Genomic DNA, 57671 nt, shown 5'->3' on the forward strand with positions numbered 1-57671 from the left:
CCGCAAGCAACTGGAGTACTTCCCTACCTTGCGAGCGGCAATGGAGTATGTTCTGAGTTTAGTGTCCTAACCAACCTGGCGGTTGCTATAACTTAGATACATCTACGATTTATCGAAACTATAATTACCGGATGAAGCTCTGTAACTAAGTTAAGCAAGCAACAATCAACAAAGGCTAATTAGCCCAATAAATTCTTTGATGCAATGATTCCGTAAGTCAACTCATTCGGAACCTTTTGCGCTGCTTGCTGGTAGAAAAACAAGGCTTCAATTATAAAAGTCTGGCCAAATGAATGACCTACCGGAAGAAGCTAATCGAAGTCGCATTACCACTGGAAGCGATTAATCAAGAATCTGCTAGAGAAAAATCAATTAGGCATGGACATCCTTCAACGCTACATTTGTGGTGGGCGCGGCGACCTTTGGCAGCTTGTCGAGCAGTTTTGTTTGCATCTTTAGTAGATGATCCCTCAACTTATCCTGACAAATTTCCCACTGAAGAGGAACAAGAAAAAGAACGCCAACGATTACATGACTTAATTGGGCGAATTGAAAATATTGAAACCAGGGGAAAGTCAACCCAAACTGTTCGCAGTTTAGTATCTTGGGATGACATAACAAATATCAGTGTAGTTGAGGAAGCACAAAGAGAAATTGCTCGTTGCCTTGCTTGGGAAAAAGGTGACGAACCACCAACTAAACCGGAAGAAGTAACAGAGTATTTAAGCAAACACGCACCACCTATTTATGATCCCTTTTGTGGTGGGGGTAGTATACCTTTGGAAGCCCAAAGATTGGGGTTAGAAGCACATGGTAGTGATATTAATCCTGTAGCGGTTTTGATTACTAAAGCCTTGATTGAAATTCCACCGAAGTTTGCAAATTTGCCTCCTGTTAACCCTGATTCTCGGAAAAATTCTCTAAAAACTAAAACATGGTATGGGGCACAGGGTTTAGCTGAAGATGTGCGCTATTACGGGCAATGGATGCGGGAGCAAGCTTTTAAGCAAATTGGACATTTATATCCCAAGGTGAATTTATCGCAGGAGTATGGGGACACTGAAGCAACGGTGATTGCTTGGCTGTGGGCAAGGACTGTGAAATGTCCTAACCCAGCTTGTGGTTGTCAAATGCCGTTGGTACGTTCTTTTGAACTTTCAACTAAGAAAGGGAAGGAAGCTTGGGTAGAACCAATTATTAATCGTAGCCAGCAACCACCTGTAGTAAGTTTTCAAGTGAAGTCTGGCAAGGGTAAGCCACTAAATGAAACTGTTAGCCGCAAAGGTGCAATTTGTATTTCTTGCAGTACTCCTATGCCTTTGGATTATGTTCGCGCTGAAGGGAAAGCGGGAGCTATAGGGGCTAAATTAATGGCTATTGTGGCACAAGGACAAGGTGGGCGGGCGTATTTACCACCAAATGAAGAACATAAAAAAATAGTAGCTTCTATAAAACCAGAATGGAAGCCTGAAACGGAACTTGTTGGTAAAGCTGCTGTTAATGTTCCGCTTTACGGAATGACAAAATATGCAGACTTGTTTTCTTCCCGTCAGCTCGTAGCACTAACTACTTTCAGTGACTTGGTGCGCGAAGCACGGGAAAAGATACTTTCTGATGCTGTAGCTTTTGAAATACCAGATGATAGTTTACCTTTTTGTGAAGGTGGTAAGGGTGCAACTGCTTATGCGGATGCAGTGGCAACTTATTTAGCGATCGCTGTTGATAGATTATCCGATAGAAATTCAACAATTTGTTCTTGGGATACAGGTAGAGATAGCACACGTAATACTTTTGCTCGTCAAGCAATTCCAATGACGTGGGACTTTGCAGAAGCGAATCCTTTAAGTGAGTCAACTGGTAACTTTATTGGTGCAGTTGATTGGATAGCCAAAGTAATTGAAATTTCTCCTTGTAGCACTGAAGGATTTGTCGAACGCATAGATGCTACTAAATCAGATATTTACGCAAAATCAATAGTTGTTTCTACAGACCCACCCTACTACGATAATATTGGCTACGCCGACCTCTCAGAGTTTTTTTATGTTTGGCTACGACGTTCTCTAAGTTCTATCTATCCCGATCTTTTCAGTACTATACTTATTCCTGATAAAGAACGAGAATTAGTGGCTACACCTTATCGCTTTGGTGGTAGTAAACAAAAAGCAAAAGAATTTTTTGAGACAGGACTAGGTGAAACTTTTAAACGGATGCGTGAGATGGCGCATGACGGATATCCTTTGACTGTTTATTATGCTTTCAAGCAAACAGAAACCGATGATGAAGTTTCTCTCACGAAGGGGAAGGGAAACGGTGATAGTAGAGCTTCAACCGGATGGGAAACCATGCTTGAAGGACTTATAAAAGCTGGTTTTACCATTACTGGCACTTGGCCAATGCGAACAGAATTAAGTAACCGCACGGTTGCTAGTGGCACCAATGCCCTCGCCTCATCCATTGCTCTTGTATGCCGTCCTCGCCCAGAAACCGCACCATCCACAACCCGCCGTCAATTGGTCAACATTCTCAAACGCGAACTCCCAGATGCACTGCAAAAACTCCAACAAGGCAACATCGCCCCGGTAGACTTGGCACAAGCCAGCATTGGCCCGGGTATGGAAATATACTCTCGCTATAGCAAAATCCTGGAATCAGACGGCGAACGAATGCCTGTACGTACCGCCCTACAACTAATTAACCAAACCTTAGACGAATTTCTCGCCGAACAAGAAGGAGAATTTGACGCTGAAACCCGCTTCGCGTTGATTTGGTTTGAACAGCATACCTTTAATGAAGGTTTATTTGGCGATGCTGAAACCCTCTCTAAAGCTAAGAATACAGCAGTGCAAGGCTTGGTAGACGCTGGCATCCTCACAGCCAAAGCAGGTAAAGTGCGACTATTACGCCGCGACGAATTACCCAAAAATTGGAATCCCCAAACCGATAACCGCCTCACTGTCTGGGAAGCCACACAGCACATGATTCGGGAATTGCAAGACGGTGCTGGAAATCAAGGCGCTGCAAATTTGCTATCTCAACTGGGAACCATAGGAGAAGCAGCAAGGGAATTAGCTTATCGGCTGTATAACATTTGCGACAGAAAAGGCTGGGCTGCTGAAGGTGTCGCTTACAACAGCTTAGTGATTTCCTGGCCAGAAATTTCTCGCCTCGCTGCTGAAACCGAAGAAAAGATTCCTTTACAAGTAGCGTTGTTTTAAAGATGGAATTTGAAAAGCCTTCATTACCCTCACCCCCTAACCCCCTCTCCCAATATGGAAGAGGGGGAACAAGATCACAACAAACTAATCCTACTCCCCTCTCCCATGCTGGGAGAGGGGGTGGGAGTGAGGGCGCTTCTGACAACTGGCAAGTCTCCCCAGTCCTCCGCCAAAAAATGAAAGAGGTAGCCCGTCAGTTTCGCAAAGAACCTACACCTAGTGAAGCCATCCTGTGGCAAGCCTTGCGAAATAGAAAGTTAGAAGGTAGGAAATTCCGTCGTCAGCAACCAATTGGCTGTTTTATTGTTGATTTTTTTTGTGCAGCAGAACGTCTAATCGTTGAAGTAGACGGAGCCATTCATGAATCTCAAAAGATTCTAGATCAACAACGTCAAGAATTACTTGAATCGTTGGGATTGCGGTTTATACGTATTAGTAGCGATTTAGTAGAAACAAATTTATCTGCAGCTTTAGAAATTATTAGTCACGTTTTTATCCTAGATAGCCCTCATCCCCCAGCCCCTTCTCCCATCCTGGGAGAAGGGGAGTAATTTTACCCCTCTCCCAGGATGGGAGAGGGGCAGGGGTGAGGGCAAATTCAACTATAAACATTAGTATAAAAAATCTATGTCCGTAAGTAACCGCGAACGAGTTGGCAGGGTGCTAGACCTTTTGAGAGATGGCTTATATCCTTTTGTGGAAAGGGAAATGCGTTCCGTTTATGGCGATAAGTGGGTAGTTGCCGCTACACCTTTTGTTCCAGAAGACCACAGCCTCAGACGTAATGTCCAGCAAATCCTCAAGCAGGACGAATCAGCACTGCTGAAACTCATGTCTAATCAGTGGCGTGAAGTGTTCAAAAAGACTCTGGGCAATGCTGAAAGAAGCTTGGTTGTCGAATTAATTGACACGCGCAACTCTTGGGCGCACAACAAGCCACTCTCTACAGATGATGCCTATCGCGCTCTTGATAGCGTATCGCGGTTACTTTCTGCTTTTTCCGCACCAGAAGCAGATGAAGTTGATAAACAAAAACAAGAACTTTTGCGGCTACGCTTTACAGAACAAGCCCGTCGTGAAACTCGTCGTGCTACTCTCCAACCTCTAGAGGGCAATCCTGTAGGCGGTTTAAAACCCTGGCGGGAAATTGTTACACCTCACCCAGATGTTGCTTCTGGTAGCTACCAACAAGCAGAATTTGCTGCTGACCTTTGGCAAGTTTATTTAGATGAAGGTTCGGACGAATACCGTATACCTACAGAGTTTTTTAGTCGTACTTTTCTCACCGAAGGGCTAAAACAACTGCTCACAAATGCCTTGCTACGTCTTGCTAGCAATCAGGGCGACCCTGTTATCGAACTCCAAACTAACTTTGGTGGCGGCAAAACCCACGCGATGCTGGCACTATACCACCTGTTCATGGGAGTTCCAGCATCCCAGTTACCCGGATTGGAACCAGTGCTGGAAGCGGCAAATGTTTTACCTCCGCCAAAAGTTAACACAGCAGTGCTGGTAGGAAATAAAATTTCTCCCGGTCAGCCTCAACATAAAAAAGATGGCACAGTTGTCCGCACACTCTGGGGCGAATTAGCTTGGCAACTGGGCGGTAGGGAAGCCTACGATATGATTCGAGAAGCAGATGAAACTTCAACGAACCCTGGCGATACTCTACGGCTCGTCTTTAACCGCTATGCACCCTGCCTGATTTTAATTGATGAATGGGTAGCTTATGCGCGACAGCTTCACGAAATAAACGACCTTCCAGGGGGCAGCTTTGACACTCACTTTACCTTTGCCCAGACTTTGAGTGAGTCGGCAAAAAACGCTAACCAAACTCTTTTGGTCGTGAGTATTCCTGCATCTGATAATGAGATTGGAGGCGATCGCGGTAAAGCAGCCTTAAGTAGACTCAAAAATGCTATTGGCAGAGTTGAATCTCCTTGGCGACCAGCAAGTGCCGATGAAAGCTTTGAAATTGTGCGGCGGCGGCTGTTTCAACCCATCACCGAAGAAAATGGCTTTATTGCCCGTGATGCCATCATCCGTGCCTTTGCAGAAATGTACCAAAACCAATCTCAGGAATTTCCTAGTGAATGCCGAGAAGGTAGTTACAAACGACGGCTAGAAAATGCCTATCCTATCCATCCAGAACTGTTTGACCGACTTTATAATGACTGGTCAACTCTCGACAAATTCCAACGCACGCGGGGTGTGCTGCGACTGATGGCAAAGGTGATTCATTCACTTTGGGAAGGACAGGACAAGAGTTTGTTAATCATGCCTGCCAGCGTGCCAATGGATGACGGACAGGTACAAACAGAATTGACTCGCTACCTGGAAGATAACTGGGTGCCAGTGATTGAAAAAGATGTAGATGGATATAATTCTCTACCATTGGCGTGCGATCGCCAAAATCCGAACTTAGGACGTTACTCTGCCTGTCGCCACGTTGCTCGGACAATTTACCTTGGTTCTGCTCCCACTCTGAGAGCAGCCAATCGCGGTGTAGAAGATCATCGGATCAAGTTGGGGTGTGTTCAACCAGGGGAAAGTGCTGCAACTTTTGGCGATGCTTTGCGCCGACTTACCGACCAGTCCACACATCTTTATGTCGATAACACTCGTTACTGGTTCTCAACTCAGCCTAGTGTCACCAGACTTGCCCAAGACCGAGCCGAGCAAATCCAACAGGATCAGGATAAAGTTTGGGATGAAATCATTCTCCGATTAAAGGCTGACAAGGATCGTGGTGAGTTTGCCGGAGTACATATTGCTCCCGACTCCTCGGCAGATGTTCCTGATGAAATGGCTGTAAGGCTGGTTGTTATGGGGCCACAACATCCCTATAAAAATAAGGAAAGCGAAACCCAAGCCCGCACCAGAGCTGAAGAAATACTGAACCAAAAGGGAGCCAGTCCTCGGTATTGCAAAAATATGTTGCTGTTCCTGGCACCAGATAAGGCAAAACTGGAGCTATTAGAACAATCTGTTTGCCAGTACCTCGCCTGGAATTCGATTATTCGGGATAAAGAAGCTTTAAACTTAGATGTTTTTCAAAGCAATCAGGCGACGACTAAACAACAGCAAACCGACAAAGATGTAAAAAGTTTAATTCAGGAAGCTTATATCTGGTTGTTAGTGCCGACGCAACCCGACCCCCAAGGAGAAATTGAATGGCAAGAAATTCGATTGCAAAAGCAAGACTCTCCTATTGTGCAAGCAAGCCGAAAAGCAGTTCATGAAGAACATTTGATTTCTAACTATGCCGCTAGTCGTCTGCGCCTAGAAGCCCTTGATCCATATCTCTGGCGCGATGTAAACCACCTCGACCTTAAGAAGTTGTGGGAGTACTTAGCATACTACCTTTACCTGCCACGCATCAAAAATCAACAAGTGCTATTAGAAGCGATCGCAGAAGGAGTTGCAGCAGTACTGTGGAATGAAAACTTTGCTTATGCCACAGGCTGGGATGAATCCAAAGGACGTTATCTTGGTTTGAAAGCAGCTGAACACATTACTCTAACCCTTAGCAGTCAAAATCTGATAGTTAAGCCAGAAGTAGCGCAACGCCAGTTTGAGACAGATGCTGCTGTTAAACCTGTAACTCCACCAGTAGTTAAAGAAAAAACAGGAAGCTATAAAACTGAAAAGGAAAAAACTATTGACACTGTAGTAACAGCAGATGGCTCCTCTGATAGCCAAGTAACTGTCATAGTTCCACCAAAACGTTTCTATGGTTCAGTCAAATTGGACGCATTGCGGCTAAGACGTGACGTAGCACAAATAGCAGACGAGGTTATTCAACACCTCAGTAGTTTGGTAGATGCTGAAGTAGAAATTACCTTGGAACTTCAGGTCACTGTCCCTGAAGGAGTACCAGATAATGTAATTCGCACAGTCAGCGAGAATTGCCGGGTTCTCAAATTTAGTAATCAGGGATTTGAACAAGAATGAAGTTGAGGTAGATAAACTTGTTAGATAGTAATGAGGTAAAGCATTACGTCACATCCGAAGAAGTAAGGGAAAGTCTTGTGGGTTAACGGATTTGAGTGCGATCGCAGCCTCAATTATAGTTACTACTTATTTATTACATGTAGTAACCACGTATCTTCCCATAGTTAATCTCCTTAACAAAACTAAACCCGTCAGGCATCTGACGGGTTTTTTGGGTTCTTAGGGGCAGAACTGATAATTTGATCTATCCATAGCCTGAGAGAATCGTTCTCTTCTCTCAGGCTGCTAATTTTCCCAAGTATTCATTTTGGAGTGCAGCAACTTGTTGTTTTAGATTCTCCAAGTCCGCTTGCATTTTGGCTAAGTCTGGAGTTCCTTGGAGTTCTTCAGCCATGTAAGAACGAATCCATCCCATGATCAATTCTGAGGCTGTCTTGCCTTCAGCCTTAGCTTTATTCATAAAAGCTTCCTTTGTCTCATCATCCATTCTGACAATAATCTGATTGCTCAATTTTGTTGTCTGCCGCTTTGCCATACTACTTTCTGCTGAAAACTTTCAATCTGTAATAACTCTATTTACCTTAATTGTGGTGAATTTTGAAAATTTTGTAGTAACGCTCTTGTTTTAGCAATAACAAGTAATTACAATATAGTAACAAAACAAAGGCGATCGTCCTCCGGGAAGAGACTGCGATCGCCTTTTGTTAAACCCCATCAATGAGGTTACTTAGATGATTATACAAGACGACTTTGATAACCAAGCCTCGGCTCAATCAGAGTTTGAGCAACATATTGACGATTTAGCTGACGCAGTAGCACCAGAAATTGAAATCGACTCAGTACCAGATGAACTGGGAGAACTGTATCGAGTTTGGAACGGTTCCCATCTGCTTGGAACTTTTTATCAGAACCTTGAGGGTAAATGGGTAACACAACCCTGCAATAGCGATAAAAGACATTGCTGTGACACCTCTGCTTCAGCGCAACTTTTGATCATTGCTGTCAACGGGCTACTGGTCGCGGATGTAGCCGCTTAATGGTTTTTCTCTTATCACCTGAAGACGTGGCTAACCTCACGTCTCTTTCTTATTTTTGACGTGTTTGTATTTTATTGTAGTACTGGAAGGACAAAATTATGTATTTATGTACTAAATTACAAAAAACTAGCACTCAGTATCTTTTTCTGATGTATGCTCTGCCTCAATGCTGTAATTAGTAAAAAGAGCAGAAATGGAGATTTTTAATGCTTTTGCCAGCTTTTCAATATTTTTGAGAGAAGGATTACGAGTTCCTGTCTCAATACTTGAGATGTAATTACGGTGAAGCCCAGCTTTTTCAGCCAGTTCTTCTTGAGAGTAATCCAGTTCTCGCCGTCTTCGTCTTATCGCTTTTCCAAAACGATATTCAATATTAATGTTGTTTTCCGTCACACACTAATAGTGAGGTACTGTCAATCATAAATCTACACATAATAAGTGTGATTTTGCACACTATAAATGTTATTTTGAGGACATCGGTGTATTTAGTGAAGTTTAGAAAATAGAAATTGCTATGAGCGTAATCACAATTCAATGTCGATTAGTAGCCAGCGAAGATACCCGCCGCCATCTGTGGCAATTGATGGCGGAGAAAAATACACCTTTGATTAATGAACTACTTGAACAGCTAAGAATACATCCTGATATGGAGCAGTGGTTGAAGAAGGGCAAACTACCAAATGGAGTAATCAAACCACTGTGTGACTCACTCAGTACTCAAGAACGCTTTGTTAACCAACCTAAGCGTTTTTATAAATCAGCTATTGAAGTAGTCGAGTATATTTACAAGTCTTGGTTGGCATTACAGAAAGAACGACAACAAAAAATCGATAAAAAAGAGCATTGGCTCAATATGCTCAAAAGTGATGTAGAACTGGAACAAGAAAGTAACTTTAGTTTAAAGATTATTCGCGCTAAAGCTATTAAAATTTTGCCGCACTATATTGCTAAGGTTGAAGAAATTCATAAGCAAAACATTACAAATGGGAATGTAAATAAGCGTAAAAAAAGCAAAAACAATAATTATACACTGTTTGACATTTTATTTAAGGCTTACGATCAAGCAAAGATTCCTCTTAATCGGTGTGCTATCGCTTACGTATTGAAAAATAATTGTCAGGTTAGCGAAGAAGAGGAAGACCCTAATCGGTATGCTCTACGTCGTAGCAAAAAATTGAAAGAGATTGAACGTCTTAAAGAACAACTGAAATCGAGGATACCTAGTGGTCGTGATTTAACAGGACAAAAGTGGCTACAAAGCCTTTTAGTAGCAACTACCAATGTTCCTGAAAGCGAAAATCAATTTAAAATTTGGCAGAAGCATCTCTTACAAAATCCTAGTTCGATACCATTTCCAGTTCAATTTACAAGCAACGAAGACCTTATTTGGTCAAAAAATGAAAAAGGTCGTATTTGTGTTAGCTTTTCAGGGAAAGAATTCAATAATCCTATCTTTGAAATTTACTGCGATAATAAACAAATTCATTGGTTTCAAAGATTTTTAGAAGATCAGAGCATTAAGCGCAACAACAAAGACCAGTATTCATCTTCTCTGTTTACTTTACGTTCAGGACGTTTAGCATGGCAACACAATAAAGGCAATGACCTTCCCTGGAAGGTTCATCGTTTAACTCTTTCTTGCAGCGTTGATACTCGCTTGTGGACGATTGAAGGGACTCAGGAGTTTAGGCAAGAAAAAGTAGACGAAATTACTCAAGACCTGGCGGACATGGAAAAAAAAGAAAAATTAAATAAACATCAGCGAATTTATGTTAAACGCCTTAACTCAACACTCACTAAAATCGACACCGCCTACCCACGCCCTAATCAAACATTGTATCAGGGTAAAACATCAATTCTCATTGGTGTGAGTTTGGGTTTAGAAAAGCCTGCAACAATAGCTATTGTTGACTGTCCCACAAATAAAGTTCTTGCGTATCGTAGTGTTAAACAGCTACTTGGTGATAATTACAAGTTACTGAACCGTCAGCGACAGCAGCAGCAACGTAATTCTCATGAACGCCACAAAGCTCAAAAAAGGAACACACAAATTAAGTTGTCAGAATTGGAGTTAGGAAAGCACATTGATAACTTACTAGCACAAGCAATTATCACGTTAGCTAAAACTTACCAAGCTGGCAGCATTGTTCTACCCACAATGAAAAATGTACGTGAGGCCATCCAAAGTGAAATAGAAGCTAGGGCAGTGAAAAGATGTCCTAATTACAAAGAAGGCCAGCAACAGTATGCTAAACAGTACCGCCAGAGTATCCATCGTTGGAGCTATAACAGATTGATTGAGTGTATTCAGAGCCAAGCAGCTAAGGCAAACATTTCTATAGAACAAGGCCCACAACCTATTCGAGATAGTCCTCAAGAAAAAGCGCGAGATTTAGCGATCGCTGCTTACCACTTTCGTCAAAATAAATCTTAATCTTCAGATTGAGCAAATATACCGAACCTTGACAATAAAATAAATAATAGCGCCGCAGTTCATGTTCTTTGTAACCGCTGATCTGTGAAAAATATGGGGTAGTTTGACTATTGGAAGATAGTCTTGCTTTCTGACCCTAGTAGCTGCTCACCCTGATGCTGCTGTCTCCGGACAGGAATAAGGTGCGCTCCCAGCAATAAGGGCGCGGATATACTGCTGTAGTGGCTACTAAATCACCTCCGATCAAGGGGGAACCCATACCAATCCTTGTTTCCAGGCATTAGAAGAGATTAAAAATCTTTAGTCGATTCGCGCTTGCGGTGAAAGGGTTTTAGCGTTTAATGGCACACAAATTGCCCATTCAAACGGTAGTTGAAGAAGCATGGAATATAGATCCGCGCTATCAACTCTGGAATCCTTTACAAAACAAGGATTTTATGGAGGAAGGGTTACAATAACCCTTCCCGTGTTGAGCGGGTTGAAAGCGGCAGCCGCCAAATCAGCAGCCAATGCCTGCTGTAAAGTTACAATAACCCTTCCCGTGTTGAGCGGGTTGAAAGTCTACATAAACCCACTCCCTCACTTTATTTCAGGTTACAATAACCCTTCCCGTGTTGAGCGGGTTGAAAGCGAGCAAGGGCTAATTTACCATCAAGGAGGGAAGTTACAATGACCCTTCCCATATTGAGCGGGTTGAAAGACCAAAACAGATTTACTAGGAGCAATTCTAAGAGGAAGTTACAATGACCCTTCCCGTCTCGAGCGGGTTGAAAGGAACCTTTAGACGCAGGCAGATGCTAAATATTCGTTACAATGACCCTTCCCGTGTTGAGCGGGTTTAAAGGTCAGTGAACTTTTAGAACGCCACATTTGTTTAAGTTACAATGATTCTTCTCGTGTTGAGCAGGTTGAAAGGCAGTGTGAGAGATGTCGAAATAAAGATGAAGTTACAAGAGCTTAAGTTAAACTTAAGCTCAGGGTCTTCTATTTGGCAAGTCTGATGTTGACCAGTTACCGTACACAGTCAATAAGTTTCTAATATTGCGACATTAGTTTGTGAACGGTTATCTCGCATGAGGTGCGACACTAATTAGTGAAAGAGCGACATTAATGTGTGAAAAAAACATTAATTTGTGAACGACGACATCTAATTTGTGAATGTACAGAAGTGAATAGCAGTTTACCTGGGGCTGTCAATATTTTGTCAAAACCCTTAATAATTGTGGGCAAGAATATCGGTAAATTGGAAATCTTAACAATTTTCTCCTGATGTTTCACACGCACCAATACTCACCCAGGTGCTAGAACCATCTTGCCAATGTTCTTTCTTCCAAATGGGTGCTTCATGTTTGAGCGTATCAATAGCATATTGGCAAGCTTCAAACGCTTCACTCCGATGAGGAGAACCCACAGCTACTAAAACGCTGATTTCCCCAACTCGCAGACGTCCAACGCGATGATAAATCACGACTCGATTTACATCAGACATAGATAAGCGAATATCAGCAGCAATTTGATAAAATATCCGCAACGCCATCGGTTCATAAGCTTGATACTCTAAAGCAATCACAGGTTTACCATCGGTTTGATTGCGAACCATACCACTCATTACAACCACAGCACCATTGGCTGGATCGTCAGATTTAGCGTAGATTTCTTCTAGGGATAATGGCGCAAAGGTAATGGCAAAACTATCTTCGGCTCTTGGTTTAACAGCAGAGGTAAGTGTGGTTGTCATAACTGCGTTGATATTATATAGGCTTTTTCTATTGTCTCTGAAGAAAGCCTTACTAGTTTATGTTTAGTGTTGCCGATTATTGCTGTAAATGGACTGGCAACAAGTGAACAAGTACCGATCGATAAAACGGCTGAGTGTACAGCCTTTTTACCTAAACCTTATACAACGCAAGAATTATTGAAAACCCTACATGCAGTTATTAATCATTAATCTGCATTATCTAGACGATCGCAGTCATATCTACCTTTAATCTCTTGATTGAAAAAGCTGCCAATTGAGTCAGAGGAATGTAAATCTTCCCAAGTATCCTCATCTACGCCTAAGTACTGATAAACTGCTCCACTTTGAAACTCAACTTGCAAAATCTGTTCGTTGCGATCATAGCCTACAGCCATAGCCATTGATGAGACAACTGGTAGCATGACAATTGGTTCTTCTTCAAAAGGTAATGCAGTCGTTTCGGCAATCGCCTCGTTCAGTTCTTGCAATCCTTCATAAGCTTGTATCGGTGCCGGAATTTCCAAAAACTCTAGTTCGTTACCTCGGTCGAGCAACAACTGCAAATATCCATCAGAGTGAGCGATCGCTACTAAACTGCTCAAGTCTACCTTAGATAGCTTCATTTATTTTGTACTCTCCTATTGGCGTAGTCGGGAGTGGTAAAGTTTTATGCAACATTTAAGCGCTTTTGTAGTACATTTATACTATAAAAGCGCTTTGCCGTCAAGTTTTTTCTCCCAAGCGAGAATTTTAGGTGCGTAGAGACGTTTTAGCAAAGCAGCACGAAGTGTTTTTCTTTGACATCCGGCGAAATACTTACGATTCAGCTTGAGTAAATGGGAGTGTTTGAGTCATCTGTCACAGCAATCTCTGCTTTGTTAGGGGAACTCAAGAGGCGAATTGAAAAATTGCATAAATGTTCAACTCGCCTCAGTTCAGTACTTGAAAATTTCAACCAATTTTTTCTGTGTCTAGGCTTAACGAGTCTCTATTGCTCTTTGTGTCATTCAATTAGCTCACCCTTTTGGGTGAGTCATAGATCAACCGATCAGATGACCTGATTGAAGGAAGTTGAGATTAATAATAAAGAGGAATCTATTACTAAGGAACACCGATCGCATTTTACCTAAATATAACTTATGAAACTTGCTACCTTAATAAATTCTGCACTGATTTTTGCTTCTATTACTCTTGTACCTGGAATCGCTGGCGCTCAAACAGCTACTACTAACAACAGTGAAACAATAGCTATTAACTCTAACAATTTATCTACTAACTCGACTTCTGTGAATTACCTTCAGCCTTTAAATCTAGTCGCTTTTGCTTATCAAGGAGGTTTGCAACAACATGGTATTCCTAGCGGAGAAGCGCTAATACTTAAGACTCAAAATAGAAATATTCTTGCGAAAGATTTGGTTAAAGCTGCTGTGAATGCAAATAAGTTACCATCACAAGTTTTAAACGATCAAAATTATCTAAGTGCTGTGAATTCAGAACTCAACGTATTGCCAGATTATGCTACTGCTGATTAATTTGGTTTTTTTGAAACCAAAATATTTCTGAAACGCTAACATAGTTCTAATCATTCAACATTACACGGGCTTGTTTATAAACTGTTATTGCATGTAATAAAACCTGACTACGCCATGTTACCTTGGAGGGTGAAAAGACCTCAAGCAATCGCGGTTTAGAGGGAACAAAGAAGCTTCTCTGTGCATTGTGATACAGTCGATTCTCGTTGCGTAACGCAGCTAGAACACGGAGCATATTATAAGTTCCAAACTCACAGGTAATCCCATCATATCGGACACCATGAAGGCGTTGTGCCAGAGCGTGGGTAAAACCACCACGGACAAGGTAGCCACCTTTGCGGTCATAACGGCTTTTCAACCTAGAGCCAAATGCACGGTGCGCCCGTGCGACTTGCTCTGGATTAGACTCTCCTTCAAGTAGCAAAGATAGTTCGCCAAACTTGCCGAGACCACTGTGCAGGTCAACGTGTACAATTCTTTCTCGGTGACTAAGCGTCTTGTCAAGAAATAATAATAGTTGAGACAACCCAGGCTGTAACGATTTACCGCCAAAGAAAAGACCTTGGGGATATTCATATTGCCCTGTTGCCACAGCACTTTTCAGGTTCTCGTAGCCATGTTGAAGCACTGCTTGCATGAGTTGCAATAAAAAGAAATCCCTTGTCGGTGGCGAGGGTGGATTCAGTAGAGGGTCAAGGAGACTATAAGTCGGATGTACGCCTTGGTACTCCTTTTCGTCAGCGAGAAAGTTGCGATTCAGGTCTACGTTTTGGCTATCCACGCGTCGCAGATTTGCCATTCCCCAAGGATTGAGTACATGAAGCCAAAGCGTAGAGATTTCAGGATTAAGAGACAGCAAATAAAGTTGAGCAGCACTACCAGCAAATCCCTCAATGCCGTGGAGTCCGCTACTAAAGACAAGGACGTGAGGAGACTGGGGGTTTCCAGACCAAGCCCAGTCGATAGTCAGACCATCGCTGACCTCTATTGCTCCGTGTTCTAACAAATGTGTTGTTTTTCGGAAACGTTCTTGAGCTTGCGCGTAGTCTTGAGAAAACCAAGAGTAAATATCATCCATTTAATTCACATTTGATTGTGACGGTTTTGGACTTTCGCTATGCTTATACAAGCGATCGTGGATTGTTTGGCAGACCTCGATCGCTTGACTAGTACTGACGATGTGCCTCAGTACTGGGCTATCGCCATTAAATTCACTAATTAGCAGATAATTTCGGTGATGTGCGTTAATACCAGACTCTGCTAAGAACTTGACAGCATCAAAAAAACCACAAGTAACTACTAGCATTGGCACTTTTTGGTCTTCGAGTAAAATAACAGGAATATTCGCTAGTTGTAGCTTAAGTCTTGCTATTTCAAAATCTCGTTTTGACGCAAGCTCTAGGACAATTGACCGAGGATCGAGTATGGTCGCCTTTGATGTCTTTCCATTGCCGATTACCGTTCCAATACGATAATCATCCCGATTATATCGACAGACGATTTGCACTCCTTTATCTTTGGCAACTTGTACTGATATATAGTGCAAAACTTTTGCACCGCTGAGTGAAAAGTTGATTGCGGTGTCAAAAGATACAGTTTTAAGCAGTCTAGTGTTTTGAATGAGATTAGGATCGGCGCTGTAAATTCCACTGACATCAGAAAAAATCTCGCAACTTTCAAGTTCAAGTGTTGCTGCTAGGATCACAGCAGTAAAGTCAGAACTGTTTCTACCAAGGAATGTGGGACGATTGTGTGGATCAACCGCTTGACCACCAGGAACTAGTACAATATCAACCTCTGCAAGTGCTTGTTTTAGCACTGTTCCATCGATTCTTTGGATCGAAGCATGGGAGAAGTTGGAGTCTGTAATAATACCTAGTTGATAGCCAGAGAGGACTTTCGCAGAAGTACCTGTTGCCTCGACTGCTAAACGAAGCAGATTTGCCCCGATAGTATCAGCAAGTGGAAGAAGTGAGTCTAGTGCTTCTGGTGATGGATTTGTGTTGATCTCAAAAGCGAGTTTATGAAACTCATCCGTTAGACCAGTCATAGCACTAACTACCACTACAAGCTTCTGGCTATCTTGTTCGAGCCGAGATTTGAGAAATCCTGCAATGGTGTTGAAATCAGTATTACGTTGAAAGGTTGACCCACCGAACTTGAGGACGCGGATTTGCATTTTAAATCACCTGCCTTTGAATCATCTCCTCGGCGATTTGGATCGCGTTTAAAGCTGCACCAATCCGAAGATTGTCAGAAACTAGCCAAAACCATCCAGCTTTGGGATTATTGGGGTCAATTCTAATTCGACCAACATGGATATAATCGGGATTATCTATGGTTCGCGGTGTCGGATAACCTTGCGTAGCTTCATCGTCATAAACTGTCACTTCTGGAGCATGACGGAGCAATTCAACGATATGATTGCGATCTAAGTCGCGATCGCATTCAAAATAGACTGCTTCTGAGTGACAGTTAATAACTGGCACTCGCACGCAAGTTGCAGAAACCTTCAAGTCAGGACGGTTGAGTATCTTCTGCGACTCCTGAAGCATTTTTTGCTCCTCCAGTGTGAAGTGGTTATCAAGAAGCACATCAATGCTGGGAATCAGATTGAAGGCCAAAGGCAGAGGAAAGCGCTCTGCTTTTGGTGGTTCTAGTGGAGTTTTGATGATTTGTAAACAACCGTTTTTGAGTTCCTCAATACCTGTGACACCTCGACCAGAAGCAGATTGATATGTACTGACAATCACCTGCTTGACGTGGTAACTTTCTTCAATCGGCTGTAGAAGGCGTACCAACGGAATTGTTGAGCAGTTTGGATTAGCGATGATTCCACTTTTAGGCCGCTCTACTAAAAGATGACGGTTTACCTGCGGAACAACAAGTGGTGTATCGGGGTTCATCCGAAACGCATTGGTGTTGTCAATCACAATTGCACCTTGCTCTACTGCCTTGCCTACCCACTCACGACTAATGGGGGTTCCAGCAGCAAAGAAGGCAATGTCAACACCTGTAAAGTCAAAGTCCGCCAAATCGCAAACTTCATAATCGCGTCCACCCTGAGTTAAGCAACGACCGACTGAGCGCGATGAAGCGACTAAATGCAAGTTTGAATATTTAAAAGAGCGCTCCTCAAACAGGGACAAGAAAGTAGTACCGACGATACCTGTCGCTCCGACAATCGCGATACTAGGATTTTTCTGAACAATTGGCATGGCTTTCTCCGTAAAAACTTTGTAGTGGATAAGATTTTAAGTTCAACATCCACAGTTGTTGATTAGCTCACATCTTTGAAGCCAAGTTAGTTGGTAATAATGACCAGTTTAAGTTCACAGCAAGGCTGGCGAGTACGATGAGTGCAACGCCGACTCCCTGTATTGGCTCTAAGATATGCCCGTAGATGACGTAATCACTAAGCATCGCACTAGCCGGATTAGCAAAAGTAAGAACTGCGATCGCTGATGTTGTGAGCTTTTGGTAGGATGAATACATCAAAATGTATACAATACCAGTGTGAATTACACCTAACCCCAGTAGGTAGTACCAGTGGTTGCCAAAGAGAGGAACTTTTTCAAGAGAAGTGAAAGGTAGAAGCAAAAATACTCCCAGTGTCAAATGAATTAGGACGATGAGGTGGGGGCGCACGCCCTCAAGACACTTGACAAGGAGCGTAGTCAGAGCATAAAAGATAGCTGCGAGTAGAGCAAATAATATACCGACAATATAAGAACTGTGGAATGACACCATAGTGAACCGCAGTTTAGTAACCAGCACTAATCCTAAAAATGCGATCGCAATCCAGCCAATTTTGTTTTTGGAAATAGTAGTCTTAAGTATTAAACTACCTAGTATAACTACAAAAAAAGGTTGGGTATGATAGACTACAGTCCCCAGTGCTATTGAGGTTAAAGAGAAGGATTTGAAAATCAATACCCAATTGAAGATCAGCGATACACCACTGAGTAAAGCCAAGGTTAGTAGTCGCAAGGTTAAATTGTGTTGCTTAAAATATCCTTTAAAATAGCAGAATAAACCCAAGAATATTGCTCCGAATATACAGCGAAAAAATACAACATTAAAAATTGCTTGATGCGACTCCTTAAAAAATACACCAACTGTTCCTGACACAAGCATAGCAACGGTCAGTTCAATAGTCCCAGTAGAAAAGTTTTCCTTTTTCATCTTTAAATAAGACTAAAAATATTCAACTTTTACTTGTATCCCCAAACCTGGAATAATCTAGCAAAGACTATGATACTTTCTGGTTTTTCAATAAATTGACCTAGCTCTGTTAAAAGAGAATCTATCTCTTTTGGTGAGGCAAGCTTTTCGGAAATAATTGCTTCTTTAATATTCAGCAGCGTTATTTGGGGAATTATTTTTTCTGAAAGTTTTGTAAATATTGGTTGTACTAAATTCACTTGAACATTTTTAAACCCTGACTCTCTCAAAATTTTAGGAATTTTAGCTCCTAGATCAACATTTCCACCTCTTCGATCAATTACCTGACGGTGTAGTTCAAGATATCTTGCAAAAGCCTGAGATTCTGGATGACAGTAATATCCAGAAAAGTCTGTTTCTTCAACTATAGCAACTCCCCCAGGTTTTAAAGCATGATACATTTTTGTAGTCACTATTCCGGGATTTGTTAAATGTGCTAGTAAAAACCGAGAATAAGTCAAGTCGTATTGTGATTCTTCATCGATATCAAAAGCATTTAATGCTCTAAATTGAATATTAGTAAATTCCTGTTGAAATTCTTCTTGAATCAACTGGATAATACTATTATCCATATCTATGCCAATGACTTTACCTTTTTCTCCTATTAATTTAGCTATCTCTGTAGTTACATCACCACCTCCACATCCCACATCTAGACAGTGCATTCCTTCACTAATTCCAACGTTTTTTAAAAGATTTAGTGTAGTTTCTTGCACAACTTCTGCTAGTACTTTCAGACGGTCTTTACCTTTTTGACCTCCGGAAATTACATAATTAGTTTTCATTTTACTGTCCTCTCATTATGTCAACAACATTTAATCTTTCGGATGATTAATCAAAAATCATTCAGAGTATTTAGATTGAAAATGCAAAGCCGTACATTTGAGTTTGATTAACATCATTCATTTGGCGTGTATCAAGTTGGGTAAAGCCAAATTTATTATAGAGACGATGACCTTGGGTAAATTGAGTAAAAGACCATAGCTCTATATGAGTTTTTCCCTGTAATTGTGCCCAGTCAACCGCAGTTTTAAGTAATTGGTAGCCTAAACCAAGACCTCGAAAATCCCGTTTAAGATAAAGCCTGACGATTTCAGCTTCTGAAGATTTGATTATTTTTACACCTACAGTCCCAATAATTTCTTCTTGCACTAATAGAACAAAGAAAGCAGCAGATTTTTGATTGTATTTTTGCTCAAAATCTAAAATATCTGGGATTTCTTGAGAAACTTCAAATACAAGACCATGCTCAATATAAACCTCACGCATAATATTGATTATGCTAGGAACATCATTATGAGTGGCTAAACGAATTTTGGAATTAATAGTTGGTTTTGTTGACATAGGTAGCTATACTTGTCTTCAGTTTTGTTTGGTAAACAAGTTTATTAAAGTTAAGATAAAACCTTTTGACTGAGTAACTTGAGGTTAAGAAAAGCTTCGAGTCCTTCGGTTCCGCCTTCATATCCATAGCCACTGTCTTTAATACCTCCCACTGGTGCATTCGGAGGCACTCCACTCAGTTGATTGATGCCGACATTACCTACTTCTAAAGCCCTAGCGGCAGCCTCTGCTACTACAGGCGAACTAGTAAATACGTAAGCTGCAAGTCCATAAGCATTACTATTTGCTTGATGAATTGCTCGATCAAAGTCGGCAAAAGGTGCAATGGGGATGATCGGCCCGAATGGTTCCTCATTCATAATGGCTGCATCGTCTGGAACTTCAATAAGTACTGTAGGCAAAAAGAAATATCCTGGTCTTGGCAGCCTTTTTCCTCCAGTTACCACACACCCGCCTTTAGCTACTGCATCAGCAACTAAGCGTTCCATTGCTGCAATTCGACGGGGGTTTGCCATTGGCCCCATGTCAGTGTTCTCGTCCATCCCATCACCGACTCGAATATTTTGTACAAGTTCTGTGAAGCGTTTGAGGAATGGTTCATAGAGAGTTTCATGCACATAAATTCGGCTAGGTGCATTGCAACTTTGACCAGAGCCTTTAAACTTGTAAGCAGCGATCGCTTCAGCAGCAGTATCAACATCTGCATCTGCAAAGACGATCGCTGGTGCATGACCACCAAGTTCCAGGGTACAGCGTACTAGATGATCTGTAGCTAGCTTTGCCAGTTGTTTCCCGACTACTGTCGAACCCGTGAAAGAAAGCTTCCTGATAATTGGCGAAGCAAGAAGATGTTTAGAAATCGCTGGTGGATCGCCAAAAACTAAATTGACTACACCAGGTGGCAATCCGGCATCAATCAATGCCAGTGCGATCGCTACAGCTGAACTTGGTGTTTCTTCCGCAGCCTTGAGAATTATTGTACAACCAGCAGCAAGTGCTGGTGCTATTTTTCGGGCACAAACAACTGCTGGATAGTTCCACGGTGTAAAGGCAGCGACAACACCAATTGGTTCAGGTACGATAAATCTGTGATAGTCTGTCACAGGAAAATTACGGTACTCTAAAATTCGTTTTGCTTCTTTGGCGTTCCAAGCAATGGTTTCGGCTGCTCGGATCAATTCTTGGCGGGATTCGCTTACTGGCTTACCTTGTTCGCAGGTAAGCAAGAGTGCGGCAGCATCAATACGGTCATAAAGTAATGTCGCTGCCCGATCTAATATCTTCACACGAGTACTTACTGGTGTATCACGCCAAGTTAAAAAGCTTTTTTTGGCAGCAACGAGTGCTCGGTCAAGATCGGTTTGACTTGCATAAGCTACCCGTCCTATTACCTGTTCGTTAGCTGGATTGATTAATTCCCCAAAACGATTATCGCTGCCATTACACCAGTTGCCGTCAATTAACAAACCAAACTCTTGATTCATAAAAGAGTTTTATGGGTAGTAGTACCATTAGTTCAACAGAAGCGCAAACATACTTGCACATTTAAATTCCAGTGCATTACCTTGTTGCTGAAAGCGTTGCTGCCTTGCCAACAAGTGCCTCTCCATTCCGACCCAGTACTTGGGTATCTGGGCAGATCAGGATCAGAGCATACTGAGTATAAGGTGTCAAACCGATTCCTAAATGGAACACCCCGTTACTGCCGCCATAAGTTTCGTTCATACCGAAATTCCCAGGTAGAAGTTCGTGAGCGGTATTAATGCCAAACCCCATTTCCCAAATAATCCGGTAACGGGAATCTAACATAAACATATTATTGAGCATATCAACTGCTGGTTGAGCTTCTGGATGAGATGCCCGTAACTCTGTAATCAGACCGTTATTAACGGTAGCAATGACTGCGCGATCGCGCATACACTCAAGCCATTTGTAAATTCGCATCTGATCTTCAGATAAAAAGGAAACTGCTCCTGAGTGGACTGTAGGCTGACCCTGCAACGCAATCTCACCGTTCACTGCTAGCCTGAGGTTGGCGTTAAATCGCATGATATCATCGGGTAGTGCGCTGAGTTCCCCTGCTGGCGCGATTTGCTGTTCTCCCCATTCGATAAATCCTGCCTGTTGGTTCCACTCATAGCTGTCATCTAGGTGTTCAAAGATTGCTTTAGTACCTTGAGCTTCGTTGACAATTTCCAGATACTCACTATTCCTTCCCAAATCGAAGAAGCGATCGGCAAAGGCTTCTAGTTTTTCAGGATCGGTGCGCTCCATGATTCCCAAAAAATGCTGAATCGCTAATAATGACGTTGGTGTGGAATTGCAAGGCATGACGACTAGCTTGCGCTGTCCCAGCTTTTCGGGTGCAGGAGACTCAAAGAAGTATTGGGGAGAAATCACAAGAACATGAGCTGGCTCAGGAATACTTTCGTTTAACAACTGTTCAAACGATCGCTCTGCATCATAAGACACAATTTTTGTAGAAGTATAGCCGCTATCTTCTCCAATTTGGAACTGGTTTACTAAAGAGGAGTTGGTAACAAGGCAGAAATGACTATCTTCGCTAGCTCCAAATTGACGAAGGCGTTGTGGACGGATGAGTATAGTTTCCATTTTGATAATATCCTTAAATACAAAATGTTGATTCTTTACAGAACTGACTTAAAAACAACCTAAAATACTATTTTTAGTAATTGTCACCATATTTATACTTGAATAAATAAGTATATATGAACGTTGATTTATTCTGAAAAATTACTACTTCATAATATACAAACTTTTCTATTTCGTTTAATAAATAGGAGAAATAAATTCCTCCTATTTATTCGGCTGTTATGCAAATAAATTACATTTTTTAGAATTCAGACTTGTTAACAAGTCTGAATTGTTGAGGTTTATTAAAACAACCTCTTACAAATGGAATTTAAATGCTAATTAGCTAATCCAAAAAAATTAGCCTAACAATGTGCCAAGGTAACGACCGTTCTTGTTTACTTTCTTCATGGTTATTTCTCCATTCTGGTTAACGTTTGTTCTTGAGGGCTATTTAAAAACCCTGAAATGCGAATTGAACAGTAGTTAGCTAATCCAAAAAGATTAACCTAACAATGTGCCAAGATAACGACCGTTCTTGTTTACTTTCTTCATGGTTATTTCTCCATTTTGGTTAATGTTTGTCTGCTTGTACAAGCTAAATAGACAATACAACTATTTTTTGAAAAATACAAGCCTTTAAAAAATGTTTTTTAACCTTTTTAAATATATAAAAACCAGTTTTTTAGCAACCTAAATAGAACGATTTTGACACAGCAATAAGAATCATTAGTACACTGTGTTATATCGTCTGAGCAATGAGTGAAATATTTTTTGTGTTTTTCAGTAACTAGTTAGAAATTTCATTTATGTCACCAATTACTTCTTTTAAAAAGCACAAATAATTGCTATTTTTTTGCCTTTTTCTCTTATTCAAAGAGTTTTCTTGAGTTAATGCAGATATATAACAGTTACTGCTCGCTACAGCGGTCTTCATCCTATTTTGATTAATAACGTAGCTGAACAAACTGAAAGTCCGCATTACAAACTAATGCCGATCAATTATCTGTGCGCTATATACTGCACTAAGACTTGAATAAAGGTGCGTGTAAGGGCAAGTCCAAGTCTAAAAACATTAATACCTCTGATTTAGATAAGCTAATTAGGACTGAGAATTCTGTTCTTCAATCGAAACGACTGGTGTCCAAGCTCGTAAACGTCTTTCTTGTCGTGATTGCATAGTCTCTCCATCGTAGTTCACAGTTACTGAATCTTGAGAGACTAACTGAGCACAATCTAGGACATTGACATTGATGGTGGCAAAGGACTGCTGTGTTTCATTCTGCATGAGAGCGGCAACATAAACGCCGCAGCAACCGCAAATTAGGAAGTCGGCTGTGTGCATACCAAAGCGATAACGAATGACCTGCTCAGGATTGATAATCTGAATTTGCAAGTCTCCATTGGGATCTGAGGTACTACGTGTGCCGTGTTTCCGACAGAAGGAACAAGCGCACGTCCGGACAGGTAATTGGTTTGGAGTATGTGTGCTGTTAAATATAAGTTTGAGCTTGCCACAGTGACATCCACCTGGAAGCGGAAAGTGTTGACTATCCATCTAACTTTCATCCCTATACTTGCTCTCAGAAACCTGCTATACTCAACGGACGTAACTAGCCCCGTTGACATCAATGGTAGCGCCTGTCACATGACGTGCTAAATCTGATGCTAGAAAAATTACGACGTTAGCAATATCCTGTGGCATTGCCATTTCTCCCAGTGGTGTTTGGGAGATAGCCGCTGACTCACCATAGCTATCGAAGTACTCGGCGTTAAGTTCTGTACGGACAAATCCAGGAGCGATCGCATAAACTAGGATATTCTTATCGGCAAATCCACGAGCGATTGTACGAGACAGAGCAAGCATTCCTCCTTTCGATGCTGCGTAGTGCGTATAGTCAGGCAAGTCACCCCGGAATCCTGCTCTGCTGGCAATGTTAATAATCTTTCCACCACCTTGCTGTTTAAAGTGATGGATAGCCTCACGACACAGGGATGCCGGAGCAACTAGGTTAATATTGAGTGTACGTATCCAAGAGGTATGCCAGTCCTCAAAATCACCCTCGATAAATGCTTTTTCATACACTCCTGCATTGTTCACAAGTACATCAATGCGATCTCGCCACTCAGTTGCACGCTCCCATAAATATGGGACAGCCGTGACATCAGCGAGATCACAAACGACTACGTGACAGCGCTCTGAGCCTAAATCAGCTTGTAAAACATCAAGTTGATCTGCAAGTACATCGTTGGCTACGACATAACCACCCGCAGCCACAACAGCGCGTGCAGATGCCTCACCTATACCACGAGCCGCTCCTGTAATTAGTACTACTTTTCCTGTGAGGTCAATCATAGTTACCCTGCCCAAAGTCTAGACAACATAGCAAGCTTTGTCAAAATAATTCCTAATGACGCTTTCTACGCGTAGCGTCTCGTAAAAAGCATCATTACGAATTAGTAATTTGGCTCATCTAGTAACAGCGCTAGTGAGTTCTGGAGTACCAAGAAGTAGCTTTTTATCCTTTCCATATACCCGAATACCAGGACAAATCAAATCGAGATGGTACTGTGTGTAAGGTGTTAGACCAAGCCCAAAGTGCAGCGCTCCACTAGTACCACCGTAAACTTCGTTCATAGCATAATTACCCCAAAGTAAATCGAGTGAGGTATTGATCGCAAAGCCTAACTCCCAAATAGTCAAATACCGGGAATCAACAGCACCCATTGCTTTAAGCATCTCTGCTGCTGGTTCTACATCTGGGTGAGTGGGATGCAAATCCGTTACAACACCTTGCTCTACCTTGGCAATCAGCGCGTGCTGCTTCATGTGTCGCAGCTGACTGAAAATGCGTGCTTGATCCTCTCGTAAGAAAGATGGCTCACCACTATGTAGAATCGGTAGTCCTCGAAATGCAATCTCACCATTGATTGCAAGGTAAAGATTGGGATTAAACTCCCAAATATCGGCAGGTAAGACACTAATTTCTCCTGATGGCGCGATTTGTTGTTCACCCCACTCTAGAGGCCCAGCCTGCAAATTCCATTCGTATTTGTCGTTAAGATGGTCGAAAATTGCGCGAGTGCCGTACTCTTCATCTACAATTTCTAAGCGATCGCTTTTTTGTCCTAACTCAAAGAAACGGTCAGCGAACTCTGCCTGAGCATACGGATCGGTTCGTTCGATCACACCAAGAAAGTGCTTGACAGCTTCTAGTGGTGTTGGTGTGGAATTGGAAGCCATCGCAATCAGCTTGCGCTTGTCCCCCAATACCTCTGGATTGGGAGAACGGAAAAAACAGTTTGGTGAAACTACAAAAATATGCGAGTTTTCTGGGATTTGGTTTTGTAGTATTGCTTCAAATGAGCCTTCCTGGTCATAGGTAACTGTTCGATAGTCTGTATAAGCACCACTTTTCTCAATCAAGAATTGCTCGACAATATCTGTGTTAGTCACCAAGTAAAAAATACAATCTTCTGACGGGCCAAACTGTCGGTAAGAACCAGGTCTAATGGTAATAAGCTCCATAAATCACCCTTTTTTTAAACAACGGTTATAGTTTCTTGTCCAACGACTGTAATATGCGATGTTTTGCTAAGTCTGTTGATATGTGAAGAATACAAAGCAGCCGATCTACTGGAGTCAGATTGTTTTGGAAATAGTATCCTATGTCAGGTTTCTTTGTTGTTGGTAGCGAGGGGTAAAAATCTATCGGTACACTAGCATTTTTAATCACGCCTGTATGCAAACAAAACTCTAGACCAGGACAGATACTCTTTGCAATCAGACAAGCTATCTCGTTCATCTCTAACTTTGGTATTTCCCCGTCAATCCGAGGATACATTTGAACACCATCAAAGCGTGAGAATACCCGCATTGCCGAAAAAACAGCAGGATGACAGGTTTTTAGAGCAACGATTGATGGGAATCCAAAATGTTCTTGACTTACCTTGTAAAGATGGAATCCCCACATACGTTTGAGCAGATGTGTTTTCTGATAACGGTCTGCAATCATTTGTATTTTGACGTGCAGAAAGGGCAATGAGTCCATTTCTACCCAACTGGATGCCAATATAGCGATTAGGTCATTCGATATTGCCTCGACTGCAACAATTAAGTAATCACATTCTTCAAACCAGTTTTGCTTCGCCTGAAAATACTGTTCAATCTTTAAAGTCGGCATTGCTTGGATCAATCCTTGCACAATCCATTCCTTTATTGCTGGTTGAATAAGTTGTTTTGGAGTGGCGTAGTGAAGGATATAACGATCAAATAACCGCGAATCAAGCCAGTTTTTTTGCAAAAGTTGCATATTTGCAAGATGAGTGAATGAGCTTTTTCCCCGCGTCAGTCCTAATGATAAGTATTCAACCGGACTTGATATAGGACTCCGATTTGATTTTTGAAAATATACTGAGACTCAAAAGCCCGTTTTATCAGGGTTTGCTCTGAAATCTTGTTCAGAAATCAGATATGAGTCCTATATTAAAGTTAAAGAGAGGAGATACTTGCCTCACACTATACAAGAATCATCCTTAAATCTTCCGCAACAAAGTGTTGCATAGATCAAGACACCTGTGCCAGCACACTCATATCAAGGGATTTTCCAAGGATTAGATCGTCAGTTTGACCTACAATCAACTGCTGATGCAGTTCCATAAAGTATGCAACATAAAGACGACCTACATTACGTATATGTTCGAGGACTTTCTCCTCATCCTCAGGAGTCTTGATTAAAGATACAAGGACATCCCACACAAAATCGTCATGGTCATCTTTGAGATCGAGGTTCACATGTCCTCTAGCTCCGATAATTTTGTCTTTGCCTAGAATCTTCGCCAAATTGTCCAGCCATTGCGGTTGGGTCTTTACAGTTGTGTATTCAACGAAGTAAACGCTTGAGATCAGAGCCATTGGACTATCTTTGTATTCAATGTCAAAGAGCAAATATCCCATAAGCAGCTTTGTTGAGAGCATTGGCTGTTGCGAGTAAATCGCATCCTTCGATACGCCTACCGCCTCAAGATCCCTGACGAAGAACTCGGTGTCGTGAAGCATCTCCTCCTCAGTGTATTTCGCCCATGCTTTGGCTTGAACTGGGTCATGCTTAGTGAAGTATCGGATAGCTAGTGCATCCACTGTACGTTTTAGCCGCAGCCGAAGAATAGTTTCAATGTTGTGACGCTTGTAGTAATCCATATTGATTTGCGATCCATTCAACATATGTTGAGAAAACGGAACTTCCTTATAGAACTTCACAATCATGGAGTCTAGGAGTGCGTCTACACGCGATCTGAGTTCCGGTTTTTTAGGCTGACCAATAGGCTTTTTCATTTTTGGCAAAATTGATTTATTTTCAATGGTTTCAGAACTTTGGAAGTGCAGAATCAGAAACTGGGAATCGAGAAGGTTGGTATTTCAGAATAGTTTTTCTCGCTGTCTCTAAGATTACCTATTCTTCTAATCCCTGATAATCTACGGGTTTTAGCTGAAGTTAGTGCATTCGACTGGCACTGAAGTTGTGGTTAGTAAAATATCTTGTTTGTGGTTTAATACCAACTTATCTGGTATAAATCCTATACCAATCCAATTCAGGAAAATGTAACTCCAGATACACTTTTTCATTTCTCTCTAGAATCCCTATTGAGTCAATAGGTTTTTTAAATCTAGCGATCGCCACCTACCTTCAGTTGTTGCTTTTTGGCAGATGTAAATTTTTTTTGCATAGCAAAGGCTGCGCTTACTGCCAGAAAAATTCCACTTACACCTTGATTTTCTGGTACTGAGGTAGTTTTGGCGGTAGTGAAACCGTAGTTTTTTAGTATCTTTTGTCCAGTTGGTGAAAGAATATATTCAGCTAATTTTGTTCCTTCTGGACTAGCGTCTTTAAGTACAGTTAGTCCATAATCAGCTTTAACTGCTAGGTTTTCAGGTAGTTCTACAATTTGCAGATTGGACGACTGTTTGAGGGCTGAAAGAGCAATAGTATAGTAGGACAAATAAATATCTACCTGCTGCGTGTCTTCAATAAAGTACACTAAGTTAACCCTTCCGGCTGGAACCGATGGGGAATTGGAACCGCCGGACAAACGTAGGGCTTTCTCATTAAGCTGTTGAAAGCTACCTGGGTTGATTTGATCAGCTTTGCGAAACACCTCCTGTGTGTAATCCCCTAATGGCTCTGCTAAAGGGGTTGAGGTGCCCAACTTGATCTGTGGGTCTAGGAGTTTGCCCAATAGGTTATCTGATGTCAGTGACAAATCTGATCGCGCAACAGCGACCAAACGATTGCTTGCAAATGTTTCTACTGGTTCACTTAAACCTTGTTCAAATAATGTAAGTGGGTTGTTTAGATCCGCACTAGCAAAAACATCTGCGGATTTTCCTCTCTGTGATAACTCTTGTTCTATGAGTTCTCGTGTTAAACCAGATGGGCCAAATTGGGTTGTTACCGGAATCCTATATTTTTGGGTAAAAGAGTTAGCGACTTGTGTCAAACTATCGCGCAAACTACCCGCACCGTAAAGAGTAACAGCAAAAGCCGGATGAGGCAGAATGAGACTGAAAGTACTGGTAGTCAGCGAGATGATAATTAAATACTTTTTCATGCTTGTTGACTCAGTAATGTCTAAGGACTTAAGTCTACGAGAAAACGAAGTTCACTGATAATTTACTTAAACCTTGCTAATACACTTCGAGTGGTTTATTAATATCAGCACTAACGAAGATATCTTGGTCTTTTCTCTATGATGCGATCGCCGAAGGCGGAGCGAAGCCTATCGCCCTGGATATCAAATGAACAAAATATCCATTGTTACAAGAATATTGTTCTAGCTAAAATCCTGAGCTACTGATGGGTTTCAGCTTAGTAGATTGATTCTGGATACAAAATGAATAAATTATTCTCAGCCTAGTGTTCTTCTACTTTAGCTATTTACTTTTGACAAATGCTCGTTTTTTATTAAGGGCAAGAACTAAGCCAACTGCAAGGACACTTCCACCTATACTATTAGGTTCAGGAACAGAAGTAGAGGGGGCGCTAAATCCATATTTCGCCAGCACTTTTTGTCCATTTGGTGAAATAATGTAATCAGCTAGTTTTTGACCATCTGGACTGGCATTATTTAATACTGTTAAACCATAATCAGCCTTGACGGCTAAGTTTTGTGGTAATTCGACCAGTTTCAGACTTGTTGAATCAGATGGAACTTGTAGTGCTAACAAAGCGCTAGTATAATATGCCAGATTGACATCTACTGGCTCCGGACTTTCTACCAGAGAATAATAAATACTACCACCAGAATTATTTCTATTTTGTGGTATTATCTGCGGCGTCAGCCCTGAATTACTTTGATTATCTATTTTATTTGGCGAGAAAAAAGCAGTGTTTTTATTTAACTTTTGAAAACTCCCTGGTTCTATTTGATCGGCTTTTTTATATACGACCTGTGCATAGTATCCTAAAGGATCAGTATCAGGTGGTGTACCTATCCGAAGATTGGGTAACTGCTCCAAAAAATTACTGGATGTTAAAGATGAATCAGATCTAGTGACAGCAACTAAACGATTGCTAGCGAACTTTACCACTGGCCCACCCAAGCCTTTCTCATATATTTCGAGTGGTTTATCGGTATCAGCACTGGCAAAAATATCTGGTCTTTCCCCTCCCTGTGTTATGCGATCGCGCTGGATATCAGAATGATTAAAACTTGTTTCTACAGTAATACCATTTTCCTTGGTAAAATCATCAGCTATTTCAGAAAGACCTGCTCTCAAACTACCGGCACCAAATAAAACAACTGAAGAAGGTTCTGTTTGAGGCGAGGTTCCAATGCTAGCAGCAAAAGTTTTGTTGCTGACAATTATGTTAAAAATGCAGCTAGTCAGTGAAGCAGCGAGTAAGTATTTTTTCATGTTTATACAGCTTGGGTTCAATACTCTTTTGTAGCTTATTTAACAGCTTTAACAGCAGTTATGATATGTGGAAAATATTCAAACTATCCAACCTACTCCCTGATTTATGAGGTTGGATTTGGTTTTGTACTTGATTTTTCAGTTATAAGTATATTACCAACAAAGTTGGAGAAAATGATTTTAATATTTCTTGATTTGAAATCTACTAGGGTATTTTATGCAACAAGAGTTTTCTTAGAACAATTCACACGTAACAGTTTCATAGATAAAAATGCTGTTTCCACTATCGGAATTTGGTTATTCACAGTGTCAGGAAAATTTGATAATTTTCAGTAATTAACTCCACCAGCAGGAAAGAAAGTACTGTGATAATGTGCTTTCTATCTTTATTTAGCGTTACTAGAGTTGTAATATTGAAGAATAATTTCCAAATTTTGACATAAGAGGATGTTTGAAAAGTCGTATTCTCGGTATAAAAATTTTTAAGTGCCCCATAAATCCCCTTTATAAAGGGAGACTTTGATTCCGGTTCCCACCATTTTAAAGGGGTTAGGGGGGATCTAAAAGTGCCTAAAATCACAGTGAAATACTTTTCAAACAACCTCTAAGTTGCACTCATCCTGTGCTAAGGCCACAGAAAATTGTATAATCAACAGCTTATCGATCAAAAATTTCTATAGAGAATGACAGAAGTAATAAGATCCGGGGGACTAAATAATATTGAGTCCATTGAGTTTGAAGAGCAGTGCTTAGAAAAAGCCAGAGAAACAGGCGATCGCAATCGGGAAATCTTTTCTTTGGCAAGTTTGGGCAATGCTTACCAGTCACTCGGCGAGTACCACCTAGCAATTGAGTTTTATCAACAGTGGTTAGATATAGCAACAGAAATAGGCGATCGCTTAGAAGAAGCCAAATCTTTATCTGGATTGGGTAACGCTTACCAATCACTAGGCAAATACCAGCGAGCGATTGAATTTTATCACCAGTGGTTGAGTATTACCAGGAAAATAGGCGATCGCACTGGGGAAGGCATAAGCTTAGGAACTTTGGGCAATACTTATGAATACCTGGGTAAATACGAGCAAGCGATAGAGTTTTACCAACAATGGTTAAGTATAACCAAGAAAACAGGCGATTGGACTAATGTAGGTCTTTGCCTGGGAAGTTTGGGCAATACTTATGAATCATTGGGATCTTACCAACTAGCAATTGAGTTTTACCAACAATGGTTAGGGCTGGCAAAATTCATCAGCGATCGCAATGGTCAAAGTATGGCCTTAAGTGGATTGGGCCGTGCTTATAAGGCTTTAGGAAAGTACCAAAGAGCGTTTGAGTTTTATCAGCATTCATTAGAGATCAGAAGGAATCTTGATGACCGAAATGAGGAAGCAAACGCCTGGTTTAATTTGGGTTTAGTGTTAGAAAAAATCAATCGAGAATCAGAAGCGATGAATGCCTTTTGCAATGCTCGTGAAATTTATCATGCAATGGGACTCGATGCCAGCCTGCAAGATTGTAATCATGCCATTGAGTTTCTTTCTCAAAATGTTGCAAGCACCGCATCTGCCTTCTGGTTTAAGAAATGGTTAAGTCATTTGTCGCAGTCGATCAAAAATGGTTCTAAATGAAGAGTGCTGAGTTGCGAGTTAAAAGACCCTTTTAGGGACTTCCAAGAAATAAATTACTCTTAGCTGAACTTTTCAATTTAGTTGCTGTTTCTTTAAGCAAAATTTTTAATGAGTCAGTTAATTCCATTGACACTCCTACACATCCCAAAACTCGAATCAGACATTGAACTTACTACAAAAGGGAAGTCAGGACTACCGACAGCAGCCCTGACTTCACCTGTATACAATGATTATTATTCTTATACTGAGAAATTTTATTTATTGGAAGTCACCTGTGTCAATAAAATTGATAATTAGTTGCAATTGCTGACTGATCTGCTGTAATGTTTCTTCTCAAGAAAATGATTACATTCTCAGTAACTAGCAGCTATTTGCTGGTTTATTGATAGTAGTGGCAAGTGAAGATGTAGGTGTAGGGGTGGAAATGGTGTTTAGGCAAATATTAAAGATTCTTTTGGCTACAAGCTCTGTTTGGTTGTGGGTTGCAATTAGTGCAGCTGCTAGTGAAATGTCGTCTCAACAAGTACAAGAGAAATCTGCGATCGCAAAAGTATTACCCAATTCCAGGACGATTAGAGAGATTCCTCTCCTTAGTGAAATAGAACGTCCCAGCACCAGTGCTCAACATCTAGTACAGTTGCCAACACCAACCAACCCCCTTTAGAAGGAAGGTGAAGTCGTGCAGGTGACAGGAGTAAAAGCTAATCCCACTCCCCAAGGTGTGGAAATAATTTTACAAACTCTTGGTGGGCAACAGTTGCAACTGTTAAATCGCAGTGCTGGCAATAGCTTTATTGTTGATGTTCCCAACGCACAATTGCGTTTACCTAGTGGCGATGCATACACATTCCGCTCAGAAAAACCACTTGAGGGGATCATTGAGATCGCAGTAACTAACTTTGATGCTAAGACTATCCGAGTGACGGTAACGGGTGAAGGGGGTGTACCAATTGTTGAGTTGTATGACAGTCCCAACGAAGGTCTGATCTTCAGCGTAGCCAGTACTGCACCTTCAACGCAACAGAGTCAGCAACCTCAAACACAACCACCTACACAGCAGCCTCAAAACCAGACACAACCAACTCAACCATCAGCTAGTGGTGATGAACCAATTGAATTGGTGGTGACAGGCGAGCAAGATGGATACAATTCATCCGATGCATCAACTGCAACCAAAACTGATACTCCTCTACGCGACATTCCCCAATCGATTCAAGTCATCCCTGCAACCGTGATTCAAGATCAAGGCGCAGTTCGTCTAAACGAAATTGTCCGTAATGTCAGTGGTGTGTCAACTTCAAACAATGATGGTGGTCAGGGACAAAGTTACAAAATTCGCGGATTCGATGCTAACGTTTACAAAAACGGTTTTACTGACGATTATCTCTCCGATCAAGACAGCGCTAATATCGAGCGAGTTGAAGTTCTCAAAGGTCCAGCCTCGGTGTTGTTTGGACGCTTGGAACCTTCGGGTATCATCAACTTGATAACCAAGAAGCCATTAGCTTCCCCCTATTACAATTTAAATTTTACCGCAGGTAGCTATAGTTTTTATCGCCCCACACTAGATTTTTCTGGTCCATTAACGGAGGACGGAAACCTAGGTTATCGTCTCAACGTTGCCTACGAAAATTCTGGAAGTTTCCGCGACTTTGTTAACAAAGAAAGATTTTTTATTGCTCCTGTACTGAGTTGGAAAATTGGTAACAAGACAAACCTGACTTTTGAAGGTGAATATCTCCATACGGAAAGTCCTTACGATCGCGGGCTAGTGACAATTGGCGATCGGGTTGCAGATATTCCGATTAGCCGCTATCTTAGCGATCCCAAAAATCAAGTCGTTGCAGATGGATCAAAAACGTACTTGACTTTGAATCATGACTTTAATCAGAATTTATTGCTGCGTACTGCTTTTCGGGTGACGACTTCATTATATACATTTAATCGTTTTGTCCTTCAGGGATTAGGTGCCAGTAACGACGGAACTGTTAATCTTTTCAATACTCCTCTAAGTCTGTATCGTGAAACTTATTATCTACAGAATGACTTAACGACTAAATTCAATACTGGCTCCCTCAAGCATACACTTTTGTTTGGTCTGGAGCTTGGTAAAGAGTCTCAGTGGCAGCAGAACGAGTCAGGACCCGCTCAGTCAATTAATATTTTTAATCCGGTCTACAACTTTTCTTTTGGTCCATATCAACCAACTCGTGATAATGCAATCAATAGCACCTCTTTCGGAATTTACCTGCAAGATCAGATAAGTGTGTTTGATAATCTCAAATTCCTTGTTGGTGGCAGGTTTGACACTTATCATTCCACAACACAAGATTTCCTCAATGCCTCAACCACAAAGACAGATAGCGATGCTTTTTCACCCCGTGTAGGAATTGTTTACCAACCGACGAAAGAGATTTCACTGTTTGCCAATTATAGTCGCTCGTTTGTTCCTATAACTGGTAGTGATAAGAACAGCAATGCTTTTGTGCCTGAACGGGGAACTGGTTACGAAGCTGGCATTAAAGGAGACTTTTTAAATAATCGTCTGTCTTCTACCCTAGCTTTCTACACAGTTACTAAAACCAATGTCAGAACTGCTGATCCCAGCGATCCCGCTAACTTTGAAATTCAAGTCGGCGAACAACGTGCTCGTGGCATTGAGTTGGATGTGGCTGGAGAAATCTTACCTGGTTGGAAAATCATTGCCTCCTACGGTTATATAGATGCAGAAATCACTAAAGACAATAGCTATCCAATCGGAAATACTCTCTCCAATACACCCCGACATACTGGTTCATTATGGACAACTTATACCTTTCAAAGGGGTCTTTTAGAAGGGTTTGGTGTTGGTGGAGGGCTTTTTGCAGCAAGCAAAGCTTATGGGGATCTGGATAACTCTTTTACTGTACCTGGTTTTGTACGGACTGATGCGGCACTTTTCTACAAAAAGGATCGCTTGAGAGCATCTATTAACTTCAAGAACCTATTTAGTACCAGATATTTCGAGACCGCTTTTTTTGGCTCAGCCTATCCTGCTGCACCGTTTACAGTTCAAGGAACGATTTCTTGGGAGTTTTGACGTAAGCCTCCACGACTGAATTCCTCTGTGACAAGGCTTGAATATTTTAAGGTAATTGCTATGAACTCTAAAAAACTACGCAACTTCGTATTTACCCTCTTTCCCCAAAAATAAGCTTCTTAGAGGGTTTCTACTAGAGAGCCATTTCATTGGCAACCCGCTTGCGCTTCGCACCCCAGTCAGGTGATTATGGAAAATGCAAATCTTTCTCATTTGCTCCTGGCAATTGGGCATAATTGTTGCCAACTATCACCAGACTGACTCAAAGCAGCTATGACAATCATTTATTCTCAGGCGGGTTTCAATGAGATATTTGAAGCATCCCGCCAAAATGACACAAACCCTCCGAGATCGAATGATTTTGTCACACGCTGGAAGATACCTAAGTTGATTGGTCGGGGGATTGGGCAGTTCTTTGAATTGCGGCAGGGTCTAAGTTTACATATTAATGATTGGCAATTACGCCATGACCTGATGATCGCCGATTATTCAAAATCTGAATCGAGGTTAAACTATGGCTTCTGCATCGACTCAGAAGGGTTTTGGATCAACGATACGGCGGTCAACTCCAAGCAATATGTTCTGTGGGGCAAGGGTATATCAGAGGGTAAAGTCGTAAAGTTACCAGCCGTTCAGCAGGGGATTTGGATTCAAGTTTATATGATGCCTGAACTGCTATATTCATTTGTGGGTGATGCATCCGGGCAATTGCCTGCCGTCTTTGAGCATCTAGTGAAACCACCGGATGAGGAGCGATCGCTTCAAATCGGAACGACTACACCGCAGATGCAGGTTGCTTTGCAGCAGATATTGCACTGTCCCTATCAAGACATGACACAGAAGATGTACCTAGAAGGTAAAATCTGGGAACTGACGGCATTGCTCCTAGAACAGGTGAAAGCAAAGCAGGATTTGCCAGATCCAATTTGGCAATTGAAACCGGAGGATGTAGACCGCATCTATTATGCTAGAGAACTGTTGCTCAATCGGCTAAACAATCCTCCTTCCCTGACAGAACTGGCGCGGCAGGTAGAGCTAAATGACTGCACGCTCAAGCGGGGCTTTCGGCAAGTATTTGGCAAAACTGCGTTTAGCTATTTGCATGACTATCGACTAGAACAAGCGCGGCAGCTATTGACAACGGGCGAAATGAAAGTTGCAGAGGTTGCTGAAGCGATCGGGTTTGCAGATCCGGGATATCTGGCAAGAGCATTCCGCAAAAAGTTTGGTTGCTACCCTGGTTGCTACCGACGGCAGTTTAAGTAAGATGAAAAATTCCGTCTAGTCAGCAAAAAAATTCCGTCTAGGCAGCAAAACAATCACCCATTGCTCCCACTTTCTGGTAATCTTTTTGAAATAATTTCCTAATTATCGGTTTGATTAGGCTGGTGTGGAGAGTCATGGGTTATTCATTGAAATTGACATTGATTGCAAGTATCGTCTTGGTCATGATTGCTCCAACAGCTTGGGCACAGAAGAGATCCCCACTTAACAAAGCAGAATCGGGGGAGCAAATCGGGGGCAAGATTCGACAACTAAGTGAGATAGAGCTTCCGAATACCAGCGCTCAATATTTAGTGCAGTCGCCAACACCAAGCAACCAACAGAACCTTGGGGGACAAGTTATACCAATAACCTCCGTGAAAGCAAATCCGACAGCCAAAGGCGTAGAGGTGATTTTAGAGACACCTGCTGGAACTCAACTGCAAGTCACAAATCGCAGTGCGGGCAGCAATTTTATTGTCGATGTATCTGGCGGACAATTGCGTTTACCTTCGGGAGAGGCGTTCACATTCCGTTCTCAAAAACCAGTAGAGGGAATTACTGAAATAACAGCACAGAATATTGATGCAAATACTGTGCGGGTGACGGTGGTAGGGGAGAAAGTTTTGCCCACAGTTGAATTATATGATGATGATACAGGTCTGGTTTTTGCAGTAGCAAGTACAGCAACGGCAACTTCTGGACAACAGCCACCCCAAACACCTCAGGCTATTCAGCCAGGAAATCAGACACAGCCAACTCAACCATCGGCACAAGGTGATGAACCAATTGAGTTGGTGGTGACAGGTGAGCAAGATGGATACAATTCATCCGATGCATCAACTGCAACCAAAACCGATACTCCCCTACGCGACATTCCTCAGTCGATTCAAGTTATCCCCCGCGAAGTGATTCAAGATCAAGGTGCGGTTCGTTTGACTGACATCGTACGTAATGTCAGTGGTGTGGCAAATGCAGGAACTACTGAGGATCGTTCAGACAATTACATAATTCGGGGATTTGGTGCCAACATTTACAAAAATGGTTTCCTTGACGATTACTACTCCGATCGCGCCTTTCGAGACAGCGCTAATATTGAGCGAGTTGAAGTTCTCAAAGGACCAGCCTCGGTGTTGTTTGGACGCTTGGAACCTTCGGGCATCATCAACCTGGTAACCAAGAAGCCATTATCCGAACCCTACTACAACTTAAGTTTTACCGCAGGTAGCTACAGTTTTTATCGCCCCACTCTGGATTTTTCCGGTCCACTAACAGAGGACGGAAAATTGGGTTATCGTCTCAACATTGCCTACGAAAATTCTGGAAGTTTCCGCGACTTTGTACACAGAGAAAGATTTTTTATCGCTCCTGTACTAAGCTGGAAAATTGGTGACAAGACAAACCTGACTTTTGAAGGTGAATATCTCCACTCAGAAAGTCCTCGAGATGTTGGAATATATCTAATTGGCGGTAGGATTGCAGATGTTCCGATTAGCCGCAATCTCAGCGATCCGAGAAATCAACTCGCTGTAGATGAATCAAAAACTTACCTGACTCTCAGTCATAACTTTAATCAAAATTTATCGCTGCGTACTGCTTTTCGGGTGACAACTGCCTCAGAAACACTAAATCGTTTTGGCGTTCTAGGACTTTTTGCCAGTAACGACGGAACTGTTGATTTTTTCAGTTCTCCCTATAATCAGTATTATGAAACTTATTTTCTACAGAATGACTTAACTGCTAAATTCAAAACTGGCTCTGTCAATCATACAGTTTTGTTGGGTGTAGAACTTGGTAGATTGTATAGAAGGAGTAAGACAGAGCTAGCAGATGCTGGTAGCTCTAACGTTTTTAATCCTGTTTACAACTTTTCTTATGGTCCATATCAACCGCTTGACGATATAACACAGAATACCGATTCTTTCGGAATTTACCTTCAAGATCAGATAAGTGTGTTTGATAATCTCAAACTTCTTGTTGGTGGCAGATTTGACACTTATCATTCCGAATTGCAAAATTTCCTCAATTCCTCAACCACAACCACAGATAGCGATGCGTTTTCACCTCGTGTAGGAGTCGTTTACCAACCGACAAAAGAAATTTCACTATTTGCCAACTATAGTCGCTCGTTTAATCCTGTCAGTGGTACGGCTAAGAACGGTGATGCTTTTGTGCCTGAAAGGGGAACTGGCTACGAAGTCGGCATCAAAGGAGACTTTTTAAATAATCGTCTCTCCTCTACTTTAGCTTTCTACACAGTTACCAAAACCAATGTCGTAACTACCGATCTCAGCGATCTCACCGGAACCTTTTCAATTCAAGTCGGCGAACAACGCGCTCGTGGGATTGAGTTCGATATTGCTGGAGAAATCTTACCTGGTTGGAAAGTGATTGGTTCATACGCTTATACGGATGCAGAAATTACTGAAGACAATAGCTATCCAGTTGGAAATACTTTGGCTAGTACACCGCGACACAGTGGTTCATTGTGGACAACTTATACCTTTCAAACAGGTCTGTTAAAAGGATTTGGTTTTGGTGGAGGTATCTTTGCGGCTAGTAAAAATTATGGAACTCTGGATAACACTTATACTTTACCTGGTTTTGTACGGACTGATGCGGCTGTTTTCTACAAAAAGGATCGGTTGAGAGCATCTGTTAACTTCAAGAACTTATTTGATGTCAGATATTTCCAGGGCAGTTTTTTTGATACAGCCAATCCGGCCGATCCGTTTACAGTTCAAGGAACAATTTCTTGGGAGTTTTGAAGTAAGTTTTTACGGCTCTTTAACCTCTGGGTAGAGCATTCCGCAAAAAGCTTGGTTGCTACCAACGGCAGTTTAAACAAGATGAAAAATTCCCTCTAGTCAGCAAAAAAATTCCCTCTAGTCAGCAAAACAATTACCCATTGCTCCAATTTTCTGGTAATCTTTTTGAAATAATTTCCTGATTATCGGTTTGATTACGCGGTGTGGAGAGTCATGGGTTATTCATTCAAATTGACATTGATTGCAAGTATCGTCTCGGTCATGATTGCTCCAACAGTTTGGGCACAACAGAGATCCCCCCTTAACAAAGTAAGATCAACGGAGCAAACCCAGAGCAAGATTCGACAACTAAGTGAGATAGAGCTTGCAAATACCAGCGCTCAATATTTAGTGCAGTCGCCAACACCAAACAACCAAGAGAACCTTGGGGGACAAGTTATACCAATAACGTCCGTGAAAGCTAATCCGACAGCCAAAGGCGTAGAGGTGATTTTAGAGACACCTGCTGGAACTCAACTGCAAGTCACAAATCGCAGTGCGGGCAGCAATTTTATTGTCGATGTATCTGGCGGACAATTGCGTTTACCTAGTGGTGATACTTTTACATTCCGTTCTGAAAAACCACTTGCGGGAATTACTGAAATAACAGCACAGAATATTGATGCAAATACTGTGCGAGTGACGGTCGTGGGTGAAAAGGCTTTGCCCACAGTTGAGTTATATGATGATGATGCAGGGCTGGTTTTTGCGGTAGCAAGTACAGCAACGGCAACTTCTGGACAACAGCCACCTCAACAGCTCCAAGCTATTGAGCCAGGAAACCAAACACCTCAAGAGTCACCATCGGCACAAGGTGATGAGCCAATTGAGTTAGTGGTGACAGGGGAGCAAGATGGATACACTGCATCTGATGCATCAACTGCAACCAAAACTGATACTCCGCTACGCGACATTCCTCAGTCGATTCAAGTCATCCCCCGCGAAGTGATTCAAGATCAAGGTGCGGTTCGTTTGACCGAAGCAGTTCGTAATGTCAGTGGTGTGTCACTCGCAGGCACTAGTGGCGATCGTGGAGAAGATTACACAATTCGGGGATTCAGTGCCAACATTTACAAAAATGGTTTCCTTGATGATTTCTACTCTGCTCGCGCCTTTCGAGACAACGCCAATATCGAGCGAATAGAAGTTCTCAAAGGACCAGCCTCGGTATTGTTTGGACGCTTAGAACCTTCGGGTATCATCAATCTTGTCACCAAGAAACCATTAGCCGAACCCTACTACAATGTAGGTTTTACCGCAGGCAGCTATAGTTTTTATCGCCCCACACTAGATTTTTCCGGTCCATTAACCGAGGACGGAAAGTTGGGTTATCGTCTCAACGTTGCCTACGAAAATTCTGAAAGTTTCCGCGACTTTGTTAACAAAGAAAGATTTTTTATTGCTCCTGTACTCAGTTTGAAAATTGGTGACAACACAAACCTGACTTTGGAAGGTGAATATTTTCACACGGAAAATCCTCTAGATCGTGGGCTACCGGTAATTGACAATAAGATTGCAGATATTCCGATTAGCCGCTATCTCAGCGATCCAAGAAATCAAGTCGTTGTAGATGAATCAAAAACTTACCTAACTTTGAATCATGAGTTTAATCAGAATTTATCGCTACGTAGTGCTTTTCGGGTAACGACTGCATCAGAAACAAATAATCGTTTTGTCATTCAGCCAATTTTTGCAACCAGTAACAACGGAACTATTAATCTTTTCAATAGTGGTCCCGCTAATCAGTATTATGAAACTTATTTTCTACAGAATGACTTAACTGGTAAATTCAATACTGGCTCAGTCAAGCATACACTTTTGTTCGGTGTGGAAGTTGGTAGATTGTATAACCATAATCTGGGCGAGAAAGGACCCGATCAGCCGATTAATATTTTTAATCCTGTCTACAACTTTTCTTATGATGGTCCATATGAAACGTTTAACAATACAACAACCAATACCAACACTTTCGGAATTTACCTTCAAGATCAGATTGCCGTTTTTGATAATCTCAAACTCCTTGTTGGTGGCAGGTTTGATACTTATAATAGTGAAACACAAAATTTCCTCAATTCCTCAACCACAAAGACAGATAGCGATGCGTTTTCACCTCGCGTAGGAGTCGTTTACCAACCGACAAAAGAAATTTCACTGTTTGCCAACTATAGTCGCTCGTTTACTCCTGTGAGTGGTACGACTAAGAACGGTGATGCTTTTGTGCCTGAAAGGGGAACTGGCTATGAAGTCGGCATTAAAGGAGACTTTTTAAATAATCGTCTTTCCTCTACTTTAGCTTTCTACACAGTTACCAAGACCAATGTCACAACTGTTGATCCCAGCGATCTCACCGGAACCTTTTCAATTCAAGTCGGCGAACAACGCGCTCGTGGGATTGAGTTTGATATTGCTGGAGAAATTTTACCTGGTTGGAAAGTGATTGGTTCATACGCTTATTCTGATCCAGAAATCACTGAAGACAATAGCTATCCAGTCGGAAATACTCTGGCTAATACACCGCGACATACTGGTTCATTGTGGACAACTTATACTTTTCAAACAGGTTCGTTAGAAGGATTTGGTTTTGGTGGAGGCATTTTTGCAAACAGCGAAGCTTATGGAGATTTGGATAATTCTTACACCATACCTGGTTTTGTAAGAACTGATGCGGCACTTTTCTACAAAAAGAACCGCTTGAGAGCATCTATTAACTTCAAGAATATATTTGATGTCAGATATTTCGAGGGCACATTTTTGAGGGCAGCCAATCCGGCTGCACCGTTTACAGTTCAAGGAACAATTTCTTGGCAGTTCTAATGTCAGCCTACACGACTGTTTTCCCTCTAGCAAGAGCATACCGTAAAAAGTTTGGTTGCTACCCTGGTTGCTACCGACGGCAATTTAAGTAAGATGAAAAATTCCGTCTAGTCAGCAAAAAAATTCCGTCTAGTCAGCAAAACAATCACCCATTGCTCTCACTTCCTGGTAATCTTTTTGAAATAATTTCCTGATTATCGGTTTGATTATACTGGTGTGGAGAGTCATGGGCTATTCATTCAAATTGACATTGATTGCAAGTATCGTTTGTGTCATGATTGCTCCAACAGTTCGGGCACAGGAGAGATCCCCCCTTAACAAAGTAGGATTAACTGAGCAAACCCAGAGCAAGATTCGACAACTAAGTGAGATAGAGATTCCAAATACCAGCGCTCAATATTTAGTGCAGTCGCCAACACCAAACAATCAACAGAACCTTGGGGGAGAAGTTATACCAATAACGTCCGTTAAAGCTAATCCGACTGCCAAAGGTGTAGAGGTGATTTTAGAAACACCTGTTGGGACTCAACTGCAAGTCACAAATCGCAGTGCTGGTAGCAATTTTATTGTCGATATATCTGGGGGTCAGTTACGTTTACCATCGGGTGAGGCATTCACATTCCGTTCCGAGCGACCACTTGCGGGAATTACTCAAATAACAGCACAGAATATTGACGCAAATACTGTACGAGTGACGGTGGTAGGGGAAAAGGCTTTGCCCACGGTAGAGTTATATGATGATGATGCAGGTCTGGTTTTTGCGGTAGCAACTACAGCAACGGCAACTTCTCCACAACAGCCACCCCAAACACCCCAAGCTAGTCAGCCCGAAAATCAGACACAGCCAACTCAACCATCAGCTTCTGGTGATGAACCAATTGAGTTGGTGGTGACAGGAGAGCAAGATGGATACAATGCTTCCGATGCATCAACTGCAACCAAAACTGATACTCCCCTACGCGATATTCCCCAGTCAATTCAAGTTATCCCCCGCGAAGTGATTCAAGATGAAAATGCGGTTCGTTTGACTGATATCGTCCGTAATGTGAGCGGTGTGGCACTCTCACAAACTGCTGGCGATCGCTCAGAAAATTATACAATTCGGGGATTCAATGCCAACATTTACAAAAATGGTTTTCTTGATGGTTTTGAGGCCTCTCGCGGCTTTCGAGACAGCGCCAATATCGAGCGAGTTGAAGTCCTTAAAGGACCAGCATCAGTGTTATTTGGACGCTTGGAACCTTCCGGTATCATCAATCTTGTCACCAAGAAGCCATTAGCCGAACCCTACTACAATGTAGGTTTTACCGCAGGTAGCTATAGTTTTTATCGCCCCACCTTAGATTTTTCCAGTCCATTAACCCAAGACGGAAAGTTGGGTTATCGTCTCAACATTGCTTACGAAAATTCTGGAAGTTTCCGCGACTTTGTCTATAAAGAAAGATTTTTGGTCGCTCCTGTACTGAGCTGGAAAATTGGTGACAAGACAAACCTGACGTTGGAAGGTGAATATTTCCACTCCGAAAATCCTTATGATGATGGACTATATCTACTTGGCGGTACGATTATTCCAGATGTTCCGATTAGCCGCAATCTCAACGACCCTAGAAGTCGATTTGTTATAGATCAATCACAAACTTACCTGACTCTCAATCATGAGTTTAATCAAAATTTATCGCTGCGTACTGCTTTTCGGGTGACGACTGCATTAGAAACAGATAATCGTTTTTCCCTGAGAGGATTTGCTGCCAGTGACGATGGAACCGTCGATCTTTTCAGTTTTTCCTATAATCAGTATCATGAAACTTACTTTCTACAGAATGACTTAACTGCAAAATTCAATACTGGCTTTGTCAAGCATACACTTTTGTTTGGTGTAGAGCTTGGTAAATTGTATGACAGAGAGGTGTACGATGGAGCTGATGTTAGTGACTCGAACATTTTTAACCCTGTCTACAACTTTTCTTATGGTCCATATGAACGGGGTTATGATGTAGCACAAAATAGTGACTCTTTCGGTGTTTACCTCCAAGATCAGATTGCTGTGTTTGATAATCTCAAACTCCTTGTGGGTGGCAGGTTTGACACTTATCATTCGGAAACACAAAATTTCCTCAATGCCTCAACCACAGTCACAGATAGCGATGCGTTTTCACCGCGTGTAGGAGTCGTTTACCAACCTACAAAAGAAATCTCGCTATTTGCTAACTTTAGTCGTTCATTTGTTCCTGTGAGTGGTAGCAGTAAAAACGGTGATGCTTTTGAGCCTACAAGGGGAACTGGCTACGAAGTCGGCATCAAAGGAGACTTTTTAAATAATCGTCTGTCTTCTACTTTAGCCTTCTACACAGTTACTAAAACTAATATCTTAACTGAAGATCCCAGCGATCGCAATTTTTCCATTCAAGTCGGTGAACAACGCGCTCGTGGAATTGAGTTGGATGTGGCTGGAGAAATCTTACCGGGTTGGAAAGTGATTGGTTCATACGCTTATACAGATGCTCAAATCACTCAAGACAATACATATCCAGTCGGGAATATTCTGGGTGGTATACCCCGACATAGTGGCTCATTGTGGACAACTTATACCTTTCAAACAGGAACATTTGAAGGATTTGGTTTTGGTGGAGGCATTTTTGCGGCTACCGAAGCTTATGGAGAAATTGATAACTTCTACACCGTACCTGGTTTTATACGGACTGATGCGGTTATTTTTTACAAAAAAGATCGCTTGAGAGCATCTGTTAACTTCAAGAACTTATTTGATATCAGATCTTTCGATGGCTCAACTGGGGGTGTAGTCGATCCGGCCGATCCGTTTACAGTTCAAGGAACGATTTCTTGTGACTTTTGACGTAAGCCTTCACTGTCCAATTTCCCTGTACCAAGAATATTTTAAGGTAACTGCTATGAACTCTAAAAAACTACGCGACTTGGTATTTACTCTACACCGCTACATCGGTTTAGCGGTGGGACTGATTGCAATTATTGTCGGCTTAACTGGTACTTTATTGGTCTTCCATTCGGAAATTAGCAGCTTCGATCAGCAGCATCGAATTGGCACAATCACCCCCCAAGGTGAACCCCTGCCAATTGAGGTTGTTCTCAACACTGTCAAAAAAACCTATGCCGATCAACCAGACGCACCAGTGCAAAGGATTTATCTGCCAAGCAAGCCAAATGAGCCGATGAATGTTATTCTCAAAACCAAACAAAACGAATGGACAGAAAACTACATTAACCCTTACACTGGAGCAATTATCGGCAATAACTTAAAGCCAAGCTTCATCCAAAAGTCTTTTGAAATCCTCTACCCACTCCACTATGCTCTTTTAGGCGGTGACTTAGGGTATAAGTTTGTGGGCATTATTGGTTTACTGATGTCGTTTATGAGCATTACAGGTATTATTCTATGGCCGGGTTGGCGCAGATTGATTTCTGGCATCAAAATCAAGTGGAATGCTCATCCCAAACGAGTGAATTTTGATGTTCACAAAGTTGCTGGCGTCATTACGGCAGTATTTCTAATCTTCGCATTTTTCACGGGATTTTGTTGGAGCTTCTCTGAATTTGTCAACCCGGCGATCTATGCACTCACCTTTAGCAAACAGCAAACCGATCCGGTATCTGTTCCCATTGCTGGTAAGTCTCCACTCAGACTTACACAACAATTAAAAACGGCTCAAGCTGCTTTACCGACTGGAGAACTCAGGAGGATTTATTTTCCAACTAAACCAGAAGAAGCTTTAAATGTTGCCTTTAAACTTCCCCAAGAAACTGAAGACTATGGTCAAAGCAGTGTTTATCTTGACCAATACAGTGGCAAGGTTTTGCGAGTCAATAGTTCTTTGAAGTTGTCGTTAGGCGATCGCATCCTCAACTCTTTTACTCCCCTACATTATGGTACTTTCTGGGGACTACCATCTCGCATTTTCTACCTATTTGTTGGACTTGCTCCTCTAGTTTTATCTGTTACTGGCTTTGTGATGTGGTGGTATCGCTACAAAGGTAAAAATCGCTCCCTGCAAACTACACAAACGTTTAAGTTAACAGCAAAAAATTGATTGTAAACCTCATCCATCTTGAAAACTGGAGTTTTTGCAGAAAACATATTACTGTGGATAAGTGGTGTGGTAGAAAATAAAACAGGAATGCTCAAAGTAGAATGCGATCGCCAAAACGAGAGTGTCTCAATCTTGAGAGAAGAACCTTTAATATCATGTCCGGTTAAAGACTTATCATTAAGACCGCAGAGGGACAGAGGAGCTTCAGGTGCAGAGGGGAGGGGTTTTTGCGCTTTCTGCATAGAGAGAGGAAATTATAACTAATTAGCCGGACACGATATAAGAGCAGATCATGCTAGAACTAGTGAGCGTTTAATGGCATTGTATGAGATATGTAATGGAAAAAGTGCGACCGAAGTAGGTTCCTCAACAGGACGAAACCCTCAGACAGTTATGGAGTGGGTACATCGTTATAAATAATTATCATTCTTATACACTGGGGATTTTATTTATTAGAAGTCCCTTAATTCACTCAGGATTCACCACCATACTTATTGAATACTGCAACTGAGTTCTGGCGATCAAAGGAAAGCACAGAAAACGGGTCTTTTCGATTCCCCATCTCCATCCCAGGGGTGCCTACAGGCATTTGAGGAACAGATAAACCAACAACATTTGGCTTTTCTTGAAGCAGACGTTTGATGTCGTCTGCTGGGACGTGTCCTTCGATGACATATCCATTAACAATTGCTGTGTGGCAAGACGATAAGTTATCCGGCACGTTATACTTTTGTTTGACTGTTTCGATGTCAGGCGTAGAAAAATCTGTGATTTTAAAACCCTGTGCCTTTAAGTGAGCAATCCACCCGCCACAACAGTTACAATCGGGACTGCGATACACAGTGGCATTTAGCACTGTTGATTTTGATGGTGTTTGTTGCTCCTCGATGTGCCTAGTGGTACTTATCAGTTGAGCATTACCTGCAATAGAAGTGGGAAAAACAGCTTGAGCATGACTCATAGGAGCAGTGCTTCCCAAGATGCTCAACACCCCAAATGTTAGAACCACTATTTCCACAGTAGCAGGCATCAAGATCGGAAGTAACCATTTTTGCCAGCAATAAATCAATTGTTTGTGCAACATCTGATACTTCATAAATACAATATTGCTTCCAAAACACTCTAAGCTTACGTTGCGTCCCTCAGTGTTTAAAAACACTACGACTTTACACACAAAGAGATATGAATAAAATTAAATATGCGTTATCCAGAATCTTTGTAGAGACGTAACACTGCTACGTCTCTACATTCATTTTCACTCATATCTCTAAAAATGTACTTTTTTCGTGAAAACAAATGGAGCGATGTCTACGACGGGCTACGCCTACGCTTTTCTTGGGCGATCGTCCCATAATTTATATTTTGATTCAGGAATACCTGCCATTTAGATTTGTTTCCCCATCTCCTTCCCTACAAGTTTGCTGTTTTGTGAATAATCTGTATAGCCTTGAATATTTTCTGGTTCAAATGGACGCAATACGCGGGTAGCTTCGCGTGTTAAATACTCATTTCCAGTAACTACAATTAGGTATTTGCCAGCATTCAAACGGTTACGATAGGCTAAAGCATCGCCACTGCCAACTGTTAAGCCGACTCCTCGACCGATTAAACCAGCGCCCAAGGCATCGGCTATAGCTCCTAAAATTCCAGCAAGAAATTCATTGCCAAATCAAGTAACCTGGGAAAATATTTCAATTTCTGTGAGATAGTTGAAGGCATAACCTACAACAAATCCAAAGGGTACAAGCTACCAAAAGAGCCGAGTTGATTGTTTATTAGCTTGCTTGTTGGGATCAATTAGTCCACAAATTACTTAAAGGCGTGATGTAGTCATAAAACTAATTGTTTGTGGCTTGAAACTCGATACACTATCCCAATAATCAACCTGGTTAATATTTACCTTTAGCAAAGCAATATCGGGTTCGTCTAGTCCTTTAGGAAACCAAGTTTGAAGCTCCGGCTTCCATAGCTCTCGCATCTTGTTGCGGTCTTTCACAAGTTGTGCTGTACCTGATATCGAAACATATCGCTGCTGTTCGGGTGACGAGAAACTAATATTAACTTGCTCATAATGTTCAATTTCAGTCACCTTATGGGAACCAGCGTATGTAAAGAACCAAAGTATGCTATCAGAGTCAATCTCACCACTCTTTGACATAGGGTAACTATGCAAACTGCCATCATCATCGACTGTGGTAAACATACCATAATCAATATCTTTGATTAGTTCACGTAGTTTTTGAATCTGTTGCTCGCGGTCTGTAGAGGTTGTCATTGTTTGTACTTTTTTGTCTGCGCTGTAATTTTTGATTACAACCACAATTTAGTGCTGATAAAGTTATTTTTTCAGTATTAACGTTTTTTGTTAAAATTGCGTGAGTCTACGGATGGAATTATCCTAAAATTAGCTTTTTTAGTGATCTCTATAGAGATATTGGTTGAGAGTGACTATTCTATGCATACACAACTTTTAGGCATAGTAAGATTAATTTTATGCTTATTTCTTTAGACATAAATTTTATAGACTCTCCACTAAATTTAAACTGTCTCTATAACTTTAGGGTGATAAAGTCATAATTTAGCAGACACACTACAGGGTCGTTGATTATTTGGAACGAAAATTGATTCTCAAACCTGATGACGCGGGAAACTCAGAAAATACCATAGACTACTTACGATATTTACTAACTCTAACTCACTCTGCCAATCTTGAACTGGGAATGCCTATTTTGGGGCTGCCGCCTCCCTGACTCACGGCAGTAGCGCAATCAGGAATATTTCTAGCCAGAGTCTAGAAACGAGTTTTTCAAAAGGTTTTAGCTTAAATTTTGTATTTTTATTTATTTTCGCCGACTTATTTACTGAGAAAGTATTCAACTATTTTAAGAAAGTTAAATGTTATTTTCCTTGTGGAAAACACCAAAATGAATAAGTCAAATGGCATTTTGAGTAAGTATTTTAATAAAGTAATTAGGTTTTTTGATAAAGTAATCAGCAAATATACTTGACGATTAAAAATTACGGCTGCACATAGCTTGCCTCCTGTTCGCCTTTGGCGTTCCGTAAAGAAGGATACAAAGCCGACGCTCAGATATTCTGCAACTGTGAAATTTTATAATATGACACAGCAATAGCGATCGCCACTCATGACTTATTCTCTGTAAAAAATATGTATTAGATTTTACCTTATAAAGTATTCTTACTCCGGGATGTTAAATTTATACCCTCTGAATGAGCCTCTTCAACCCATAGCAGGAGTATCACTTTCCATTAAGCACGTATTATGAAAAACTAAGAAATCAAATTGCAGTATATCTGCCTTTCAAATTATGGACTGGAAGTACAGGTGGAAAAATGGTTATCGACCAAGCCGAGATGAAGCAGCAAAAAATACTCATTTGTTAGATGAGAGTCAGTTCGAGAATGAACAAGACCGAAAGCTTGCTGAAGAAACTACAAGGAAGCGTTTGGGCGTACCTGCACCAACTTTAGACGAAGACAAATCCATACTACCTCATGCAGCTTCGCCTAATGACAAGGTTTAATACTAAAACATAGGCATTTTTTGCCTATGTCTACTCCATACCATTATCAAGTTTAACAAAATGCAGATTTATCAACTTTTTAGTCGATTAAACAATAAAAAATTTACTAAGTTACTCACTCAGACAATAGCTCTAGGTGTAGGTGTAGGCGCTATTGTTTTATTATCAACTACTAATGCTAATGCTGCCGAGCAAGTCGTTTTAAAGTATGGTACTTTTCAGGGGCAAATATCTGTTGAAGAATTAAGTCAGTTTACAGAAACTGGCAAAACTACCCCAACATTAACAGCTTATTTACAGGCGGCGCAACAAGACCCCGCAGTAGCTCGTAAGGCACTGAAAGCTCCAATAAAAGCTGATGCTGCCTTTTTAAATAATTTACTGTCTAGTTGGGCAGGGCCAATTTTAGTTAATCAAATTGGTGAGGTAGTTCACCCTCCCGCAGGACAATTAGACCAGCAGGCTTTGCGAAGTGCTTTAAGTGCATCTATTAAACAAAATGGTGAAGTTACGCTACTTGGAGCCATTCAGAATTATCCAAATACATCTGTTGAACTTGAAGGAGATCGTCTCATTTCTGTTTATGAACGCCTAAGCAATCTTGCAGAACTCTTGTAAGGGTTACTTACAGACAATGGATTTCTCATAAGATGATTAGTTTAGTGTCTCAAGGGTTATAAATTTTAGTCACATTAGTCGGCTCAAGTTAATACTGATGAGTCTATCTTAGGGTTCATACCCTATTACTTAGAAATTCCCTAACCTAAATGTAGAGTTTAGTCTAAGAATAGGAAAAGGATTTTTATGACAAGCGATGTTTCTAGAGATACTAACAAGAATGTGAATGGGTCACTGATAAGTGGTGTTATCCTGAGTGTTTTGGGCGTTATTGCGATCGCAGCACCTAATTTTACCACCATATTCGCCGAAACTTGGATTGCCGCGATTTTGATTTTCGCCGGATTTACAAAACTAGTTTATGCCACTCAAACCCGCGAGCGAGGAGGTTTTATTTGGAAACTTCTCTTGAGCGGGCTTTATATTGCAACTGGCATCATGCTGCTTGTTTATCCTTTTACTGGTGTTCTCACACTGACTCTGTTACTTGGCACATTTTTGTTAACTGAAGGCACATTCGAGTTAATTCTGGCATTCAAGTTACGTCCACAAGAAAACTGGACGTGGATATTAGCTAATGGCATTATTACCCTCGTGTTAGGTGCAATAATTTGGTTCCAGTGGCCCTTCGATGCGCCTTGGCTGATTGGGACATTAGTTGGTGTCAGTATTATTTTCAGCGGCATTTCACGCGTGATGCTGGCGTTAAATGCGCGTTCTACCTCGAATCCTCCTGACCAAACTGCAAATGCTAGTTAGTAGATAGGAGTGGGGAGATGCAGGACAAGGATAGTTAAAAGTAAAAAGAAAAAAATCTTTTGCCTTTTTACTTTTCAATGCCCAATGCCCAATGCCCCATTCCCAAACTTGAGTAGTCAAAGTTTACAAGATATTGCAGCAGTAATGCCTACGGCTGGCTATGCCTATGCCAACAAAATTGCTAGATTAACTAAGGAAATCAAAATCAAGGCCAGCTAGCTGCAATTAACAATGGTATTTATTGCTACTCCATTCTCGGATATTCAAAACCATTGGGCACGCTCATTTATTACAGCCTTAGCCCAACGCGGTATTGTCAATGGGTTGCCTAATGGCACTTATCGCCCCGATAATTCACTTACCCGTGCTGAATTTGCCGCCATCATCGCCAACGCATTTGGGACAGTTTCCAAGAAGCGGCAGTATATTCCCTTTGTTGATGTACCTACGAATTATTGGGCAGCAGCTGCCATCAAAACAGCTTACGAAAAAGCATTTATTAGCGGGTTTCCTGATAAAACTTTCCGTTCTGCTAACCGAATTACTAGAGTCGAAGTCTTGGTTTCTTTGGTAGGAGGCTTAGAAATTGCCACCAAGGTTAAACCTGACCTCCTTTCAAAACTCTCAGAAATTTATCAAGATTCTATTCAGATTCCTGAGTATGGTAGAAATCACGTAGCTATTGCCACCAGCGCTGGCTTGGTGGTTAGTTTCCCAAATATCAAATTACTCAATCCTAATCTTGCAGCTACCCGTGCAGATGTAGCAGTGATTATTTATCAAGCTTTGGTGTATTTAGGTCAGGCAGAAAAAATTGCCTCTAGTTACTTAGTGCAGCCGCCAATACCAACGCCAACGCCGACACCAACTCCAACTCCAATACCAACACCAACACCGACACCAACTCCAATACCAATACCAACACCGACACCTACACCTGTCAATAGCGTTAAGGTAAATCATAGCCGGGAGTTCCGGGGGGCATGGGTAGTGTCTGTGTGGAATGGTGATTGGCCTTCCAGACCAGGACTTTCTGTTGCTCAACAAAAAGCTGAACTTACCGAGATTATTACCAAATTACAAGCGCTAAACTTCAATGCCTTGATTTTCCAAGTGCGGCCAGAGGGAGACGCTTTATATGAATCTAAATTAGAGCCTTGGAGTGCTTGGATTACAGGAACTCAAGGGAAAGCACCAGAACCATTTTACGATCCTTTAGCGTTTGCGATCGCAGAATGTCATAAGCATAATCTTGAACTCCATGCTTGGTTTAACCCCTACCGCGCTAGCACCTCCACCGACCCAGCAAAAACAGTCCGTCCCCACATCGCAGCTACTAATCCAGAAAGCGTTTATTTGTGGAAAACACAACGCTGGATGGACCCAGGACTAAAAATAGTTCAAGACAGGGCGTATAACGTAATTCTCGATGTAGTGAAACGCTATGATATTGATGGCATTCACTTAGATGATTATTTCTATCCATATCCGATTGAGGGACAATCTTTCCCCGATAATAAAACCTACGCTGCATATAAAGCAGCTGGTGGCACACTCAGCCTTGGCGATTGGCGACGGGACAATGTTAATAAAATGGTACAGCGCCTTTGGCAGGGAATTAAAACAGCTAAACCCGACGTAAAATTTGGTATCAGTCCTTTTGGGATTTATCGCCCCGGACAACCTGCCGGTATTACTGGGTTGGATGCTTACAACGTGCTGTATGCTGACTCAAAGAAATGGTTAGAAGAAGGCTGGATTGATTATATTGCTCCTCAACTTTACTGGCGTACAGACCAACCACAACAAAGTTATTCGGCGTTGCTACAGTGGTGGACACAGGTAAACACAAAGCAAAGACACGTTTATGCTGGTAACAATTTGACAGAACCAAGCAATAAGAGTCGTGAGAGTGATGAGATTGAAAAGCAAGTGAAAATTAGTCGTAGCCAAGCTGGACGATTGTCACTGGGAAATATCTTCTTTAATCTCAGTGTTTTAACAGAAAATAGTCAAGGCATTGCTGACAAATTTCAAAGTCTGCTTTATAACAAACCTGCCTTACCACCGACTTTGCCTTGGCAGCCTTGGCAGGATACAACACCACCATCTGCACCCATTGGACTACAAGTCAATAACCGCAAACTAAGTTGGCAGCCTGGAGATAATCAGCCAGTTCGTTCCTGGACACTTTATCGGCTGAGTGGCGATACTTGGACAATTCAACGAATTTTGTCTGCTGGTACAACCTTCGCTACCGTCCAACAAGCTGGAACCTATGCTGTTTGTGCAGTGGATAGATTAGCCAACGAGAGTGTGGGAACAGTTATTACAGTTAGTTGAACAAAAGTGCTGCCCAGATTTCTGATAACTTTTATGGAGACAACTAACGAATAGGTGTCTGACTCTTCAAGATAAAACCAGTCTGACAATAATAGTGTAACTGCGGCATTAAAACTATCATCACCCGCTCAAACACTTATGCTGGAAATTTTTTGAATAATTAACTCTTATAGGTAAAAAGCATTTTTTAACCTTTTCATAACCTAAGATTAACTAAAATTTATCCAGTATCAGCTCTAGACTTTTTGAAGTAAACATTGTACAAAAAAACTAGGTCGTACAGGATGTAAATTACATGAGTCGAAAAGCCAGTAAAGTCTTTAAACAGTCTGGGGTAATTCCTTACAGAGTGAACAATGGTAAAGTTGAAATTTTGCTAATTACAACCCGTGACTTTCAACACTGGGTGATTCCGAAAGGAGGTATTCCTAATGGTATGAGTCCGCCTGATTCAGCAGCCAAAGAGGCATGGGAAGAAGCAGGAATAATTGGGCAAGTAGATGCAAATGAAGTGGGAACTTACAAGTACCGCAAACAAGGCAAAATTTACTGTGTCAAGATGTATTTATTATCAGTTGATATGCTGAGTGAAGATTATCCAGAAGCAACTAAAAGAAAACGGCAGTGGGTAGAAGTGAATAAAGCTGTCAGGCGGGTTAAGTTTAATTCACTTAAACGAATCCTTAAAGGTTTTTTCCAGGTCAAATCTCAATTTTGTGCATTACGATATTAAGTAATTACCGCAGTAAATGAAAATATATTATACAATATGAAATTAATTAAAGGTTTGTAGTTAACGGCTGCAAACCTTTGTTTATTCACACCTACTTACTTAAATCCATAGTAAAGCTACCCAAGTTTTTATACCGACAATTCCATCAGCCTGCAATTTCTTAGATGTTTGGAAACTAATAATTGCATTCTTAACTGACTCAGAAAAACGCCCATCAATGGCATCAGTATATAATCCAATATCTTTTAATTGCTGTTGTAATTGTTTTACTCTCAGCCCAGAATCTCCAAGCTGCAATCCATTAAATCTATTCAAATCAGCTCGACCACTAACACCAGTTACACCAGATATATCACCTTCATATTGATGGATTAAATATTGTCCCTGCCAAGCACCAGGAATCGTTGGGTTCTTAGTTCCGTAGTGGGCAATCCATAACGGATAATTAGCAAAATCAGATGGATCACCAAGTTCTGTCCAGAAACTAGGGAAAGTATAAATAATTGGTTTGATTGGTTTTTGTGTTTGTTGTAGAAGGGCTTTTTCTACCTCTGCCAACCACTGTTTGGCTGCATTAATTACAGCTTGACTATTTACTTTGTCAGTTACCTCTACATCTATGACTGGTGGTAAGTCTCCCGGTTCTAATTTGCCCAAAGTTTTTAAGAATTCCTTTGCTTGCTGAACCGGGTCAGATGTATGGGGGTGAAAAAAATGATAAGCACCCCGAATAATACCAACTGCTTTCATGGTTTGCCAGTGATGAGCAAAAGCAGAATCTTTGATGCTAACTCCTTCTGTGGCTTTGACAAATGCAAAGGTTTTACCAGAGTTTTTTACTGCCGTCCAATCTACTCTGCCGTCTTGATCGGCAACATCAATTCCTTCCATAAAATTTTTTAACCTTTTTGATTAGTACAATACTGAACTTATCAGAGGCTTTGATTATATTTATGCTTTTTCTGGGTTTTTGAGTAAATTACAGAAATTTACTAGGGTTGAGTGTTAGCGGCTCGTACTGGAGTCACTCTAACTTTGCCTGTACAAGGCTTGATTTGTTCTGTAAGAGTAAAGTACTCGTAAGCATTAGGAGGTGTGATTTGAATTTTACTAGACATCGGGCAGTTTTTCTCTGGGGAACTAATGTGGTTGTATGCCATCTGAAATGAGGCTTGTTTTCCAGGAGCTAAAGTTACTTGTTGTCGAAGTTGCTTACTCGAAAAGTAAGTGTCCTGGGAGCGAATAACTTTAATTCCCTGCAAAGGTTGATCTTTTGCATCCAGTAATCCCAATCCCGGATAACCGTAGAGGGTACAAGGGGATGAGCCATTATTGGTGAAGTCATAGGTAATTGCAACATTCCCAACGCCAGCATCTTCAGAGACTCGGCGCACTGACAATTGGCTAGTTTCACAGCGCGTCGGATTTGTGACAGTAGTGGCTTCAGGGGTAGAATTCTCTGTAGTTTTTTCAGTCGGTGTAGGTGTTAAGGTCAACACAGCTTCTTTTGTCGGCTGTTCAGTGATTGTTGGTAAAGCTTGTGTCTGTTTGGTAACAGAAGAAGAACCGACACAGCCAGTTGTCACCGCAGTCAGGAGCAACAACAGACTGCTTTCCATAAATAGAATTCGCATATCTCTTTTTTTGTAGTGAACTACTTACACTGATGCTTCATATACAGTATAAGTTTCCAATTTCACAAGGGTTATGCACATCCGCTCCAATGACTTGTTCTCCTGCATCATTACATAACGAATTCAACAGCTTATCCATCTTTTCGGGCAACGTGAACAGCAGAAAGAAACGAGAGGTTTACACTGTCTCCAAAGTTCCTCAGCTTTTCCCGCAATTCTGCAAATAGCAACTCCTTCGCCTTTGGCTCCAGTGTACTCATGGTAGTTAATAGCTTAAAGAAGTCATCGATGCTGTACGTCACCTCACACGCGATTTGCTCAGTTACCAACTCCTTAAAATAACCAGAGTCTAGAATGTCTTGCTCAAACCCTCTCAAAATTTCCGTTTGAGTTTGTGCACCTTCATACCGGACAAGTGAGGGAGCATAAACTTGATATACTTCCTCGATCGCTTGGTAAACTTCATATTTCAGTTCAGGTCTCAGATTCCATAGCAGGATGAGAAACCCATTGTCGCGTAATGCCTTCGCTGCCTTGGCATACCGAATTTCTGACGGTATCCAGTGAAAGGCATTAGCAGATAGAACGGCATTGAACTGTTTTGCTTCCAGTTCCCACTCCTCAAATGAGGTGTTGTGGATTGCAACGTTTGGATAGGTTGCACAGTGGCGTTGTGCCAAACGACAAAAATCCTGGTTTGGCTCAATACACGTCATTGAAAAACCAAATTGAGCAAAAGCTACTGTCGCATTTCCTGGACCACAACCGACCTCAAGAATCGATGCATCTGAGTCAAGTTGGGCTAAAACGACAGACCGCTCGATTAATTCCTTTGGATATTGTGGTCTGGCGTTGTAATAAATATCAGCTACGGGAGAATACCAATTCCTTCGCTGTTCTAAATCTATAGAAGCTCTGGCATTTATTTCTTGTTTAGAGTCTTGCATAAGCTAGTACCGCTGCGCGGAAGTCAAAAGTCAAAAGTCAAAAGTCAAAAGTATTGTATTCCGGGCTTTCGCGTCATTTTAAATGGTATGTTTATTTACGCCGTGTTGTACTAGTTTTATCAGCTTTTGAGTCTAACTTCATTTTATTTAGTCTCGTGGATCAAAGACCAATTCAATATCGATTGTAACAATACTGTTTGCAAGATCCTCAAAAGATTGGGATCGCCTTGTCGTGGGTTTAGTCTTACATCCGCTCCTTTAGCAAACTCCCCATTCTCCAAGCTAAGTATTCAACCGAATTAAATATTATCTGTTGCTTCAATCAAAGCACTGGAAATTCCTGGTTCGCTCATCGAATGTCCGGCATCAGGAACCACTATAAATTCGGCTTCTGGCCAAGCTCGATGTAATTCCCAAGCTGATATCATTGGGCAGACTACATCATAACGTCCCTGAACAATTACAGCCGGAATATGGCGGATGTGGTCTACATTTAAGAGTAATTGCTCCTCTGTTTCCAAAAATCCCTTATTCATAAAGTAATGGCATTCAATCCGAGCGAAAGCGGAAGCAAATTCACTCTCGCCAAACTTTTGCATCAGTTCTGGGTCTAAGAAAAGTCTACTGGTACTAGCTTCCCAAATTGACCAAGCACGCGCTGCTGTTAATTGAATTTCTAAATCTGGATTGGTCAAACGTTTGTAATATGCTGCGATCAGATCGTTACGTTCATCTATGGGAATTGGTTTGAGATATTCTTCCCAAGCATCAGGAAAAATATAGCTAGCACCCTCTTGATAAAACCATCGCAACTCTTTTTGCCTCAGCATGAAGATCCCACGCAGAATTAATCCTGTGCATCGAGAGGGATGGGTTTGACTGTAGGCTAATGATAAAGTGCTACCCCAACTACCACCAAAAACCGCCCACTTTTCTATACCTAAATGTTGGCGCAGTTTTTCAATATCACTGACTAAATCCCAAGTGGTGTTTTCTCGTAATTCGGCATGGGGAGTACTTTGACCACAACCGCGCTGGTCAAACATGACTAATCGCCATTTTTCTGGATGGAAATATTGCCGATAAAAAGCTGGACATCCACCACCAGGGCCCCCATGCAGCAAAACGATGGGTTGACCTTGGGGGTTTCCTGACTCTTCAAAATGGATAGTATGAAGGTCGGAAACTTGTAAACTACCTTCTAAGTAAGGCTCGATCGCTGGGTAAAGTTCTCGCATTTTGCATATTTTATCAGTAATGTTGTCATGGCGATCGCTATATTTTGGTAAAACAACTTCAATCTCTTCATGTCAGGTGATTGAGTAATACACTAACTTTGATATTGTGATCGCGATCGGCTTCTGTAAAATGTGGGTTTTAACCGCCCTTTCATCTAAAAATTGCTTCACTGACATTCTCGACTGAGTACCAACCGTCCATCAGCAAGTCGAT

Annotated in this window: 48 protein-coding genes and 1 pseudogene (1 of these 49 running past the window's edge); 22 read left to right on the forward strand and 27 right to left on the reverse strand. The window is 41.5% G+C overall.

Annotation, left to right across the window (positions count from 1 at the left end):
- Positions 1-293: 293 nt before the first annotated feature.
- The 3 genes from V7K89_RS20195 (at position 294) to V7K89_RS20205 (ending at position 7169) form a co-directional block, all read left to right on the forward strand.
- Positions 294-3215, forward strand: coding sequence for a DUF1156 domain-containing protein (locus tag V7K89_RS20195; protein WP_335190209.1), 2922 nt, complete (start codon positions 294-296; stop codon positions 3213-3215).
- Between the two features lie 2 nt (positions 3216-3217).
- A complete protein-coding gene (locus tag V7K89_RS20200) occupies positions 3218-3766 on the forward strand; it encodes an endonuclease domain-containing protein (RefSeq protein ID WP_335190211.1) in 549 nt (182 codons plus the stop codon).
- Between the two features lie 76 nt (positions 3767-3842).
- Positions 3843-7169 carry a Swt1 family HEPN domain-containing protein gene (locus tag V7K89_RS20205; RefSeq protein ID WP_335190213.1) on the forward strand — a complete coding sequence of 1109 codons (3327 nt, stop codon included), beginning with the start codon at positions 3843-3845 and terminating at the stop codon, positions 7167-7169.
- Positions 7170-7446: 277 nt separating this feature from the next.
- On the opposite strand, the gene V7K89_RS20210 is transcribed toward V7K89_RS20205, so the two are convergent.
- The gene (locus tag V7K89_RS20210) at positions 7447-7704 is read right to left on the reverse strand and encodes a hypothetical protein (protein ID WP_094343937.1); all 258 of its coding nucleotides are present in this window, start codon (positions 7702-7704) and stop codon (positions 7447-7449) included.
- A 196-nt stretch (positions 7705-7900) separates the two neighbouring features.
- Between V7K89_RS20210 and V7K89_RS20215 the strand changes: the two genes are divergently transcribed.
- A complete protein-coding gene (locus V7K89_RS20215) occupies positions 7901-8206 on the forward strand; it encodes a hypothetical protein (protein ID WP_335190215.1) in 306 nt (101 codons plus the stop codon).
- A gap of 126 nt (positions 8207-8332) precedes the next feature.
- On the opposite strand, the gene V7K89_RS20220 is transcribed toward V7K89_RS20215, so the two are convergent.
- The gene (locus tag V7K89_RS20220) at positions 8333-8599 is read right to left on the reverse strand and encodes a helix-turn-helix domain-containing protein (RefSeq protein WP_335190217.1); all 267 of its coding nucleotides are present in this window, start codon (positions 8597-8599) and stop codon (positions 8333-8335) included.
- 121 nt (positions 8600-8720) lie between these two features.
- On the opposite strand from V7K89_RS20220, the gene cas12k reads away from it, so the two are divergent.
- Positions 8721-10640 carry a type V CRISPR-associated protein Cas12k gene (gene cas12k / locus V7K89_RS20225; RefSeq protein WP_335190218.1) on the forward strand — a complete coding sequence of 640 codons (1920 nt, stop codon included), beginning with the start codon at positions 8721-8723 and terminating at the stop codon, positions 10638-10640.
- A gap of 1252 nt (positions 10641-11892) precedes the next feature.
- Here cas12k and V7K89_RS20230 read toward each other — a convergent pair.
- Together V7K89_RS20230 and V7K89_RS20235 are read right to left on the reverse strand one after the other, a co-directional pair.
- On the reverse strand, positions 11893-12378 hold the full coding sequence (locus tag V7K89_RS20230; protein ID WP_335190220.1) for a molybdenum cofactor biosynthesis protein MoaE: 486 nt from the start codon (positions 12376-12378) through the stop codon (positions 11893-11895).
- A gap of 206 nt (positions 12379-12584) precedes the next feature.
- Positions 12585-13001 carry a KTSC domain-containing protein gene (locus V7K89_RS20235; RefSeq protein WP_322662161.1) on the reverse strand — a complete coding sequence of 139 codons (417 nt, stop codon included), beginning with the start codon at positions 12999-13001 and terminating at the stop codon, positions 12585-12587.
- 516 nt (positions 13002-13517) lie between these two features.
- Here V7K89_RS20235 and V7K89_RS20240 point away from each other — a divergent pair.
- On the forward strand, positions 13518-13910 hold the full coding sequence (locus V7K89_RS20240) for a hypothetical protein (protein ID WP_335190222.1): 393 nt from the start codon (positions 13518-13520) through the stop codon (positions 13908-13910).
- Between the two features lie 46 nt (positions 13911-13956).
- Here the strand turns inward: V7K89_RS20240 and V7K89_RS20245 are convergent, their stop codons facing one another.
- From V7K89_RS20245 to V7K89_RS20315, 15 genes are all read right to left on the reverse strand, one after another.
- Entirely contained in the window at positions 13957-14988 is a 1032-nt protein-coding gene (locus tag V7K89_RS20245) for a M14 family metallopeptidase (protein WP_335190224.1), read from the reverse strand.
- On the reverse strand, positions 14989-16089 hold the full coding sequence (locus V7K89_RS20250; protein ID WP_335190226.1) for an amino acid kinase family protein: 1101 nt from the start codon (positions 16087-16089) through the stop codon (positions 14989-14991). It lies immediately after the preceding gene.
- A 1-nt stretch (position 16090) separates the two neighbouring features.
- Entirely contained in the window at positions 16091-17128 is a 1038-nt protein-coding gene (locus tag V7K89_RS20255; RefSeq protein ID WP_335190228.1) for an aspartate-semialdehyde dehydrogenase, read from the reverse strand.
- A gap of 67 nt (positions 17129-17195) precedes the next feature.
- Positions 17196-18095 (reverse strand): DMT family transporter, encoded by a 900-nt coding sequence (locus tag V7K89_RS20260; protein WP_335190230.1) that lies wholly within the window; start codon positions 18093-18095, stop codon positions 17196-17198.
- 29 nt (positions 18096-18124) lie between these two features.
- Positions 18125-18919, reverse strand: a complete 795-nt coding sequence (locus tag V7K89_RS20265) for a methyltransferase domain-containing protein (protein WP_335190232.1) — start codon at positions 18917-18919, stop codon at positions 18125-18127.
- Positions 18920-18989: 70 nt separating this feature from the next.
- A complete protein-coding gene (locus tag V7K89_RS20270) occupies positions 18990-19478 on the reverse strand; it encodes a GNAT family N-acetyltransferase (protein ID WP_335190234.1) in 489 nt (162 codons plus the stop codon).
- Positions 19479-19528: 50 nt separating this feature from the next.
- Positions 19529-20962 carry an NAD-dependent succinate-semialdehyde dehydrogenase gene (locus V7K89_RS20275; protein WP_335190236.1) on the reverse strand — a complete coding sequence of 478 codons (1434 nt, stop codon included), beginning with the start codon at positions 20960-20962 and terminating at the stop codon, positions 19529-19531.
- A gap of 76 nt (positions 20963-21038) precedes the next feature.
- Positions 21039-22091, reverse strand: a complete 1053-nt coding sequence (locus V7K89_RS20280; protein WP_335190237.1) for a hypothetical protein — start codon at positions 22089-22091, stop codon at positions 21039-21041.
- A gap of 1081 nt (positions 22092-23172) precedes the next feature.
- On the reverse strand, positions 23173-23628 hold the full coding sequence (locus V7K89_RS20285; RefSeq protein WP_335190239.1) for a hypothetical protein: 456 nt from the start codon (positions 23626-23628) through the stop codon (positions 23173-23175).
- Between the two features lie 42 nt (positions 23629-23670).
- Entirely contained in the window at positions 23671-24426 is a 756-nt protein-coding gene (locus V7K89_RS20290) for an SDR family NAD(P)-dependent oxidoreductase (RefSeq protein WP_335190241.1), read from the reverse strand.
- Between the two features lie 114 nt (positions 24427-24540).
- Positions 24541-25599 (reverse strand): hypothetical protein, encoded by a 1059-nt coding sequence (locus tag V7K89_RS20295; RefSeq protein WP_335190243.1) that lies wholly within the window; start codon positions 25597-25599, stop codon positions 24541-24543.
- A gap of 25 nt (positions 25600-25624) precedes the next feature.
- Positions 25625-26383 carry a hypothetical protein gene (locus V7K89_RS20300; protein WP_335190245.1) on the reverse strand — a complete coding sequence of 253 codons (759 nt, stop codon included), beginning with the start codon at positions 26381-26383 and terminating at the stop codon, positions 25625-25627.
- A gap of 254 nt (positions 26384-26637) precedes the next feature.
- The gene (locus V7K89_RS20305; RefSeq protein WP_335190247.1) at positions 26638-27405 is read right to left on the reverse strand and encodes a hypothetical protein; all 768 of its coding nucleotides are present in this window, start codon (positions 27403-27405) and stop codon (positions 26638-26640) included.
- Positions 27406-27737: 332 nt separating this feature from the next.
- Positions 27738-28679 (reverse strand): substrate-binding domain-containing protein, encoded by a 942-nt coding sequence (locus V7K89_RS20310; RefSeq protein WP_335190249.1) that lies wholly within the window; start codon positions 28677-28679, stop codon positions 27738-27740.
- A gap of 322 nt (positions 28680-29001) precedes the next feature.
- Positions 29002-29985 carry a substrate-binding domain-containing protein gene (locus tag V7K89_RS20315; protein WP_335190251.1) on the reverse strand — a complete coding sequence of 328 codons (984 nt, stop codon included), beginning with the start codon at positions 29983-29985 and terminating at the stop codon, positions 29002-29004.
- Between the two features lie 683 nt (positions 29986-30668).
- Here V7K89_RS20315 and V7K89_RS20320 point away from each other — a divergent pair.
- From V7K89_RS20320 to V7K89_RS35995, 10 genes are all read left to right on the forward strand, one after another.
- Positions 30669-31613: a tetratricopeptide repeat protein gene (locus tag V7K89_RS20320; RefSeq protein WP_335190253.1), complete on the forward strand. Its 945-nt coding sequence runs from the start codon at positions 30669-30671 to the stop codon at positions 31611-31613.
- A gap of 108 nt (positions 31614-31721) precedes the next feature.
- Entirely contained in the window at positions 31722-31910 is a 189-nt protein-coding gene (locus tag V7K89_RS20325; protein ID WP_335190255.1) for a hypothetical protein, read from the forward strand.
- Positions 31911-32004: 94 nt separating this feature from the next.
- Positions 32005-32277, forward strand: a complete 273-nt coding sequence (locus V7K89_RS20330; RefSeq protein WP_335190257.1) for a hypothetical protein — start codon at positions 32005-32007, stop codon at positions 32275-32277.
- 15 nt (positions 32278-32292) lie between these two features.
- Positions 32293-34692: a TonB-dependent siderophore receptor gene (locus V7K89_RS20335; protein ID WP_335190259.1), complete on the forward strand. Its 2400-nt coding sequence runs from the start codon at positions 32293-32295 to the stop codon at positions 34690-34692.
- A 273-nt stretch (positions 34693-34965) separates the two neighbouring features.
- A complete protein-coding gene (locus V7K89_RS20340; RefSeq protein WP_335190261.1) occupies positions 34966-35958 on the forward strand; it encodes a helix-turn-helix domain-containing protein in 993 nt (330 codons plus the stop codon).
- A 134-nt stretch (positions 35959-36092) separates the two neighbouring features.
- A complete protein-coding gene (locus V7K89_RS20345) occupies positions 36093-38723 on the forward strand; it encodes a TonB-dependent siderophore receptor (protein ID WP_335190263.1) in 2631 nt (876 codons plus the stop codon).
- A 213-nt stretch (positions 38724-38936) separates the two neighbouring features.
- Positions 38937-41576, forward strand: a complete 2640-nt coding sequence (locus V7K89_RS20350) for a TonB-dependent siderophore receptor (RefSeq protein WP_335190265.1) — start codon at positions 38937-38939, stop codon at positions 41574-41576.
- A gap of 274 nt (positions 41577-41850) precedes the next feature.
- Positions 41851-44430, forward strand: coding sequence for a TonB-dependent siderophore receptor (locus V7K89_RS20355; protein ID WP_335190267.1), 2580 nt, complete (start codon positions 41851-41853; stop codon positions 44428-44430).
- Between the two features lie 55 nt (positions 44431-44485).
- Positions 44486-45640, forward strand: coding sequence for a PepSY-associated TM helix domain-containing protein (locus tag V7K89_RS20360; RefSeq protein WP_335190270.1), 1155 nt, complete (start codon positions 44486-44488; stop codon positions 45638-45640).
- Positions 45641-45919: 279 nt separating this feature from the next.
- Positions 45920-46060, forward strand: coding sequence for a helix-turn-helix domain-containing protein (locus V7K89_RS35995; RefSeq protein ID WP_442941723.1), 141 nt, complete (start codon positions 45920-45922; stop codon positions 46058-46060).
- Positions 46061-46112: 52 nt separating this feature from the next.
- Here the strand turns inward: V7K89_RS35995 and V7K89_RS20365 are convergent, their stop codons facing one another.
- From V7K89_RS20365 to V7K89_RS20375, 3 genes and pseudogenes are all read right to left on the reverse strand, one after another.
- The gene (locus tag V7K89_RS20365) at positions 46113-46736 is read right to left on the reverse strand and encodes a DUF411 domain-containing protein (protein ID WP_335190272.1); all 624 of its coding nucleotides are present in this window, start codon (positions 46734-46736) and stop codon (positions 46113-46115) included.
- A 288-nt stretch (positions 46737-47024) separates the two neighbouring features.
- Positions 47025-47444, reverse strand: a pseudogene (locus tag V7K89_RS20370) (hypothetical protein); the annotation flags it as partial.
- Between the two features lie 9 nt (positions 47445-47453).
- Positions 47454-47915 (reverse strand): pyridoxamine 5'-phosphate oxidase family protein, encoded by a 462-nt coding sequence (locus tag V7K89_RS20375; RefSeq protein WP_335190274.1) that lies wholly within the window; start codon positions 47913-47915, stop codon positions 47454-47456.
- Between the two features lie 1054 nt (positions 47916-48969).
- Here V7K89_RS20375 and V7K89_RS20380 point away from each other — a divergent pair.
- From V7K89_RS20380 to V7K89_RS20405, 6 genes are all read left to right on the forward strand, one after another.
- Positions 48970-49185 carry a bromodomain-containing protein gene (locus V7K89_RS20380; RefSeq protein WP_335190276.1) on the forward strand — a complete coding sequence of 72 codons (216 nt, stop codon included), beginning with the start codon at positions 48970-48972 and terminating at the stop codon, positions 49183-49185.
- A 60-nt stretch (positions 49186-49245) separates the two neighbouring features.
- Positions 49246-49803 carry an alpha/beta hydrolase gene (locus V7K89_RS20385; protein ID WP_335190278.1) on the forward strand — a complete coding sequence of 186 codons (558 nt, stop codon included), beginning with the start codon at positions 49246-49248 and terminating at the stop codon, positions 49801-49803.
- A 186-nt stretch (positions 49804-49989) separates the two neighbouring features.
- Positions 49990-50562, forward strand: coding sequence for an HdeD family acid-resistance protein (locus tag V7K89_RS20390; protein WP_335190280.1), 573 nt, complete (start codon positions 49990-49992; stop codon positions 50560-50562).
- An 84-nt stretch (positions 50563-50646) separates the two neighbouring features.
- Positions 50647-50781: a hypothetical protein gene (locus V7K89_RS20395; RefSeq protein WP_335190282.1), complete on the forward strand. Its 135-nt coding sequence runs from the start codon at positions 50647-50649 to the stop codon at positions 50779-50781.
- A 12-nt stretch (positions 50782-50793) separates the two neighbouring features.
- Entirely contained in the window at positions 50794-52905 is a 2112-nt protein-coding gene (locus tag V7K89_RS20400; RefSeq protein WP_335190285.1) for a glycoside hydrolase family 10 protein, read from the forward strand.
- A gap of 295 nt (positions 52906-53200) precedes the next feature.
- Positions 53201-53638: an NUDIX hydrolase gene (locus tag V7K89_RS20405; protein WP_335190288.1), complete on the forward strand. Its 438-nt coding sequence runs from the start codon at positions 53201-53203 to the stop codon at positions 53636-53638.
- Between the two features lie 99 nt (positions 53639-53737).
- On the opposite strand, the gene V7K89_RS20410 is transcribed toward V7K89_RS20405, so the two are convergent.
- The 5 genes from V7K89_RS20410 to V7K89_RS20430 form a co-directional block, all read right to left on the reverse strand.
- A complete protein-coding gene (locus V7K89_RS20410) occupies positions 53738-54529 on the reverse strand; it encodes a GH25 family lysozyme (protein ID WP_335190290.1) in 792 nt (263 codons plus the stop codon).
- A 101-nt stretch (positions 54530-54630) separates the two neighbouring features.
- The gene (locus V7K89_RS20415) at positions 54631-55272 is read right to left on the reverse strand and encodes a DUF4232 domain-containing protein (RefSeq protein WP_335190292.1); all 642 of its coding nucleotides are present in this window, start codon (positions 55270-55272) and stop codon (positions 54631-54633) included.
- 131 nt (positions 55273-55403) lie between these two features.
- Positions 55404-56219, reverse strand: coding sequence for a class I SAM-dependent methyltransferase (locus V7K89_RS20420; protein ID WP_335190294.1), 816 nt, complete (start codon positions 56217-56219; stop codon positions 55404-55406).
- A 299-nt stretch (positions 56220-56518) separates the two neighbouring features.
- On the reverse strand, positions 56519-57457 hold the full coding sequence (gene pip, locus V7K89_RS20425; RefSeq protein WP_335190296.1) for a prolyl aminopeptidase: 939 nt from the start codon (positions 57455-57457) through the stop codon (positions 56519-56521).
- A 167-nt stretch (positions 57458-57624) separates the two neighbouring features.
- On the reverse strand, positions 57625-57671 hold the 3' portion of the coding sequence (locus V7K89_RS20430; protein ID WP_335190298.1) for a two-partner secretion domain-containing protein. It continues 4117 nt past the right edge of the window; 47 of the gene's 4164 nt are visible here — the last part of the coding sequence; the start codon falls outside the window, past its right edge; the stop codon is at positions 57625-57627.

It is taken from the genome of Nostoc sp., assembly GCF_036917515.1.
GTDB lineage: Bacteria > Cyanobacteriota > Cyanobacteriia > Cyanobacteriales > Nostocaceae > Nostoc.

Coding starts and splice junctions, on each gene's coding strand:
- V7K89_RS20195 (WP_335190209.1), top strand. CDS start 294: ATGACCTACCGGAAGAAGCTAATCGAAGTCGCATTACCACTGGAAGCG.
- V7K89_RS20200 (WP_335190211.1), top strand. CDS start 3,218: ATGGAATTTGAAAAGCCTTCATTACCCTCACCCCCTAACCCCCTCTCC.
- V7K89_RS20205 (WP_335190213.1), top strand. CDS start 3,843: ATGTCCGTAAGTAACCGCGAACGAGTTGGCAGGGTGCTAGACCTTTTG.
- V7K89_RS20210 (WP_094343937.1), bottom strand. CDS start 7,704: ATGGCAAAGCGGCAGACAACAAAATTGAGCAATCAGATTATTGTCAGA.
- V7K89_RS20215 (WP_335190215.1), top strand. CDS start 7,901: ATGATTATACAAGACGACTTTGATAACCAAGCCTCGGCTCAATCAGAG.
- cas12k (WP_335190218.1), top strand. CDS start 8,721: ATGAGCGTAATCACAATTCAATGTCGATTAGTAGCCAGCGAAGATACC.
- V7K89_RS20230 (WP_335190220.1), bottom strand. CDS start 12,378: ATGACAACCACACTTACCTCTGCTGTTAAACCAAGAGCCGAAGATAGT.
- V7K89_RS20235 (WP_322662161.1), bottom strand. CDS start 13,001: ATGAAGCTATCTAAGGTAGACTTGAGCAGTTTAGTAGCGATCGCTCAC.
- V7K89_RS20240 (WP_335190222.1), top strand. CDS start 13,518: ATGAAACTTGCTACCTTAATAAATTCTGCACTGATTTTTGCTTCTATT.
- V7K89_RS20245 (WP_335190224.1), bottom strand. CDS start 14,988: ATGGATGATATTTACTCTTGGTTTTCTCAAGACTACGCGCAAGCTCAA.
- V7K89_RS20250 (WP_335190226.1), bottom strand. CDS start 16,089: ATGCAAATCCGCGTCCTCAAGTTCGGTGGGTCAACCTTTCAACGTAAT.
- V7K89_RS20255 (WP_335190228.1), bottom strand. CDS start 17,128: ATGCCAATTGTTCAGAAAAATCCTAGTATCGCGATTGTCGGAGCGACA.
- V7K89_RS20260 (WP_335190230.1), bottom strand. CDS start 18,095: ATGAAAAAGGAAAACTTTTCTACTGGGACTATTGAACTGACCGTTGCT.
- V7K89_RS20265 (WP_335190232.1), bottom strand. CDS start 18,919: ATGAAAACTAATTATGTAATTTCCGGAGGTCAAAAAGGTAAAGACCGT.
- V7K89_RS20270 (WP_335190234.1), bottom strand. CDS start 19,478: ATGTCAACAAAACCAACTATTAATTCCAAAATTCGTTTAGCCACTCAT.
- V7K89_RS20275 (WP_335190236.1), bottom strand. CDS start 20,962: ATGAATCAAGAGTTTGGTTTGTTAATTGACGGCAACTGGTGTAATGGC.
- V7K89_RS20280 (WP_335190237.1), bottom strand. CDS start 22,091: ATGGAAACTATACTCATCCGTCCACAACGCCTTCGTCAATTTGGAGCT.
- V7K89_RS20285 (WP_335190239.1), bottom strand. CDS start 23,628: ATGGATAGTCAACACTTTCCGCTTCCAGGTGGATGTCACTGTGGCAAG.
- V7K89_RS20290 (WP_335190241.1), bottom strand. CDS start 24,426: ATGATTGACCTCACAGGAAAAGTAGTACTAATTACAGGAGCGGCTCGT.
- V7K89_RS20295 (WP_335190243.1), bottom strand. CDS start 25,599: ATGGAGCTTATTACCATTAGACCTGGTTCTTACCGACAGTTTGGCCCG.
- V7K89_RS20300 (WP_335190245.1), bottom strand. CDS start 26,383: ATGCAACTTTTGCAAAAAAACTGGCTTGATTCGCGGTTATTTGATCGT.
- V7K89_RS20305 (WP_335190247.1), bottom strand. CDS start 27,405: ATGAAAAAGCCTATTGGTCAGCCTAAAAAACCGGAACTCAGATCGCGT.
- V7K89_RS20310 (WP_335190249.1), bottom strand. CDS start 28,679: ATGAAAAAGTATTTAATTATCATCTCGCTGACTACCAGTACTTTCAGT.
- V7K89_RS20315 (WP_335190251.1), bottom strand. CDS start 29,985: ATGAAAAAATACTTACTCGCTGCTTCACTGACTAGCTGCATTTTTAAC.
- V7K89_RS20320 (WP_335190253.1), top strand. CDS start 30,669: ATGACAGAAGTAATAAGATCCGGGGGACTAAATAATATTGAGTCCATT.
- V7K89_RS20325 (WP_335190255.1), top strand. CDS start 31,722: ATGAGTCAGTTAATTCCATTGACACTCCTACACATCCCAAAACTCGAA.
- V7K89_RS20340 (WP_335190261.1), top strand. CDS start 34,966: ATGACAATCATTTATTCTCAGGCGGGTTTCAATGAGATATTTGAAGCA.
- V7K89_RS20345 (WP_335190263.1), top strand. CDS start 36,093: ATGGGTTATTCATTGAAATTGACATTGATTGCAAGTATCGTCTTGGTC.
- V7K89_RS20350 (WP_335190265.1), top strand. CDS start 38,937: ATGGGTTATTCATTCAAATTGACATTGATTGCAAGTATCGTCTCGGTC.
- V7K89_RS20355 (WP_335190267.1), top strand. CDS start 41,851: ATGATTGCTCCAACAGTTCGGGCACAGGAGAGATCCCCCCTTAACAAA.
- V7K89_RS20360 (WP_335190270.1), top strand. CDS start 44,486: ATGAACTCTAAAAAACTACGCGACTTGGTATTTACTCTACACCGCTAC.
- V7K89_RS20365 (WP_335190272.1), bottom strand. CDS start 46,736: ATGAAGTATCAGATGTTGCACAAACAATTGATTTATTGCTGGCAAAAA.
- V7K89_RS20375 (WP_335190274.1), bottom strand. CDS start 47,915: ATGACAACCTCTACAGACCGCGAGCAACAGATTCAAAAACTACGTGAA.
- V7K89_RS20380 (WP_335190276.1), top strand. CDS start 48,970: ATGGACTGGAAGTACAGGTGGAAAAATGGTTATCGACCAAGCCGAGAT.
- V7K89_RS20385 (WP_335190278.1), top strand. CDS start 49,246: ATGCAGATTTATCAACTTTTTAGTCGATTAAACAATAAAAAATTTACT.
- V7K89_RS20390 (WP_335190280.1), top strand. CDS start 49,990: ATGACAAGCGATGTTTCTAGAGATACTAACAAGAATGTGAATGGGTCA.
- V7K89_RS20395 (WP_335190282.1), top strand. CDS start 50,647: ATGCCCAATGCCCCATTCCCAAACTTGAGTAGTCAAAGTTTACAAGAT.
- V7K89_RS20400 (WP_335190285.1), top strand. CDS start 50,794: ATGGTATTTATTGCTACTCCATTCTCGGATATTCAAAACCATTGGGCA.
- V7K89_RS20405 (WP_335190288.1), top strand. CDS start 53,201: ATGAGTCGAAAAGCCAGTAAAGTCTTTAAACAGTCTGGGGTAATTCCT.
- V7K89_RS20410 (WP_335190290.1), bottom strand. CDS start 54,529: ATGGAAGGAATTGATGTTGCCGATCAAGACGGCAGAGTAGATTGGACG.
- V7K89_RS20415 (WP_335190292.1), bottom strand. CDS start 55,272: ATGCGAATTCTATTTATGGAAAGCAGTCTGTTGTTGCTCCTGACTGCG.
- V7K89_RS20420 (WP_335190294.1), bottom strand. CDS start 56,219: ATGCAAGACTCTAAACAAGAAATAAATGCCAGAGCTTCTATAGATTTA.
- pip (WP_335190296.1), bottom strand. CDS start 57,457: ATGCGAGAACTTTACCCAGCGATCGAGCCTTACTTAGAAGGTAGTTTA.